The following is a 56,821-nucleotide window of genomic DNA, read 5'->3' on the forward strand; positions in this document are numbered from 1 at the left end:
CTTCGGTCTCTTGTTTGCAATTTTTGATCCTCCGTTTCCTAAACATAACGGTGGACCAGTTCAGTTGGGGAGGCTCAGCCAACATTTCTCACGAATAAGATTTAACAAGCGCCGCAGGTGAAAACAAAGAGTATGTCCCCGTTGTGAAATGCTGCTCAAGTTTGTTCAGGTTGGATGGGTTGAAATTTATGCGTCAGACCGAAAGCAGCACACTATTCACAAGTCAATCAAATAGCGCTGATAAACGACACAGCGCGCGCCAAACATTTCCTTCTGCATAGCCAGGCCGTTGTTCAGAACCTGGCCTTCTTGCGTGGTCGAAATGCCAAAATCGAGCCAATCCCGGGCCGCAAAGACATCTTGGATCAAGTGCAGGATAACGGCATCGAGGGCACCAGTCTCACGCCCGATGTTTTGAGCGGCGATATATTGAATGTGCACACAACGTCCACAGTCAAAACAAACTACTCCACCCACCATTCGCCCGTCGATCGCCGCTTTGAACAGTCTTATGCGGTTCGGAAAGGTCTGGGCGAGTCTGATTATTTCGGCTTGCGAATGCGTCGGGTTGGTGCCGTGCCGGTCAGCCAGAACATCTGTCAGAATGCCCCAAAAAGCGGCCCAGTCCCAATTTTCTGTTACCACTACCCCGGCTTGCGCTGCACGCTTGGCGCCTTGTCTACGCGATTGGGACTCCTTGGGCCTGCGGCGCAGGGCAATGGCCGCCGAGGCGTCGGTCTGAATCACTCGCCCTCCAAGGCGCGAGATCGCATAGAGATCTTCTTCCATTGGGACGTCGTGGTAGAAATGCGGCGTAGGTTTGTAGATAAGTTTAGTCGCGCCCTCTGCGCGTAAGTGATCAACAAGCGCATCAAACGTTTTCAGCATCAAATCCGTGCGCATGTCTTTGCCGGCAATCACTCCACCGTAGGTCAAGCCGCCATGGGAGATTACTCGGTCCCCATCACGATTTGCTGGCAGCAGTGCAATAACTTTGCCTGCCCGCTCGACGAGCAGAGAGGCATCGATGAAGCGATCTGAATGGTAATCCATGAATCGCCGATCATGTAGAAAAGTCCCATTGCGCGAACCAGCTACAAAAGAATTCCAACTCGCAGCCCATTCTGGGCCGTAGGGAGAAACGGTCAGTTTGTTCATGCTTGAGGTCGCCAGGTGGTTGTACAAGCGGCCGATGAGTCAATGCGAAAAACGGAGATGAGAGAGCATGTACCGATTGCCTCAAGTTGCTTTTTCAGGGCAAAATCCGTTTTTTTGGACCTTCGAAGCCCACTACCACGAAACGAGTTTCGCACAGCCAAAGCCTTCTCTCCCATAGTCGTTTCCATTATAAAACATATACGTCCCACTTTGTACTTCGACGATGGCGGGATAGGCCATCATTTGCGAGTCCCATCCTTTTTTCGATAATTCCAAACCGGAAATGCTCCCATGGCGCTCCCATTCAATGCCGTCTTTGGAAGTCGCGTAGGTCAATTTATAGGGAACTTCTTCTGTGCCTTTGCCAAAAAACATAATGTACTCTTTTCCGCGCCGGATCACATAAGGACGGCCTACTCGATGCTCTCCTGGAGAATTTTCGACCGCAACTGAACCACGTGATGGGAATGTAATTGCGGACTCGGATTCCAGGTAGCGAATATTGTATACCGGAAGCGTCTTTTTTTTGCCTTGGGTGAACACGTTTCCGCCGCCATACCAAGCGCGAAATGTACTGTTTTCTCTCAGTATTGAGTGGATAACGCGGAATAATGGTTCATCTTTCGTTGCACCAAACACAGGTTCCGTAGAATATCTTTCAAAAGTCTCTCCTCCATTCGTACTAATCGCCAAACCGCCAAACACGGTGAAACGAACGTCTTGGCCTCTTTGATATCCAGCATAATATAGAAATATGCCCTGTTCGGCCTGCAGAATAGCACATGGCACAACCCCATTTTGATCGAAGTGGCCTATTTCCCCAAGGTCAATAACAGGCTTTTCTGACACCCGGAGAACAACACATGGGTCGTCAAGCGACACATCAACAAAGCCGACACGGCTTTGCCCGTCATCATCACGGAAGCCGCAAAAGACTCTGATACGATCATTCATCACATAGGGTGTGGGCTGCAGCGCAGAGTGACGTGACCAAGCAAATGCGCCATCGGGGCCGAAAACATGGCCAAGTTTTTTCCATTTCATCTTAGGCTTCCTTAGCGCGCGCCTTTACGGCGCTGAAATCCAAATTGGGCGTTGATCAAGTCGGCAGCTTGAAATAACGATACGTGCTTACGCGGGATGGTGCCGCCGGATGACCGGTCAAAAGTTGACCGGGTTCCTTAAAAGATTTGTTCACCACCGCCCCAAGTCCGACAAAGCAATCTTCACCTATCTCAACGTTGTCGGCAAAAGTAGCGTTGACGCCCACAAAACATCTTCGCCCAATTTTACAATAGCCGGAAACAACCACGTGTGAGGATAGGAAACAGAAATCCTCGATCCGGGTTTGGTGACCTATGTGATTTCCGCTCCATAGAACGACGCCGTCTCCAATCTTAACGCCGTGTTGGATCACATTGTTTTCGAAAACAAAGACATTATCACCCAACTCAGCGGTACGCCAAACAAAGGCCTGCGAACTTATGTAGTTGGCAAACTTGTAACCTTTGCCGCGCATATGAAGCACCAAACGTTCGCGAACGCGATTCAACTGTGTGTTGGTTATGGCAACATGGACTTGGGTTGTAGCAGGATCAAATCGCGTTTCAGCCTCTTCAAGATCGATCAAGGGAAGACCGCGATGGGTATCGGTTTCACGGTAGCGGGACTCAACTGCAAATCCTACCACTTCGTAATCGGAATCGAAGGTAAAATATTCATGGGCTATGTCTGCGAATTCACCTGCACCCACAATCAACAAAGAGGTTTTCATATCTAAACTGCCTAGAATCTTTTTGTTTTAATGGTTATAAGCCAATCGCTCTCTGAGCGAAATGCAGGACCGCCCGAATTCTATTGCCCTCGTGTAGCGGCCTATTTATACCCAGCATGAATGTCAATCATGGGGTTAAGATGTCGCTTTCTAAATGCAAAGTCATTGATCTCCCGCGCATCACTGACGCACGAGGCAACCTGACTTTCATTGAGGGCCTCCACCATATCCCTTTCGAAATTAAGCGCGTTTATTACCTCTATGACGTACCCGGAGGGGCAGATCGAGGCGAACATGCCCACCGCAATCTGCATCAGTTCATTGTCTGCATGTCCGGAAGTTTCGATGTTCTCCTAGACGACGGTTTTGAAACTAAGCGGGTCCACCTGAACCGGTCCTACTTCGGGGTGTATGTTTGTCCTATGATCTGGCGCTATTTGGACAACTTTTCATCAGGGGCGGTGTGTATGGTTTTAGCTTCTGAGATCTATGATGAGGCGGATTATATCCGCGATAGGAGGGCTTTCCTGAAAGAGGCTGGCGTGCAATGAACATCGCATTCCTCGATCTGAATGCAGCCTATCGCGAGCTCTCAGCGCAGTTAGAGGAAGCCGCGCTTAGGGCACTGCGTTCAGGTTGGTATATCGGTGGGCCAGAGGTGGGCGACTTCGAAGCAGATTTTGCCGCCTATTGTCAGGCCAATCATGCTATTGGTGTAGCCAATGGATTAGAAGCGCTCGAGATTGCATTGCAGGCCTTTAATATAGGTCCGGGTGATGAGGTCATCTTGCCTGCCAACACCTTTATCGCAACTTGGTTGGCAGTGGAACGCCGAGGAGCCACAATCGTGCCCATCGAGCCGGACCCCGAGACCTACAACATCACTCTTGAGGCGGTATCTGAAGCGTTGAGTGCCCGTACAAGAGCCTTGATACCTGTACATCTTTATGGTCAGCCTGCCGACATCCAAGGGCTGATGGCACTTGCGGCAGAAAGAAACTTCGTAGTCATTGAAGATGCGGCTCAATGCCATGGATCGCGGTGCCGGGGTAGAAGAATTGGAGCAATTGCCCACGCCGCGACATGGAGCTTTTACCCTTCAAAAAACCTGGGTGCGTTGGGCGATGGCGGGGCGATTACAACCAATGACAGCAAGGCTGCTCAACACATGCAGCAGTTGCGCAATTATGGCTCACAGAAGAAGTACGTCCATGCGTTAACGGGTACAAACAGCAGGCTTGACCCCGTTCAAGCGTCCATGTTGGCGGTAAAACTTCGCCTTCTGGATGAATGGAATGCGCGTCGCCAAAAGATTGCCGATTTTTATCTAGAGGCCTTGGCGGACGCAGACCTAGTACTTCCCAAGGTCCCTGACTGGGCCACTCCGGTCTGGCATCTATTTGTTGTGCGCCACCCAAATCGGGATAAATTGATGGACGGGTTGCGAGCCCAGGGGATCGAAACCCTCATACATTATCCGATCCCGCCACATTTGCAGGGGGCCTTCTCTCATTTGGGTTACAGACAAGGGAGCTTCCCGATAACCGAGCAGTTGGCGCAGGAAGCTTTCAGCCTTCCGATGGGGCCACACTTGTCCGAGGCACATGCCGAATGTGTGGTCGCTGCACTTAAAGAGCTTTTAGCATGACGTCCTCGCTTCCGAAGTGTAGTTTTGTGTGTGTCACCTATAATCACGCGCGCTATTCGGCTGCCGCAATAAACTCCATTGCGCAGCAGAATTACCCAAACATCGAAATCATTGTCGTGGATGATGGTTCAACCGATGGGAACGACAAAGTCATTGAAGCCACACTAAAGAACTGTGGGCGCCCTTACAAATTTCTTCGCCAAGAGAATACCGGGAGGATCGCCATGAACCTTAATCGTGGTCTATCCCAAGCTAACGGTGAATACGTTTCAATGTTCTCTTTGGACGACATCTTGCTACCAGACTGCATTGCCCAAAAAATGGAAATGTTGGCCGCTGACCCCAACTTGGCGTTCGTCGTAAACAGTTGTCACATGGTTATTGATGACCAAGGCCACGTCACACAGCCTTTGAGTAAGTTCAACCTTTACGGATTGAACATAACTACGCCGGAAGAACTATTGGAGATCGAATATAGAAAAATTGGGTCTTTCTTTATGCAAGGTGGCGTTTTTTCCAGTGCAATGATCCAAGGAATAGGGGGCTACGATGAAGATCTGAAGGGTGATGATGTGATCATCCGAACAAAAATGCTCATGTACATGCAAAAGCATCCCTCATTGAGATTCAAAGTCATCCATGAGCCTCAATTCCAATATCGCATACATGACAGCAATATACACGCCGACGGCTGGCGGCAGATCAGTCTTATATTGGAATGGCGTGACCGGTATTTTCCGGACCGCCCCATGCCAGAAAGGTGGTACGCCAAAGTCCGGGGTTTTCTTGATAAAGCGCTCGTGGAAGAAAACTTCGTCCTAATCAGAAAAGCCAAGTCCTTGAGCCCTGAGATTCTGGGGGTTCTAGAACAGTCTGGTCGCCTCTGGGAGTATCGTCGCGGCTATATAAAACAAGCGTTGGGGGCGCTCTTTTCGTTGCGTTGAATGGCCTAACGGATCTAGGCTGCGCTTGTTGGGTTATTCCTTTAAGGAGGCGTCCCCGTAACCGAAGCGAGAGTCTACCTGCCAGCTGGACAAATGCATAACTACCCAATTTTTGGGAAACGCACGCGACACATCGACTACATACTGAGTTAATGGAAGAACATGCAGCAATGTCCAGCTAGGGGGACTTCTTTGCAATTGCACGACCCAATGAGGGATCCTCATTTTCAACTGTTAAGGTATCCAGGGCAGGCAAGTGAACTGCAGATGATGTTTCAACATCGACTCGATGCAACGCTGCTCTCGGTCCGCACTGCGGTGTGACGTCACTACAATGTCTCTGTACTCGGCAAGGGTGCAGCCAAGAGTTCTCTTAGCAGACGCGGCGTGACTATTTCGCGTCAACAAACCGCGTTCGACCTGCATCTCGGTTTCGCGCGCCCACTTCAATGCATCTGTTCTCATGATAAAGGACTTTCTGGCACTTCGCCCCATGCGTCGTACCATTGCCTGCCACTTGCCGCTTGGTTGCTTGTTTTTAGTCGCCATCTCGCATCACTCCGTCGTGCGATAAAGAGCGATCTGCGCACAACGATACGGCTTTCAGTACAGCGGAGGCGAAGCGCTTGTGGTTGCATGTAGAATTCGCGAACACATGCTTTGTATACAAAACACTGACAACGCTTGTAGTTGTGCTGGCGACCCCGGCAGGATTCGAACCTGCAACCTGCCCCTTAGGAGGGGGCTGCTCTATCCAGTTGAGCCACGGGGCCGTGCGACGCTCTCTTTAGCCCGGTTTTTCAACCTTGTCATGGCCTTTGCGCGACGGTTGTAAATCTTACTCTGTTCACGCTACCATCAGGCAAAACAACATCGCAGGTGCCTCAGTGACAACAGAAACCAAACGCCCGCTTACCCTTCGTGATGTTTCGGAAGCGTCCGGAGTGTCGGAAATGACGGTCAGTCGGGTTCTGCGCAACAGGGGCGATGTTTCGGACGCCACGCGCACCCGCGTCTTAGCCGCCGCGAAAGAGCTGGGGTATGTGCCCAACAAAATTGCGGGCGCATTGGCATCCAGCCGGGTGAATTTGGTGGCGGTGATCATTCCCTCGCTGTCGAACATGGTCTTCCCCGAGGTTCTAACCGGCATCAATCAGGTGCTGGAAGACACCGAGCTGCAACCGGTTGTGGGCGTCACCGACTATATGCCGGAAAAAGAAGAAAAAGTGCTTTACGAGATGCTCTCGTGGCGGCCATCCGGGGTCATCATTGCCGGCCTGGAACATACGGAAGCCGCGCGGGCGATGCTGGATTCAGCTGGTATTCCGGTGGTCGAAATCATGGACACAGACGGCAAGCCGGTGGACGCGATGGTCGGGATCTCTCATCGTCGTGCCGGGCGCGAAATGGCGCAGGCGATCCTGAAGGCGGGCTATGAGCATATCGGGTTCATGGGCACCAAAATGCCACTGGATCATAGGGCCCGCAAACGGTTCGAAGGCTTCACCGAAGTTCTGGGCAAACACGGGGTTGAGATCGAGGATCGCGAATTCTACTCTGGCGGATCAGCTCTGGCCAAAGGGCGTGAGATGACCCAGACCATGCTGGAACGGTCCCCCGATCTGGATTTCCTCTATTACTCCAACGACATGATCGGTGCAGGTGGGCTGTTGTATCTGCTGGATCAGGGTATTGATGTTCCGGGACAGATCGGCCTCGCCGGGTTCAACAATGTCGAGCTTCTGCAGGGTCTGCCGCGCAAGCTGGCCACAATGGACGCCTGCAGGTTGGAGATCGGACGCACAGCCGCAGAGATCATCGCGGCGCAATTGGCTGATCCCAATGCCGAGGTCGACACGCGTGTGACCCTGACCCCCAAGATCAGCTTTGGCGACACCCTAAAGCGGCGCTGAACACGTGGCGCTGCAACGGCTGGACAACCGAACAGCTCGCGCGCTGTTCATGGATCGTCATGCATTGGCCGAGCCGCCATCGGGCGGCGCAAAAGGCGCGGAATTGCTGGACCTGATCCATCGGCTTGGCTTTGTGCAATTGGACAGCATCAACACGGTTGCACGCGCCCATGACATGATCCTGTTTTCGCGGCGCCCATCCTATCGGGCCAACAGCCTTAAGCGCCTATACGAACGTGACAAGGCGCTGTTTGAACACTGGACCCATGACGCCGCTGTCATTCCGATGGCGTTTTATCCGCACTGGCATTTGCGGTTTCAGCGCGATGCAGATCTGCTGAAGTCCCGATGGAAAAACTGGCGCCGCGACGGGTTCGAGCAGCGATTTGCAACCGTTCTGCAACATATTCGGGATCACGGGCCGGTCTCTTCGTCCGACGTTGGCAAGGACGAGAAAAAGGGATCTGGCGGCTGGTGGGACTGGCATCCGTCAAAAACGGCGCTGGAGTTTCTTTGGCGCTCGGGCGCACTGACGGTCATAGGGCGGCAAGGATTTCAAAAGCGCTATGATCTGACAGAACGGGTGATTGAAACGCATCTTTGCCCGGGCAATATGTCCTGTGATGCCGAGGAGACAGTGGATTGGTTGTGCAACGCGGCGCTTGACCGGCTGGGGTTCGCGACGTCTGGCGAACTGGCCGCATTTTGGGACACTGTCACAACAAGCGAGGCAAAGTCCTGGTATGAACAGGGTCTAATGCAGGGGAACTTGGAAGAAATCGAGGTGACCTGCGCCGACGGCAAGCTGCGCAAAGTGATCACCCGACCAACCGTTTCCGAGGATGCAGAGGCTGCACCCCGTCCCCCAGGCCGCATTCGGGTCCTTAGCCCATTTGATCCCATGCTGCGCGACCGTAACCGTGCCGAACGGTTGTTCGGCTTTCACTATCGCATCGAGGTTTTTGTACCTGCCCCAAAGCGCACTTACGGTTACTATGTGTTCCCGTTGCTTGAGGGCGACCGATTGATCGGGCGGATTGACATGAAAGCCAACCGGGATTGCGGGGCGCTGCAAATCAGCGCCTTATGGCCAGAACGATCCGCGCGCTGGTCAGGTGCCAGAACCAAAAGGTTGCAGTCAGAGCTCGACCGAGTCCGACGATTTGCCGGGCTGGACAACGTAGAATTGGCGCGTGATTGGTTAAAAGACCCTAAATAGGGTCTTTTTTCAAATCAGACTCTGGCTGATAGACTGTAACCCGTCAATCCCGCCTTCCAGGGCATCGCCCGCCAACACCGGGCCAACCCCAGCCGGTGTACCAGTCAGGATCAGATCACCGGGCCGCAGGTGATAATACCCGTACAAATGGCAGATGACCTCATCTATCTTCCAGATCAGCTCTTCCAGCGTCGCGTCCTGCCGCGTTTCCCCGTTCACGTTAAGATAGATGCGTTTATTGTCTTCCGGGGACCAATCTGCCGCGCGGGTCAAAGCGGCCAACACAGTGCCGTTTTCCAGATCCTTGCCCAAATCCCACGGGCGCTGTTTATTCCGCTCGCGGATTTGCAGGTCACGGCGCGTCATGTCCAGCGCACAACCATAGCCATAAACCGCATCCAACGCATCGGCACGCGTCGACGGAAAACGGGTTTGCCGATCGCGACCGCCAATTCCATCTCGTGGTGAAAATTCTCAGTTCCAGGCGGATAAGGCACGGTTGCACCCGACAGTATCGCGTTCGGGGCTGATTTTGTAAAATAGAAAGGTGCCTCACGATCGAACTCATTCCCCATTTCGACCGCATGGGCCGCTTAATTGCGGCCAACACAGAATATGCGTCCCACGGGATACGTCGACAATTCACCCTCAACCGGGATCGATATCGGGTTGGCAAGGAAAACAGATTGTCCGCTATCAAAGCCCCGTATCTGCAACTGGCAGCTTGTTTCTAAGTTGGCGGGTCCAGTTGAAAAAGCCATGCAGGTTCGCGCCGGGCATCACCATCATGCGAACTAGCGCCGTGGCCGGCTGTTCACAATTCAAAGTTTTGCCTTGGAAAGCCTTGGGTGCGCGCTACCTTTGGTTGTATCATGGATCGCGCCACCATCATTTTGACACTCATTCCCTGGCGATATCCGAAATCCACTCGTCGCTGATCAGGTGATTTGCCTGTAGGCGAGTGCAACTGAATCAGAGAGCGACGGCCAAAGACCTGTACCCCCACACGGTCTTTGCGTCCGGATGTCCACTTATTTTCAGGTGGCTGTTTCTCTGAGGTGTGAGCCGGATAAATCCATCCGGCCGCGGGCCAGACACGCAGTCCAGTCAAAGTCTGGCCACCCCGCCGGAGGATACCCATACTTCTCTGGCGGGGACAAAAGCCTTTGCATGCGCGACGTGTGATCAGGTCTTCAGATCATGCAGATCATTCAGCAGGTCCAGCAGCGCTTCGTGCCGATCCGGGCCTAGCTGGGTCTTGATCTCTTCAGCCAGACGTAGTGTCACCTGCATGTTGTCTTGGATGATCTTTTCGCCTTTGGCTGTGATATCGATGATCTGACGACGCTTATCTTCGGAATGGACCCGGCGCCGGATCAAATCCTTGGTTTCCAGTTTTTGCAGAATGCGCGTCAGACTGGGCAGCAAAAGGCACGATCGATCCGCGATATGCGTTGGCTCTTGAGGGCCTTCTTCTTTCAGAACACGCAGAACGCGCCATTGCTGTTCCGTTACACCCGCATCAGCCAGCATATTTCGAATGGGCCCCATGACCCTTTCGCGCGCCCGCAGCAGTGCAATCGGCAATGAGCGGGACGTATTAGGCAGGTCTCTGGTCATAGTAGAATTTTTGCCCAAATTGGATCAAACTGCAACTAGCCAAGAATTTTACTTATTATATCAATAGTTTGACCATGTAATATACGGCTCTCTTAGGCGCAGCGCAGCTTCGAGCCGCATCTCAAAATTAGTAAACAAAGCAATTAATATTGACGTTTTCTTCAGAATGACGATCACTGGACGCGCAAAGAAACTAAGTCCCGGTCCGATCCCGGGGTTGGCAGAAATCTGAGGGTTAAGATGAAGTGGGATGAGTTTTCGGATTGGGGCAAACGAATTGCCGAGTGGACGCAGGATTACCACCTGACTGTAAGTGACAAACCCGTCCGCGCCCGGACTGAGCCGGGGGATATCCTCAATGCCCTGCCCGCGCGGCCACCCGAGCACGCACAGCCACTGGAGGACGTGTTTCAGGATTTCGAACAGATCGTGATGCCGGGGATCACCCATTGGCAACATCCAAGGTTCTTTGCCTATTTCAACTCGAACGCCTCAGCCCCATCGGTACTGGCCGAATTTCTGGCCAGCGCCATCGCACCGCAATGTATGTTGTGGCAAACGTCACCGGCTGCGACCGAGATGGAAACACGGATGATGGACTGGTTGCGCCACGCGCTGGACCTGCCCGAGGGATTCGCTGGCGTTATTCAAGACTCCGCCTCGTCAGCGACATTGGCTGCTGTACTAACGATGCGCGAGAAGGCGTTGAAGTGGCGGGGAAATCAACAGGGTCTTTTTGGGCAAAAACCCCTGCGCGTCTATTGCTCGGCCGAAGTGCACACGTCAGTCGATCGTGCCATTTGGGTTGCGGGGATCGGGCAAGACAATCTGGTGCGGATTCCGATCAAGGGAGATTGGCGCGGGATGGATCCCGCAGCACTGGAGGCAGCGATCCAGGCCGATTTAGACTCTGGTTTGCATCCGGCGGGCGTCATCCTTTGCGTTGGCGGTACAGGAACGGGGGCTACGGATCCCGTAGATGAATGTTTGAAGATTGCCGAGAAATATGGGCTTTACTCCCACGTAGATGCGGCCTGGGCCGGATCGGCGATGATCTGCCCGGAATACCGCCACTACTGGCCCGGAGTGGATCAGGCCGACAGCATCGTTTTCAACCCGCATAAATGGCTGGGTGTGCAGTTCGATTGCTGTGCGCATTTTCTGAAAGACCCCGATGATCTGGTGCAGACGCTGGCGATCAGCCCTGAATACCTCAAGACCCATGGCAAGGACGGTATCATCAACTATTCGGAATGGTCTGTGCCACTTGGCCGCCGGTTCCGGGCGCTCAAACTGTGGTTCGTGATCCGGGCTTATGGTCTGGAAGGGCTGCGCCAACGCCTGCGCAACCACGTGAACTGGTCTGTGGCGCTGCATGATCGGCTGGCGGCCGAGGGGGATTTCCAAATCGTCACTCAGCCCATGTGGTCATTGTGGACGTTCCGCTATGCGCCGGAAGGTCATACGGATCTGGACGACCTGAACCTGCGTTTGGTGAACGCCATCAATGACGACGGCCGCATCTATTTGACGCAAACCCGCGTGGATGGCGATCTAGTGATCCGTTTTCAGGCCGGTCAGTTCGAAACCACCGAAGACGATGTTCGAATGGCCTACGACGTCATAACCGAAATCGCCCGCTCACTGAAATAAACAGGAGGTCCGGCCATGCCAGTCCCAAAAAACAGCTTCAAACAGGCTCTAATAGAGGGTGGTCGGCAGATAGGCTGCTGGATGAGTTTTGCGGAATCCATCACTGCCGAAATTATGGGCACCGCCGGATTCGACTGGCTGGTCATTGATGGTGAACACGCTCCGAACGATATCCGATCAATCCGTGATCAGCTTATGGCGTTGGCTGCCAGCTCCTCGCATCCGGTGGTGCGGGTTCCGGTTGGCGACACCGCTTTGATCAAGATGGTGCTGGATGCCGGTGCGCAAACCGTTCTGGTACCGATGGTTGAAACCGCCGATCAGGCGCGACAATTGGTTCGGGACTGCCGCTATCCCCCGACGGGTGTGCGTGGCGTTGGGGCCGGTGCGGCCCGGGCGACAATGTACGGCTCAATCCCCGAGTACATTCAATCTGCCGACGACCAGATCTGCCTTTTGGTTCAGGTGGAAAACCGCGCCGGGATGGCCGCGCTGGATGATATCCTGAAGGTCGAAGGCATCGACGGAGTGTTTATCGGCCCTGCGGACCTGTCCACCGACATGGGGTTTCAGGGAAACAGCGCAGCACCCGAAGTGCGCGCTGTCATTGCGGACGCCATCACAAAGATCAGGGCCGCGGGCAAAGCCCCCGGCATACTGGGCACCAATGAAGAGGCCAGTCAAACCTATTATGAAATGGGCGCACAGTTTCTTGCGGTCGGCATTGATGTGATGTTGCTGGCGCAGGCATCCCGGGCGCTGGCGGCGAAATGGAAGGCGAAATAGCGCGTCAGGCGTACATGGTGGCCGCGGCCTGCGCATAACCACCCGAGGCCCCATCCACAAAGTGAACATGATCGTCGCGTGTCGCCGAGGGGACGATACAAGTCATCATTGCCTCGTCTTGCGCATGCAGCCCATAGCGGATCTTGCCCTGTCCGCGTGCCTGTTCAAGCATCATCCGGATTTGCGTCAACGTGGCAGCGTCACAATCCAGCGTCATTTTCAGCCCATCATCGAATTTTCGGTAATCGGCGTTGCGGCTGACCATGCGCTTGTAGTGCGCGGGTTCGAAGTTGCCCAACCGTTTACCCGATACGAACAACAGGGCGATCAAAAAGTTCTGGCCCAGCAATTTGATCCGCTGCAGCAACAAATTGTTCCCGGCTCGTGATACGCGGGCATCCAGGCCAACATCCGGCGGCGGCCAGCTGATCGGCGGGCCATCTTCTGGTACTGGATGACCCGAACGCTCCAACCCCTCCGAAGCTGACAGAACCGAGCGGGCCAAATCCGCAAAGTCACTCTCGGTCGCATTTGCTGTGGGCTGAACGACGACCGAGACGATTTGACCATTGCGTGCCTTGCTGTTGGACCACCGGCAGGACAAACCGGTTAGGTCGGGCTGTGCACCAGGTTTGGCAGGCGGCACCGTAAAGGTACCAGCCTTCATCTGCGCCTCGGCCCAGGCCAACCCGCCGCCTGAGAACATGGCGTAATCCACCCCATCAGACGGCGCATAACGCGCGACCCGCAGATCCTTTCCTGCCTTACGAATTTCGGCAACCGGAACCAACGCCGCGCGTAGCGAGATCGAGAATTCTTCTTCCGCCCAGCGCCTGAGGTCCGCCAATACCGCTTTGGCGGTGTCGATCTCACTTGCGGGCACGGCGAATCCGGCACCGTCGCCGCCAAAAACATAAGGGAACTCCTTGCCGTGGAGCGCGTTGATCATGCCCGAGATCACCGCCGCGCCGACCATATTCACCGTCTTGTAGCGCCCTTTTGCGATCTCACCGGTGGAGTCGACGATATCTGCCACGCCCAACGCCCAATCGCCCGGAACAGCAGAGAAACGCGCCGGGTCCACCAAACGGGTAAAGTCCCGCAACAGGGGAAGACTGTCATAGAACGCGGCCTGGGCGTCTTTCATTGGTACCTCGGATATTCGGTAAGGACAAGGATAGCCCGAATGTGATCACTGTCCGGCAAAATCAGTATAGCACACGCGCTTGTGTGTGGCACCGTGACGTGCCAAGCATTTCTTCGCCGGTTTGGGGGAGAAGGTTTTCATGAAGGCAGGTCTGGTGGTGTTGTGCCTGGGCTATGTGCTCAGCCAGTTCTTTCGCGCCTTTCTCGCGGTTCTCAGTGTTGATCTGGGGCGCGATATCGGGGCCACACCCGAGGACCTGGCCTTTGCGTCCGGTCTTTGGTTTCTGATCTTTGCCGCCATGCAGTTGCCCGTAGGCTGGGCACTGGACCGAGTTGGACCGCGCCTGACGGCGGCGGTCTTGCTGCTGGTCGGTGGTGCCGGCGGAGCGGCATTGTTCGCCCTATCCAGCTCCCCTTTTCACATCGCCATCGCCATGGGGTTGATCGGGGTCGGCTGCTCACCGGTGTTGATGGCATCTTACTATATCTTCGCCCGCGAATTCCCACCTGCCCGCTTCGCCACTTTGGCGGCTGTCATGCTGGGCGTTGGATCGGTCGGCAATCTGGTTGCCTCGTACCCTACTGCGCTGGCGGTTGAGCTGATGGGATGGCGGACCACGATGGGGACGCTGGCCGTTTTTTCCGCCGCGATCGCGTTGGGCATCTGGTTCAGCGTGCATGATCCCAAACGTGTCGAGACCGAACACAGGGGATCGGTGCTGGACCTGCTGAAAGAGCCCGCCCTGTGGGCGATCTTGCCGCTGATGCTGGTGGCCTATGCCCCGTCGGCGGCAACGCGCGGCCTTTGGGCCGGGCCATACCTCAGCGATATCTTCGGCCTTAGCACCACCCAGATCGGGACAGCGACCCTGATCATGGGGGCGGCGATGATTGCAGGTACCTTTGCGTATGGGCCGCTCGATCGAATGCTGGGCACGCGAAAATGGGTGATCTTTGGCGGCAACGCTCTGGGCACAGTGGGGTTGGTTCTGATGTGCCTTTGGGTCGACAACGCGGTTTGGCTGTCGGTTGTTTTGATGGCAGCGATCGGGTTTCTGGGGGCAAGCTTTCCGGTCATCATGGCTCATGGCCGGGCCTTTGTGCCGCCGCATCTGGTTGGGCGCGGCATGACCCTGTTGAACCTCTTCGGCATTGGCGGTGTAGGACTGGCGCAATTCGTCACCGGCCGCATCCATGCTGCCACGGTGGACATCAGCCCGACCGCGCCCTACACAGCGATATTCGGCTTTTTTGCGGTCACGCTGGCCATCGGCTGCGTGATCTATTTGTTCAGCCGCGACAGCGTCGACTAACGCTGGAACTGCCAGGAGTGTCCATGTCCGACCCGCGCGTCATTGCCCCCAACCTCAAACGCAGACTTTCGGGTGTGACCGCGACGATTGCCCGGTTGGTGCCGCTGCAAGTGCAATGGATCGACATCGCGGCTACCGGGCCGGGTCTGCCGGATGACATCCCACATATCCCGCTGGGCCGCCTGCCCTTTTTGTCGCGCGAAACACTGCGCGTCTGGCACGCGCGCCGCAATACCGAGATGCTGCTGGGCCTGATCCTGCGCAACGTGCTGCGGCTGCGGTTGAAGTTGCTGTTCACCAGCGCCTCGCAACGCGCGCATTCGGGTTACACCAAATGGCTGATCGACAAAATGGACGCGGTCGTCGCAACTTCTCGCAAAACCGCCGGGTATCTGGAGAGGGATGCGCAAGTCATCATGCATGGCATCAACTTGCACGACTTCACACCGCCCGAAGACAAAGCCGCAGTTCGGGCGCGGCTGAGTTTGCCAGATGGTCTATTGCTGGGCTGCTATGGCCGCATTCGTCACCAGAAGGGCACCGATGCCTTTGTCGACGCAATGATCGACCTGTGCGGCCGCGTCGACGACGTCCATGGCATCGTCATGGGCCGCGCCACGGAAAAGCACACCAGCTTCCTGGCCGAACTGAAAGACAAGGTCGCCAAGGCGGGCCTGTCCGACCGCATTCTGTTCATGCCCGAGGTGACCGTCGATCAGATCGCCGAATGGTATCAGGTGCTGGACCTTTTCATTGCCCCGCAACGGTGGGAAGGGTTCGGCCTGACGCCGCTGGAAGCAATGGCTTGCGGCGTGCCGGTTGTTGCCACGGATGTGGGTGCGTTTTCCGAGATTGTCACGGACCCGTCGCTGGGCCGCGTGGTCGAACCCGGTGATATCCCCGCGCTGGCCGAAGCCTCCGCCGAAATGCTGTCCGACCGCGAATCCATTGCCCGTTCCGGTATCGCAGCCCGCGCCCATGTCGAGCAGAATTTCGACATCAATGGCGAGGCGAAGACGCTTGTGGCGCTCTATGAACGCCTTTTGACCGACACCTGAGGCGATGCGCCACGTCAAATCGGTGTCATTGCGCGAAATAAACCCCGAAAACTCTTTTTTATTTGCTGCAACGCGGCTATGAACGCGCGTCCTTAACATTGGAGACATGAAATGGGCTATCGCGTCGTAGTCGTCGGCGCCACGGGTAACGTGGGCCGCGAAATGCTGAACATTTTGGCTGAACGCCAGTTCCCGGTCGATGAACTTGCTGTTCTGGCAAGCCGTCGTTCGCTGGGCACCGAAGTAAGCTTTGGCGACACGACACTCACTACCAAGGATCTGGACACGTTCGACTTCACCGGCTGGGACATGGCGCTGTTTGCCGTAGGGTCCGAAGCGACCAAGGTCTACGCCCCCAAGGCGGCCAAAGCTGGCTGCGTGGTGATCGATAACTCGTCGCTCTACCGCTATGACCCGGACATTCCGCTGATCGTGCCGGAATGTAACCCGCAGGCGATCCACGACTACAAAAACAAGAACATCATCGCCAACCCCAACTGCTCGACCGCGCAGATGGTTGTCGCGCTGAAGCCGCTGCATGACCGCGCGCGCATCAAGCGCGTCGTCGTGTCGACCTATCAGTCGGTGTCTGGCGCCGGTAAAGAAGGCATGGACGAGCTGTGGGATCAGACCAAGGCGATCTATAATCCCACTACGGACGTGCCGCCGAACAAGTTCCAGAAGCAGATCGCCTTCAACGTCATTCCCCAGATCGACGTCTTCATGGAAGACGGCTCGACCAAGGAAGAGTGGAAGATGGTTGTTGAGACCAAAAAGATCGTCGATCCGTCGATCAAGGTCACAGCCACATGCGTTCGCGTTCCGGTTTTCGTCGGCCACTCTGAGGCCGTGAACATCGAGTTCGAAGAATTTCTGGACGAAGACGAGGCCCGTGACATCCTGCGTGAGGCTCCGGGCATCATGGTGATCGACAAGCGCGAACCCGGCGGCTACGTCTCGCCGATCGAATGCGCGGGCGATTTTGCCACGTTCATCAGCCGGATCCGCCAGGACTCGACCGTTGAAAATGGTATCAACCTGTGGTGCGTCTCGGACAACCTGCGCAAAGGTGCAGCGCTGAACGCGGTGCAGATTGCGGAACTGCTGGGCCGTGAGGTTCTGAAGAAGGGCTAAGCCCCGACCCGAAGCTGCGGATTGTTTAAACCCTGCTGCGCTGTCAGTGGGGTTTATTTTTGGCGGGCAGAGGAATCTTCGCTGCCTCGAAGGGCGTCCAGGATCGCCCGGGAACCTTGCTCTTGTCCTTTAGCTGATACACACTTCGATACGCAGCAGTGGCTACTTTCGCCGCAATGCCTGTTGTCGAACCGACAAGTACGATTCCGCCCTTTTGGAGGAGTGTGTCATGACATCCAAAACCAATGGGTCCTCGCCCCCGGACAACCTGACGCCGCAGCAGCAAGCCATGCCCGAGGTGAACACATTGACGGCGGCAGATATCAGCGCATCGCTAAAAGCCGGATTAGCCGATTTTCTGGCACGCCCAGTCATGAGCGGCTTTTTTGGCCTGTTCTATGCAATTTTTGGGATTCTGTTTGTCTGGTGTCTGGTCTGGCTTGGCAAAATCTGGATGATTATTCCCGCGGCTGTTGGCTTTCCGTTGGTTGCGCCTTTTGCCGCCGCCGGACTCTATGAGATGTCTCGGCGGATGCAAAACAATGAGGATTTCGGATGGTCTGATATCCTCACCGTCATGGCCAACCAGCGAAAGCGTGAAATGGGCTGGATGGCCTTTGTAACCCTGTTCATTTTCTGGGTATGGACCTATCAAATACGGCTTTGGCTGGCGATCACGCTGCAAAATGCATCGTTTTCTGATTTTGACCGTTTTCTGAACATCGTCTTCTTTACGCCGCAGGGCTGGACGTTCCTTGTCATAGGTACCTGTGTGGGCGCATTTTTGTCGGCAGTCCTGTTCTCGGTAACGGTCGTCGCCATGCCAATGCTGCTGGACCGAGAGACGAACTTCATTTCCGCGATGATCACATCCATCCGGGTTGTCACCGGAAACCCAGTGGTCATGCTCAGCTGGGCAACGATTATCTCGGTCACGATGTTGCTGTCGATGTTACCTGCATTTCTAGGCCTGATCTTCACCCTTCCGATTCTGGGCCACACCACGTGGCATCTTTACCAAAGGGCTGTTTCCCCAGCCGAGGGGTGATCAGACCGATCAAACCCAGCCGTCGCGAAATGCATCGAAGCGCCTGATTTATCCCTGCCCCTCGACCAATGCTTTGAGGTTTGTCAGACCGCGCTCGTAATCTCCGCCGACCCACTTATCCATCATCAGGCCCATCCAGCGCGACATGGGGTTCATTCCAAGATCGGATTCGAACCCCCAGGTCACCTGAGTCTGATCGCCCTCTGGCGTCAGATCGAACGAGGCCGATGCGGACCCCATCGGGCCGAAATCAAGCGCCGTTTTGACGGTTTGATCCGGGACACTTTCGACGATTTCCTGTGATCCCGTGCCCACCTGTGGGTGTTCAGACGTCCAGTTCAAGGTGTTGCCAACGCCTGCCTCAGGCCCGCTGTAGGACAATCGGGTTTCGGGATCACGCGTCAACCAAGGTGACCATTTTTCAGTTTCCTGCATCGAATTCACGTAAGGAAAGATCGCGCTGGCGGGCGCGTTGATCGTGATGCTGCGGGACAGTTCGGCCTTGCCGGGCAAAAGGTAAGACACGCCAACCAGAACCAAGATAAGAACAAGCAGAGTGATGAGAATACGTTTAATGAATCGCATGACGCGCTCCTGATCGAAAGAGTTTGGTTTCGATCATAACAAAAAATGGCGCGAAATCAGAGACCTGATCCGCGCCATTCGAAAACTCTCAGATGTCAGCCCGTTTAGACAACCACGAATTTCTTCTCAGCCGGGTCATAGCATTGCAGGCCACCTTCACCGATGTCGGTCCACAGCCCATGCAAGCTCAGCGAGCCGTCATCTACCGCAGATGAAACGAAGGGAAAGGTCATCAGGTTCTCCAGCGATGCAACGACTGCCTGCCGTTCAAACTGCCGTGCCTGATCGACGCTGTCTTCAACATCGGCAACCAGGTCATATTTCGGTTTCAGGATATCCATCCATCGGCCAACAAAACTTTCTTTCGCCTCCAGTTGCGGGGCTTTTCCCTTGCACATGTCGATGCAGCCCTGAACACCTCCGCATTGCGAGTGGCCTAGAACGATCAGGTGCGCGACTTTCAGTGCCGTGACCGCATATTCGATTGCCGCACTGGTGCCGTGGTGATCGCCATCAGGGGCGTAAGGCGGCACAAGGTTTGCGATATTGCGGTGAATAAAGAACTCGCCCTGATCGGCACCGAAGATCGATGTCACATGAACCCGGCTGTCACAGCACGAAATCACCATAGCACGTGGGCGCTGCCCTTCAGTGGCTAGGCGGCGATACCAGACCTGGTTCTCCGAATAGGTGGTGGCTTTCCATCCGTGGTACCGCTTGACCAGATAGGTCGGCAGAGGTTTGGCTAAGTCCATTCTCATGTCCCCGTTCTTTTGTCTGTCGGCTGCTGTAACCTGAATTCGCAGAAAATTCGACCCATTTTCCAGCATCGACGCAAGGTTTTGCAAAGGATTCTACCGCCAATGTCCACCTATGCCGTGGGGGCGTAGAGAATTGGGGTAGATGTGGTGGATAAAATAGTCACGCTTGAACAAAAGGAAACCGTTCGGCTGGATACGGACCGCTTGAACGGGCTGTATCGCCAATTGGGCGACAAGAACGCATTGGATGTATTGTGCCGCACGGTCGAGGAATTGGCCGTGCGCCTGTCAAACTGCGAGCGGTTTTGGCGTCAACGCGACTGGGCCGGACTGCGGAAATGCGCGCGGTCACTGGTGGCCATTGCCGAACAGATTGGCATGACCGCGCTGGCCCGAGTCGCCGGTGATGTGGCGCAAACTGTGGATGCCGGGGATGCGGTCGCGACGGGGGCCACCCTGTCGCGCCTGATCCGTGTAGGTGAGAAATCGCTGACCGTGATCTGGGATCAGCAGGATCTTTCCCTCTGACGGGGCTTGCGGACGGATCGTGGGCGGCTAGGCTGGGCACAAATCGAACCAGCCGAGATGTCCATGACCCTGTCCTTCGCTTCGCCGTCCGAACCCTCTGTGCCGCTGTATGTCATTTCGCAACCCGATCTTGACGATTGGCTGAAAGACCAGCCAAGCCACATCGCATCGTGGGTCGAGGCCAGCGGATTCACCGGGGCCATGGGACAGGCTCTGCTGATCCCTCAATCGGATGGTGTGCCCCTACTGGCTTTGGCGGGTTACGGAAACGGCGCCAAGCGCGCGCGCAAACGGTTCCCGCTGGCAGCGGCGGCCCAAGCCTTGCGGAAGGGAACTTATCACATCGCATCAGGCGTGCCCGCAGATGCGCTAAGCAACGAGTGCCTTGGTTGGTTGCTCACAGGATATGCCTTTGACCGTTACGCCAATCAATCACCTGCCAAGGCGCGACTCGTTGCACCCGAAGGTGTTGATGCCGCGCGAATTGAGGCACTGGCCAGTGCCGAGGCGCTGACCCGCGATTTGGTCAACACACCAGCCTCGGACATGGGGCCGGATCAACTGCAGGCCGCAGCCGAGGATTTGGCGCAGGAATTTGGCGCGACATGCACTACGGTTCAAGGCGACGCCCTGCTGGACCAGAATTTCCCGCTGATTCACACGGTCGGACGCGCCGCCGCGCAAGCGCCGCGCCTGATCGAGATGACATGGGGCAACACCGGGCCCAAACTGACGCTTGTTGGCAAGGGTGTGTGCTTTGACACTGGCGGGCTAAATCTGAAACCAGGGAATTCGATGTCCCTGATGAAAAAGGACATGGGCGGCGCGGCCAACGTGCTGGGTTTGGCGCGGATGATCATGGCACTAAAGCTGCCTGTGCAACTGCGCGTGCTGATCCCGGCGGTCGAGAACTCGGTCGCCGGTAACGCATTTCGGCCGGGGGATATCCTGACCTCGCGCAAAGGTCTGACGGTGGAGATTAACAACACCGACGCCGAAGGGCGGCTGGTTCTGGCGGATGCATTGGCGCTGGCGGATGAGGGTGAACCTGACCTGATCATCTCGATGGCGACCCTTACCGGCGCGGCACGGGTAGCGGTTGGCCCCGATCTGGCGCCCTTTTATACCGATGACGATGGCGCGGCAGACGCGCTGGCCAACGCTGGTCGGCAATCGGCCGACCCGGTCTGGCGGATGCCTTTCCATGAACCCTATGAGGCGATGATCGAACCCGGAATCGCCGATCTGGACAACGCGCCTGCCAGCGGATTTGCTGGCTCGATAACCGCAGCCCTGTTCCTGCGCCGCTTTGTGGGTGACAGCCGCTATATGCATTTCGACATCTATTCCTGGCAGCCCAGCAAGGCCCCCGGGCGCAGCAGAGGGGGGCTGGGCCAAGGGCCGCGTGCCGTTCTGACCGCCCTGCCCGAGATTCTGAACCTATGACCCGCCTGCGCGTCATAAAGCCGGTTGTCGACCTTTTGCGCAGCCCAAAGGGTCCCAGGGACCGGCAGCTGTTGTTTGGCGACCCGGTAGATGTTGTTGAGGAAACTGATGGGTGGAGTCGGATCACCTCGGACAAGGACGGCTATCCCGGTTGGGTCAGGTCCGATCAACTGGGACCTGAGGCGCAACAAACCCACTGGGTCACCGCACCTGCGACACATGCCTATAAACAGCCCGACATGAAAAGCCAGGACCGCGTATCGCTGAGTTTCGGCAGCAAATTATGCGTGCTGTCGGAACAGAATAGGTTTCTGGAAACAGAACTGGGGTTCATTCCGGCGATTCACGCCAAACTCAGCGCAACTCACCTGACCGATCCCGTAGCGGTGGCCGAGCTGTTTCTGGGCACACCCTATCTTTGGGGGGGAAACAGTCGCTTCGGTATTGATTGTTCCGGGTTGGTTCAGGCCGGTTTGTTGGCCTGCGGCATACCTTCACCCGGTGATAGCGGCGATCAGGAACGCGAACTGGGTACGGCGCTGCCCGCCGGAGCGCCAGCCAAACGCGGGGATCTGTTGTTCTGGAAAGGCCACGTGGCATGGGTCTATGGCGAGAACATGCTGCTACATGCCAATGCCTACCACATGGACGTGACGTTCGAGCCAATGGATCAGGCGATCACACGGATTCTGGAGCAGGGCGACGGGTCCGTAACAGCCCACAAAAGGCTCTAATCAAGGTCGACAGACCGGATCAGCTTGCGTTCCAACACGCGCAGCACGGTGCGCAGGTCATGGCCTCGCTTCAGGATCCGCCCGTCCATGCCGATCACCGAATACATCCCCTGTTTGGACCGCAGACGAGGGTGTTTTTCGACCCGGTAGATCGGATGCTCTGCCGTACGTCTGAAAATGGAAAAAACCGCCATATCGCGCAGGTTGGAAATGCCATAGTCACGCCATTCTCCGGCGGCGACCATCTTGCCATAGACAGACAGTATATGTGACATCTCGCGCCGGTCGAACGCGACGGGCATCTGGGCCGAGTTTGCAGAAAACCGGCTGGGAGGCTGCATGTTCATACCCTCAGCCTTGCCGGAAAACGCATTTGAATCAAGTCCGGTGCCAACAGGTGTGGTAATTTTGAATCGTTTCGTCCTACCGCCGCCCAACTTGCCGACAGATCAGAATCACCGGCAAAAGCCCGACGGCCAGGATCACAAGCGATGGGACAGCCGCCCCTTCCAACCGCTCGTCTGAGGCCAGACGATAGGCTTGCACCGCAAGCGTATCAAAGTTGAAGGGGCGCATGATCAGGGTCGCCGGAAGCTCTTTCATCACGTCGACAAACACGATCAACAGCGCCGTCAGCAGCGAGGGCGTCAGGATTGGCAAATGCACACGGCGCAAGGTGCCCAGAGGCGATTGGCCTAAAGACCGGGATGCAGCATCCATATTGGCGTGCACTGTACTCTGCCCGCCTTCATACGCGCTGAGCGCTGCCGCCAGAAAGCGCACCATGTAAGCCGCCACCAGCAACCAGATCGACCCTGTCACCAGCAGACCCGTCGAGACGTCGAACGTCTGGCGCATCCACGAATCCAGCGCGTTGTCGAATCTGGCGAAGGGTACCATCAGGCCAACGGCGATCACGCCGCCGGGCACCGCATAGCCCAACCGCGCCAGATAGCCTGTGGTCGATGATCCCCGACCCGGGCGAAGGCGCTGAAAGAACCCAACGCAGATCGCGGCGCAGACCGTGACCACGGCGGCCACTCCTGCAAGTGTCAGCGAGTTTTGAATGAACCCAATGTAACGCCGCGACAGCAGGTTTTGTTCCGAGGTCAGGCCCATCTGGATCAAGATAAATACCGGCAGCAAGAACCCCAGCACCACTGGAATAGCGCACAAGGTTATGGCAGCTGCGGATTGCCAGCCCTTAAGTTGCGCCGAAGGCAGCGAGGCATGGCTTTTGCCTGCCTGATAGTACTTTGCCTTGCCGCGCTGCGTCCGCTCGGTTACGGCCATGACCAGCGCAAAGCCCAGCAGGCACAAGGCCAACTGCGCCGCACCCGCCCGGTCGCCGATCGAGAACCAGCTTGTGTAGATGCCCGTGGCAAAGGTCTGAACGCCAAAATAGGCGACGGTTCCAAAATCGGCGATGGTTTCCATGATGGCCAGCAGGACACCACCGGCAATGGCCGGGCGGGCCATCGGCAAAGACACGTGCCAGAACGCCAACCACGGGCTTTTGCCCAGCGCACGAGCGGCCAGAAAAGCGGTGGCACTTTGCTGCAGAAACGCGGCCCGCGCCAGCAGATAAACATAAGGGTAGAGCACTAGGATCAGCATCACCGCCGCGCCCTCGGTCGAGCGGATTTCCGGGAACCAATAATCGCGCGGCCCCCAACCCGTCACGTCGCGCAGCGTGGTCTGCACGATACCGGGATGATCCAGAATGAACGTATAGGCATAAGCCAGAACATAGGCCGGAAAAGCCAGCGGCAGGACCAGTGCAATTTCCAGAAAGCGCACACCGGGAAAGCGTGTCATCGTCACCAGCCACGCCGCGCCAACCCCGATAGAGAACGTGCCGATAGCCACCAGAACGACAAGGATCACGGTTGTCAGTGCATACCCGGGTAAAACCGTCTCGAACAGATGCGAGACCGTTTCCGTACCCCCCGTCACCGCCGCCAGAACAACCGCAACCATCGGCAGAAGACAAGCCGCTGCTACCATGTAGGCCACAGTGGCCACCAACCGGGTGCCCAGCGCGCCGCGATTGCGTTTCCCGTGTTCTGAATAGTCGATTTCGGCCATGGACCTGGATTGTAACTGGCGTTGGCTATTGATCAGCCTTTAATCGACCAAAATGCTAAGAAACACCAGTGCAGGAAAAACAAATCTGCGGCACATACTGCCGCAGACATGGCTCGGGGTTATTCGTAAACGCGCTGATCCTCGATCACCAACCCGTCCTTCGGCAGTGATCCGGGGGTTACGACCTCGATTGCGCCTTTCAGTTTCAGCACCTCGACTACGGATTTGGCATAGGCCATGTCGTCGCCTCCCGCGCTTTCGATCTGGACGGTCATCGTGTCCATCTCACCCTGGCGGGCGGCGATGACCCGGGCTTTGACGATTTCCTCGTGCTTATCGACCAATGCCGCCACCTGTTCAGGGCGCACAAACATGCCCTTGATCTTGGTGGTCTGGTCCGCACGACCCATCCATCCCTTGATCCGCAGATTGGTCCGCCCACAAGGCGACACGCCCGGCATGATCGCGGACAGATCACCAGTGGCAAAGCGGATCAGCGGGTAATCAGGGTTTAGAGAAGTTACCACAACCTCACCGACCTCACCCGGCTCTACCGGTGTTCCGGTGCCAGGCGTGACAATCTCGACAATGACATGTTCGTCGAGGATCATCCCTTCCATCGCGGCACTTTCATAGGCGATGCTGCCCAGATCAGCCGTGGCATAGCATTGCAGGCAGGAAATACCCCGATCAGCATAGTCCTGACGCAAAGATGGGAACAGCGCGCCGCCGCCCACAACAGCCTTCGAGAAGTTCAGGGCCACGCCCATCTCATCTGCCTTGTCCAGAATGACCTTCAGATAATCCGGCGTGCCCGCATAAGAGGTGCAGCCCACATCACGCGCCGCGGTCACCTGCAATTCGGTCTGGCCGGTACCCGCTGGCAGCACAGCGGCTCCTACCGCGCGTGCGCCGCTTTCAAAAATCATACCCGCTGGCGTCAGGTGATAGCCGAAACAGTTCTGAACGATATCCCCGGGCCCAACTCCGGCGGCGTTCAGGAAACGCCCCATGCGCCACCAATCATGATCCGTGCTGCCGGGTTCGTAGATCGGGCCGGGGGACTGGAACACATGATGGAAATGCCGCGCTGGCTTGACGGTAAACCCGCCGAATGGCGGACGCGACGCCTGTGCTTGCGCCAGATCGGATTTCCGCAATACCGGCAGTTTCACCAGATCGTCGGCTGAAATCACCGCGCTGGTATCCGCATCCGCCAGATGCGCCGCGAAGCCCGGAGCGGACAGGGCGCGGTCAATCTGAGTACGCAGCGCCTGCGCCTGATCGGCGGAGCGTTCATCGGCTGATCGGGTTTCGAGAGCGTCGTAGTAGGTCATCGCCAGATCCTCCATTCGCTTACAACCACCTCTTGCGGCGGCGGTAAGACCGCACGTCACGGAAGCTTTTGCGGCCTTCGTCGGACATGCCCAGATAGAACTCTTTCACGTCTGGGTTTTCGCGCAAATCTGCTGCCGGACCGTCCATCACGACGCGCCCGGATTCCAGAATATAGCCGTAATGGGCAAACCTTAGAGCCACATTGGTGTTCTGTTCGGCCAACAGGAAAGAAACACCTTCTTTCTCGTTCAGGTCCTTCACGATACCGAAAATCTCTTCAACCAGCTGCGGCGCAAGTCCCATCGAGGGTTCGTCCAGCAGGATCGTTTCGGGTCGGGACATCAAAGCCCGACCCATTGCAACCATCTGTTGCTCACCACCCGAAGTGTAGCCTGCCTGCGACCGGCGCCGTTCTTTCAGACGGGGAAAATATGTGTAGACCAGTTCAAGGTCCTGCTGGATGGCGGCCTTGCCATCCTTGCGGGTATAGGCGCCCGTCAGCAAGTTTTCCTCAACCGTCAGGTGTTCGAAACAATGGCGGCCTTCCATCACCTGGATGACGCCTTTTTCCACCAGATCGGCGGGATCGCTTTCATGCACGCTGGTGCCGCGATATTCGATCGTTCCCTTGGTGACTTCACCGCGCTCGGAATGCAGCAGGTTCGACACAGCCTTGAGCGTCGTCGTTTTTCCTGCGCCATTGCCGCCCAGCAGGGCCGTGATACCGCCCTTGGGCACAGTCAGGCTGACGCCTTTCAGAACGAGGATCACGTGATTGTAGATCACCTCGATATTGTTGACCTCAAGCAGGGTTTCCGGCTTGGTATCAGTGGTTTGTGCCGCATCCAGCATCTGCGCGTGTCCTTAAGCGAGTGTGGGGTTCGGGACGGCGGTCTGCCGCCGCCCCGGGTTGTTCAAAGCGCTATATCAGCAACGCCCTTCAATGTTGTTTTCTGCTGCATAAGCCGCAGAATCTTCATCGATCAGCGCGCCGATCACTTCACCATCGGTCTGCTTGAAGTCCGAGATCAGCGTCCAAGTCTTGTTTGCTGCATCCCACTGCGTCACACCCACAAGGGCGTCACCGCCATGGTTTTCGCATGAGACCGAGAAGGTCGGACCAAAGTTCGCCAGGCCCAGTTCGGCCATCTTCTCTTCTGTCATCTCCAGTGCTTCCATACCGGCACGCATCTCAGACGGGGTAATTTCCGCATTGCCCGAGATTTCCTGGGCTTTCTTGATGGCTTCGGCAGCCAGAACAGCCGCATAGAGACCACGGTTATACAGAACCGTGCCAACCTGATCACCCGCGCCTGCAGCCTTACCTGCATCGACAACGTGTTTCTGCAGATCGTCAAAGACCGGGAAGTCCGTGCCAACGTTGTGGAAAGTCAATGCTTTGTACCCATTGGCAGCTTCGCCCGCTGGCAGCACGTCGTTTTCAGAACCGGACCACCAGATGCCGATGAAGTTTTCCATCGGGAACCGGATGTTGGCGGCCTCTTGCACGGCAACCTGGTTCATAACCCCCCAGCCCCACATCAGGACATAGTCGGGACGATCACGGCGGATTTGCAGCCACTGCGACTTCTGTTCCTGACCCGGGTGATCGACCGGCAGGGCGACCAGTTCAAAGCCGTGCTTTTTTGACAGCTCTTCCAGCGTACGGATCGGTTCCTTACCATAGGCAGAGTTGTGGTAGACCAGCGCGATTTTCTTGCCGCTCAGGTCACCGCCGTTTTCCTCAAGCAGGTAATTGACCGCGCCCGAGGCCCCGTCCCAGTAGTTGGCTGGATAGTTGAAGGTATGGCTGAACACGTCGCCGTTCTTGGCCGAGGTCCGGCCATAACCCATCGTGTGCAGCGGAATGTCGTCTGCGGTGACCTTTGGGATCAGCTGATAGGTGATGCCAGTCGACAGCGGTTGATACACCAAAGCGCCTTCGCCCTTGGTGGCTTCATAGCATTCCACACCTTTTTCTGTGTTGTAGCCGGTTTCGCATTCGACCATCCGGATCGGAACACCGCCGATGCCGCCATCGCGCTCGTTCAGCAGGGTGAAATAGTCGTTATAGCCATCCGAGAACGGAATGCCGCCAGCGGCGTAAGGCCCGGTACGATAGCTCAGATCGGGGATCACAAGATCCGCCAGAGCGGGTCCTGCAGCCATCAGGGCGCTTAGCGCCGCGGTTGCCAGTTTCAATTTCATCGGGTGTCTCCTCCCTTGGTTAGTCCGATGTTGCATTCAGGCTTGTTCCGCCCGTTTTTTCATTGGGCCGATCCCTTAGTGTGGGAACGGCCATAGTCTGAGTTTCTCTTTCGCCACACGCCACAGCTGCGCCAGCCCGTGCGGTTCCAGGATCAGGAACATGATGATCAGCGCGCCGACGATCACCAGCTGCAAGTGTGCCACGATATCCGTGGGCCAGCCCAGAACGTCGACGCCCACCACTTTCAGGACCACCGGCAGCAGAACAAGGAAAGCGGCACCGGCGAACGATCCGAAAATAGACCCTAACCCGCCGATAATGATCATGAACAGGACCAGGAACGATTTCTGGATGCCAAAGACTTCGCCAACCTCGACCGCGCCAAGATAGACTGCAAAGAACAGCGCGCCCGCGATGCCGATGAAGAACGAGCTGACGGCAAAGGCGCTCATCTTGGCCTTTAGCGGGTTCACCCCGATGATCTCGGCTGCGATGTCCATATCGCGGATCGCCATCCATGTCCGGCCCGTGGTGCCGCGCGTCAGATTGCGTGCGATCAGGGCGCTGACGGCCAGGAAGATCAGGCAGAACAGATAGGTGGCCCAGGCAGGGGCATTCGGACCGGTGATGATGATGCCAAACACATCCCGTTCCGGCGCATTGATCTGACCCGAGGCCGAATAGTTGTAAAACCAGGGCACCCGGTTAAAGAGCCACACAAGGAAGAACTGCGCCGCTAGCGTGGCCACCGCCAGATAAAACCCCTTGATCCGCAGACTTGGCAGGCCGAACAGCACACCGACAATGGCCGTTATGCCGCCAGCCAGAATGACATGGATGAACATGCTGACATCAGGGAATGAAGTCATCAGCTTGTAGCAGGCATAGGCGCCCACAGCCATGAAACCACCGGTACCCAAGGATACCTGCCCGCAATAGCCCACAAGGATGTTCAACCCGATTGCCGCAATGGCATAAATCAAAAAGGGCAATAACAGCGCGTTGGCCCAGTAGTCATTGATGACGAAGGGAATTATCCCGAAAGCCACCGCCAGAACCACATAATACCGATACCGGTCGAACTTGATCGGAAAGGTCTGGCTGTCATCTGTGTAGGAGGTTTTGAAATCCCCGGCCTCACGATAAAACATGTCTTACTTTCCCCATTCTTCCTGCGCCCGGTTGCGGGCCTCGGCGTCCAGCTGCCTGGAGCCTTTTGCATATCCGCTCGCCTCTGAGGCGCGCACAAGTTTCATGTAGGCCAAGATGCCCATGGCGAGCCCGGCAAAAGCCAGAATTGCTGCAATCACCAACTGGCCTTCGGTCAAATCGTCCGAAGTGAGCGCGATGTAGCCAAAAGCCCAGAACCCGGCCCATGCGATCACGTTGATGATGGCGATCAGCTTGGTCATGCCGCTAGACCCTCTCGATGATCTTCTCACCGAACAGACCTTGCGGCCGGAACACGAGGAAGATCAGCGCCAGTACGTACGCAAACCAGTTTTCGGTCGCTCCGCCGACCAGCGGGCCGATGGCAAATTCGAACAGTTTTTCGCCCACACCGATGATCAGTCCGCCGACGATGGCACCAGGGATCGAGGTGAACCCGCCCAGCATCAGTACCGGCAGCGCCTTGAGCGCAATCAGTGACAGTGAGAACTGCACGCCCGACTTGGTACCCCACATGATGCCTGCAACCAGCGCGACAAAACCCGCAACCGACCACACCATGATCCAGATGAAGTTCAGCGAGATGCCGACCGACAGAGCCGCCTGGTGGTCATCCGCCACGGCGCGCATCGCTCGGCCCTGCTTGGTGTACTGGCTGAACGCGACCAGTGCGGTCACCAGCAGCGCGGCTATCACCGTCGCTACAAGGTCCAGATTGTCGATAAAGAAGCCGTAGCCAAAAATGTTGAACGTGGTCTCATCGATCCACAAGTTGATACCCTGCGGCAGGCCGACATCCAATGTCTTGATCTCGGATCCCCACATCAGGTCAGCCACGCCCTCAAGGAAATAGGCCAGGCCGATGGTCGCCATGAACAGGATGATTGGCTCTTGCCCGACCAGATGCCGCATCACAAAGCGCTGCACCGCCCAGGCCAGCAGAACCATGACACCCATCGTCAGGATAATCGCCACAAACGCAGGTACATTCCATCCGAACTTGTGGATATGCGTCCCGAAAGTCGCGTTGATGAGATGGGCAAACGGGACCTGCCCGTTCATGATCCCGACCAGCGTCATGGCGGCAAACAGGGCCATAACCCCTTGAGCATAATTGAAAATTCCGGACGCCTTGTAGATCAACACAAAGCCCAGCGCGACCAGAGCGTACAGCACACCGGCCATAAGACCGTTGAGGAAAACCTCCATCGCGAAAATCAGCTGATCAGGCATGTGCGCCCCCTCTCATGTCTGTCAGTTGCTCAGTCATGGCTCACCCCCAGATAGGCGTCGATGACTTCCTGATTGCTGCGCACCTCGTCCGGGGTACCGTCGCCGATCTTTTTGCCATAATCCATCACGACCACACGGTCGCTCAGGTCCATCACCACGCCCATGTCATGCTCGATCAGCGCGATGGTGGTGCCAAACTCGTCATTCACGTCGAGGATAAAGCGGCTCATGTCCTCTTTCTCTTCAACGTTCATGCCGGCCATTGGTTCGTCCAGCAGCAACAGCTTAGGCTCGGCCGCCAAAGCGCGGGCTAACTCGACCCGCTTTTTCAACCCGTAAGGCAGGCGGGAAACCGGCGTCTTGCGGATGTGCTGAATTTCGAGAAAGTCGATGATTTTCTCGACCGCTTCGCGGTTTTCAACCTCTTCCGCCTCAGCCTTGCCCTTCCACATGGCCTGCTGAAAGAGGTTGGTTTTCATATAGTTCAGCCGCCCGGTCATGACGTTGTCCAGCACGCTCATGCCTTCGAAAAGGGCAATGTTCTGGAACGTCCTAGCAATACCTTGCCGCGCAACTTCATAAGGGCGCATCTGCGGACGCTTGGCCCCATGGAACCAGACCTCGCCCTCCTGCGGGATATAGAACCCCGAAATCACGTTCAGCATCGAGGATTTACCGGCGCCGTTCGGACCGATGATGGCGCGGATCTCGCCTTCACGAATGTCGAATGAGATATCCTTGATCGCCACCACACCGCCAAAACGCAGGGTGATGTTCTTCATCTCCATCACCACGCCGCCGATCTTGCGGCCATCTTCGGTGACATATCCTTCGGAGTTATCCAGCATCAGTCACTCCCTGACTTGCGGAAAAACGGGACGGTGGGCGGGGCGATGACCACAGGTCGAGCGACGCATGACCGGCCCTCATTCCGCCGCCACCTTGTGCTGAGCAACCGGAACGACCGGTGCATCGATAATCTCAAGCGTTGCGCTGATCGACCCCTTTCGACCGTCCTCATAAGTCACTTCGGTCGTGGTCGAGACCTGCTTGGACCCGTCATAAAGCGCGTCGATGATGTCACTGAACTTGTCCTCGACAAATCCGCGTCGCACCTTCCGCGTACGGGTCATCTCACCGTCATCCGCGTCCAGTTCTTTGTGCAGAACCACAAAGCGATGCACCTGACATCCCGACAACATCTCATCAGCGGCTACAGACTTATTCACCTCTTCGACATGGCTACGAATCGTCTCTAATACACGGGGATTCGCTGTTAGTTCCTGATAGGATGCATAGGCCACGTTGTTGCGTTCTGCCCAGTTCCCAACAGCCGTCAGGTCGATATTGATAAACGCGACGCAGCGGTCTTTGCCGTTTCCGAACAGGACAACCTCGAGGATATCGGGATAGAATTTCAGCTTGTTCTCGACGTATTTCGGCGCAAACATCGACCCGTCGGCCATTTTGCCGACGTCCTTGGCGCGGTCGATGATCCGCAGATGGCCCGAACTTTCCTCGATGAACCCCGCATCCCCAGTGGCCACCCAGCCTTCCGCATCTTTGGTCGATGCCGTGGAATCTGGGTTGTTGTAATACTCGACAAAAACACCGGGTGAGCGGTAGTGGATCTCACCCTTGTCGTCGATCTTCAGTTCGACATCCGGGGCAGGCACACCAACGGTGTCGGCGCGCACCTCACCATCCGGCTGAACGGTGATGAAAACCGTCGCTTCGGTCTGACCGTAAAGTTGTTTCAGGTTGATGCCGAGCGAGCGGTAGAAATCAAAAATCTCCGGCCCGATCGCCTCACCCGCCGTATAGCCAACGCGAAAGCGGCCATAACCCAGTGTATCCTTGAGCGGGCCATAGACCAGCAGGTTGCCCAGCGCGTATTTCACGCGGTCGCCAAAACTCACCGGCTTGCCGTCCAGCAGCAGGCCACCCACTTTCTTGGCATGCGCCATGAAGTAGTGGAACATCCGCTGCTTCAGTTTACCTGCGTCCTCCATCCGGATCATTACGTTGGTCAGCTGGGTTTCAAAAACGCGTGGCGGAGCGAAGAAATAAGTCGGCCCAATCTCGCGCAGATCGGTCATCATCGTGTCGGCGCTTTCAGGGCAGTTCACGCAGAAGCCGCACCAATAGGCCTGACCGATGGAAAAGATGAAATCGCCAACCCAAGCCATCGGCAGGTAAGACAAGATGTCTTCGTTCCGGTTTAAATGATCGAACTCGGCGGAGTTCTTGGCGCTTTCGATCACATTCCGGTTCGACAGCACCACGCCTTTGGGTTTGCCCGTGGTGCCCGACGTATACAACATGACGCAGGTGCCGTCGTATTCGATCTCGGCAATCCGACGATCCAATTCCGCGTCAAAGCGCGCGTGCCCGGCACTGCCCTCGGCCATCAGATCGTCCAGCGCGTTCATCTGGGAGTGATCGTATTTCCGCATCCCCCGTTTGTCGGTGTAGAGGATGTGTTTGACCTGATGCAGGTTCTCCTGAATCTCGATGACCTTGTCGACCTGCTCCTGATCACCGCAGACGACGTATTTTGCGCCGCAATGATCCAGCACATAGGCCATCTCTTCGGCGACTGCGTCCTGATAAAGCGGCACCGGCACGGCACCCACCATCTGAGCCGCAACCATCGACCAGTAGTGCGCCGGACGATTGCGCCCGATCACTGCGATGTGGTCGCCTTTTTCAACGCCAAGTTCCAGAAAGCCCAGGGCAATCGCACGGATTTCCCTGGCCGTTTCAGCCCAGGTCCAGCATTGCCAGATTCCGAATTCCTTTTCCCGGTAGGCCGGGGCGTCCCCGAACTGGGTCGCATTGCGGTGTAGCAGCGCCGGAAGAGAGTGCATCCCTTCAGCGCCCGACTGCGTCTGAGCCAATCTCTTTCTCCTCCCCATCCGACCCCTCCTCCGGGCCGGAAATGGCAAACCCGAGGATCAACCCCGGACGCCAACGCCCCGATAAGGGACGCAGGAAAGATCAGCGTCAACTTTTTCCTGATGTTTTCTCAATTCTTACGAATTGTAACAGGGTCAGCAGAGATTTGGATGCGCGGAATTCGGTTAGTTTGCAATCTCTTTCAGCCCCATGAAGTTCTATTCCGATGGGTCACAAATTGTCGTGACTTCGCCGCTCGAAGATTTTGTTGTCATAGGAATAGCACAATGCTTGGAGTTCAGCTGGATCAAAAGCAGCGCTGCTCCCAATGTCAGCGCGAACGACCCAAAGAAAAACACAGTGTTTTTTAATAGAGTGCTTCGCGCATGGTTGTTACCTCGGTGGCGCAAAACCCGAAACATCGACAGAAATCCACCCGTAAATACTTGGTCCAAAGGTTGCTCAGTGACGGTTTGGTTCGTTGCAGAAATCAAGCTTGCGAATGAAGCGAGAAACTTGATGAAACAATAAAATGTCACGAACATCCCGACCAACACCGCAGCCAGAAGAGCGTAAATTACTGTAGTCACTTCAACTAACCTTCCAATTCCAAAAACCGATTCAAAAGGTCTTTGCCTACAACCAATCCCGCAAAATCGGGATCAACGGCACATCCGCCGCAGGCATCGGGTAATTGCGCAGGTCTTTCGCGCGCACCCATTTCAGCGCTTGCCCCTCGTTCGACTGCGGAATGCCCTCCCATTTGCGACAAGCAAACAGCGGCATAAGCAGGTGGAAATCATCATAGCTATGGCTGGCAAAGGTCAGCGGGGCGAGGCATGAGGCCCAGGTGTCGATGCCCAATTCCTCATGCAATTCGCGGATCAGGGCAGCCTCGGGGGTTTCGCCGGGTTCGATTTTGCCACCGGGGAATTCCCAGAGACCGGCCATAGATTTACCCTCGGGTCGTTGGGCCAGTAGCACCCGGCCCTCGATATCGATCAGGGCGACAGCGGACACCAGTAAGGTCTTCACGAGCGATAATCCGCGTTGATTTCGATATAGCCGTGGGTCAGGTCGCAGGTCCAAACGGTGGACTTGCCTTCGCCCAGTCCCAGATCGACCGCGATCACAAGGTCTTGACCTTTCATATAGGCGGCGGCGTCATCCTCACGGTAGTCCGGGCTGACCCAGCCCTTTTCGGCAACCAGAATATCGCCGAAGGAAATACTCAGCAGGTCGCGGTCAGCGGCGGCACCGGATTTACCGATCGCCATGACGATCCGGCCCCAGTTCGGGTCTTCACCAGCAATGGCCGTTTTCACCAGCGGTGAGTTGGCGATGGCCAGCCCATGCACCCTGGCGTCCGCATCCGACGCGGCGCCGGTCACGCGGATTTCCACGAATTTCGTAGCACCTTCGCCGTCACGCACGACCTGTTGCGCCAAGTCAAGCATCACGCCCTCCAACGCCTCGGCAAACGCCGAATTGCCGGTTGCGTCCACGCCTGAGGCCCCGGTTGCGCAAAGCAACAAGCTGTCCGAGGTAGATGTGTCGCTGTCGACGGTAATACAGTTGAATGTCCGGTCGGTTTGGGCGCTCAGCATCGCCTGCAGGGCGGACTGTTCGACCTGTGCATCGGTAAAGATGTAGACCAGCATCGTCGCCATATCCGGCGCGATCATGCCTGACCCCTTGGCAATCCCTGCAATAGAGACTGTTTTTCCGTCAATCTCGACCTGCACACTGGACCCTTTTGGAAAGGTATCCGTGGTCATGATCGCCCGCGCTGCATCCTCGATCGCGTGTCGGCTAAGGCCCGCCTTCAACGCCTCAAGCTGTGCCACGATGCGGTCATGGGGCAGCGGCTCACCAATCACGCCGGTGGAAGAGGTGAAGACGCGTTCGACTGCAACGCCGGTCGCTGTGGACACAGCTTGCGTGACCTCGGCCACCGAGGTCTGGCCATAGTGACCGGTAAAGGCATTGGCATTGCCCGAATTCACCAAAATCGCCGCTGGCCCATCGCTGGACCCGCCGATCTTGTCCTGACAGTCCAGCACGGGGGCAGCGCGGGTGGCCGATCGAGTGAACACACCGGCTACAGATGTGCCCGGATCCAGAACCGCCAACATTACGTCGGTGCGGCCCTGATAACGCACGCCAGCCTCGACGGTGGCAAAACGCACACCGTCAATGGCAGGCAAATCGGGAAAACCCGCTGGCGCGAGCGGCGAAACCTTGGTGATCGCGGCCACTGGGGTTACTCCTGAATCAGATCGATCTGACGGATGACTTCGGGGCCAACACCGTCCAAAGCAGGACGTTCGATCTGCGACTGCTGCGTCAACTCGTCGATCTTGGCTTGAATCGCGTCCTGCTGAAGGGACTGGGCCAGCTGTTCACGTACGGCATCAAGCCCTGGCGCTTCGGATTTGCGTGTGTCGTTGAGAATGATCAGGTGCCAGCCGAACTGTGTTTGCACCGGGTCCGAGACCTGACCCTTTTCCAACGCAACAACGGCGTTTTCGAATTCCGGCACCATCTGGCCCTTGCCAAACCATCCCAATGACCCGCCGTTCGGGCCCGATGGGCCGGTCGACTTTTCCTTGGCCATCTCGGCAAAGTCGCCGCCGTCATCCAGCAGGGTTTTGATTTCCTTGGCTTCTTCTTCGGTGGCTACAAGAATATGGCTGGCGTCGAACTCATCTTCGCCTTCGAAGTTGCCGAATTCCGCATCATAGGCTACCTGAATTGACTCTTCGGTCACGACATCGCCCAGCAACGCATTTACTGTCTGCACCGCCCGCATGGACCGGCCTTCGTTTTCCAGTCCCAACTGGTTCAGCCGGTTCAGATCGTCCTGCTGCTGCGCCAGCAATTGCTGCTGGATCAATTGCTCGATGACGAATTCGTACAGAACATCATCTTCGACCTCAGAGTAATTCGGCGGCAGCGCCGCGACAGATGCAATAACGTGACCCAGTGTGATTTCATCCCCGTTCACATTGGCGACAACCGTATCCGCGTCCGGCTTGGTTTCAGCGGCAAGCGGCATCGCCATCACGGCAGCCAGAGCCAGCGATGGCAGAAAAGTGAGGCCTTTGGGCATGGAATCATCCTATTTCTTTGCCGCGACGGGGCGTGGCGTTGACACTCTGGGACCTGCCGCTTACATCGCTTTGAAGCCTTGGACAGGGCCGCCTTTCATCCCCCGTATCTATGGGTTGCAAGCAAGGTGGGCAAGCCTGTCGCAACCAAGACAAGAACAGATCCGCTGGAGTGAACATGCTGGGACTCGGAACGCTCGCCAAAAAGGTGTTCGGAACACCGAACGACCGCAAGATCAAGGCGACCCGCCCGCTGGTCGAAAAGATCAATGCGCTGGAACCTGAGTTCGAAAAGCTGTCCGATGAGGGCCTGATCGAAAAGACCGCCGAACTGCGCAAACGCGCACTTGATGGTGAGGCGCTGGACGACTTGCTGCCAGAAGCCTTTGCCAACGTTCGCGAAGGTGCCAGACGCGCGCTGGGTCTGCGCGCCTTTGACGTACAGCTGATGGGCGGCGCGTTCCTGCATCAGGGCAATATCTCGGAAATGAAAACGGGTGAGGGCAAGACGTTGGTTGCCACTTTCCCCGCCTATCTGAACGCACTGACCGGCAAGGGCGTGCACGTCGTTACGGTAAACGAGTACCTGGCCAAGCGTGACGCCGAATGGATGGGCAAGGTGTTTGGTGCCCTTGGCATGACCACCGGTGTGATTTGGTCTGGTCAGCCGGACGCCGAGAAAAAAGCCGCCTACGCCTGTGACGTCACCTATGCCACCAACAACGAGTTGGGCTTTGATTATCTGCGCGATAATATGAAGGCGGAACTGGATCAGATTTACCAAAAGTACCACAATTTCGCGATTGTGGACGAGGTCGACTCGATCCTGATCGACGAGGCGCGGACGCCGCTGATCATCTCGGGCCCATCCGAGGACCGCTCGGACCTGTACACCGCAATCGACGCCCTGATCCCGTCGCTGCAGGACGACCATTTCTCGTTGGACGAAAAGTCCCGGAACGTGACCTTTACGGATGAGGGAAACGAATTCCTGGAACAACAGCTGAACGCCAACGGTCTGATCCCGGAAGGCCATACTTTGTATGATCCGGAAAGCACCACAGTCGTGCACCACGTCAACCAGGGTCTGCGCGCACACAAGCTGTTTACACGTGACAAAGACTATATCGTCCGTGACGGCAACGTCATTCTGATCGACGAATTCACTGGCCGGATGATGCCAGGTCGCCGCCTGTCCGAAGGCCTGCATCAAGCCATCGAAGCCAAGGAAGGCGTGCAGATTCAGCCTGAAAACGTGACACTGGCCAGTGTGACCTTCCAGAACTACTTCCGCCTGTATGACAAGCTGGGCGGCATGACCGGCACCGCGCTGACCGAGGCCGAAGAATTCGCCGAAATCTACGGTCTGGGCGTGGTCGAGGTTCCGACCAACAGGCCGATTGCCCGTCTTGACGAAGACGATCAGGTCTATCGCACTGCCGATGAGAAATACGGCGCGATGATCAATGAGACCAAAGAAGCGCAGGAAAAGGGCCAGCCGGTTCTTTTGGGCACAACCTCGATCGAGAAATCCGAACTGCTAAGCCAGCTGCTGCAAAGGGAAGGCATCGAACATAACGTTCTGAACGCCCGCCAGCACGAGCAAGAGGCACAGATCGTGGCCGATGCCGGCCGGTATGGTGCGGTGACCATTGCCACCAACATGGCTGGCCGCGGCACCGACATTCAGCTGGGCGGCAATGTCGAGATGAATGTGCTGCAGGCGCTGGCCGAAAACCCCGAGGCCGATCCTGCCGAGCTACGCGCGAAGGAAGAGGCCCGCCACGCCGAAGAAAAGGAAAAGGTTCTGGCGGCCGGTGGTCTTTATGTCATGGCATCTGAACGTCACGAAAGCCGTCGGATCGACAACCAGCTGCGCGGTCGTTCGGGCCGTCAGGGTGACCCGGGCCGCACCGTGTTCTACCTGAGCCTCGAAGACGACCTGATGCGCATCTTCGGATCAGAGCGGCTGGACAAGGTTCTGACCACGCTGGGCATGAAAGAAGGCGAGGCTATTGTTCATCCTTGGGTGAACAAGTCGCTGGAACGCGCACAGTCCAAGGTCGAAGGTCGCAACTTTGACATGCGCAAAAACGTTCTGAAATTCGACGACGTGATGAACGACCAGCGTAAAGTGGTGTTCAGCCAGCGGCGCGAGATCATGTCGACCGATGACTTGTCCGAGATCGTCTCGGACATGCGCGAACAGGTGATCGACGATCTGATCGACGAACACATGCCGCCAAAAACCTATGCCGATCAGTGGGACACCGACGGCCTGCACGAGGCGATCAAGGAAAAGCTGACCATCGATGCGCCCGTACAGGACTGGGCCGCCGAGGAAGGCGTCGATGATGAGCAGGTGCGCGAGCGTCTGGTAAATGCTGCCGATGAGATGATGGCGCAAAAGGCGGCGGCCTTCGGTCCCGAAAATATGCGCAACATCGAAAAGCAGGTTCTGCTGCAGACGATCGACAGTAAATGGCGCGAGCACTTGCTGACGCTGGAACATTTGCGCTCGGTCGTTGGATTCCGCGGTTACGCCCAGCGCGACCCGCTGAACGAATACAAGAACGAGAGCTTCCAGTTGTTTGAATCCATGCTCGACAGTCTGCGCGAAACCGTGACTCAGCAATTGTCGCGCGTCCGTCCGCTGACCGAAGAGGAACAGCGCGAGATGCTGGCACAGATGCAGGCACAGCAAGCACAGGCACAACAGGCGGTGGATCAAGCTACCGACAAGGCCGAAGCACTGGCCGAAGCCCAGGCTTCAGGCGATGCACGCCCTGGCTTTGTCGAAGACGATCCCTCGACTTGGGGGAACCCGTCGCGCAACGATCTCTGCCCATGTGGATCGGGCAAGAAATTCAAACATTGCCACGGTCGGCTGACCTGACGTCACCTTGATCAAAACACATTGAGTCCGTTTCACGGCCACATATTGGCCGTGATTCAACTTCAGGATGCGACTCGCTCCTTCAACTGGGGAGGGTGTTTTGTTTGTAATAAAGAATTACGTAACCACTGGCGGCACCGTCGCTTGTGCCTTAGCCATTGGTTACCTGATGCAAAATGGATCGCCAGCGCAATCGGATGGCGCGCAGGTTCCTGAACCTGTGATTGCCGCCAATCAGTCCTCGGTGATTGCCGGGCTGGAAGGAATTGTTCTGACCTCCTCGCTTCCGGCCGCTGATGCAACCACCGACATCAAGACATCGCGGCGCGCCCTGCAGCCCACCCGATCGACCCCCTCTGATCAGGAAAGCTGCACTCTCAGTGCCCGCGCCAAAGCTGTTCCCGGCGCTGCGGCGCGCCTGACCGTCAAAGCCCCCTGCCACGGCAATGAACGGATCGAAATCCATCACAGCGGACTAACAGTTACCCAACGAACGGACAAAAACGGCGCTTTGGATCTGACGATCCCGGCCCTGTCGGAATATGCGATCTTTCTGATCTCGGTAGATGATCAGACCGGGACCGTAGCCACCACTCACATCCCCGACCTGGCCAACTACAACCGCATCGCCCTGCAATGGCAGGGTGAGACAGACCTGCAGATCCATGCGCTGGAATTTGGGGCCAGCTATGGCACAACGGGACATGTATCTTCGGACCCTGACGCGAAAGGTGCGGGCAAAGTCGTGCATTTAGGCCAACAGGCATTCGGAGACGCGCAGAATATCGAAATCTATTCTTTCCCTGCAGGCGAAGCCAGTCAGACCGGTTCGATCGAATTGACGGTCGAAGCTGAAGTGACCAAAGCAAATTGCGGCCGGGATTTGGCCGTTCAATCGCTCGAGCTGCGTGGCGATCGCCGCCTGCGGTCGCGCGATTTGACGCTGCCCATGCCGGATTGCGCACAAACCGGTGATTTTCTGGTGTTGAATAATCTGCTCCAAGACCTGACAATCGCGGCAAATTAAACCGCAGGCAGGCTCGACTTTCTTATGACATTTTTTCGTGTGGCAATGGCTACACTAATTTCGGTGACTCTGGCGTCCTATGTGCACGCACAGGATATCACGCTGACCTCGCAAGACGGCAAGGTCGAGGTCACCGGCAACCTGCTGAGCTTTGATGGCGAGTTCTATCGCGTGGATACGCAGTTCGGTGAGCTGACCGTGGATGGGTCGGGTGTGACCTGCGAAGGACCCGCCTGCCCCAACCTTACGGATTTCGTGGCCGAGGTTCGGTTCTCTGGTTCCTCCGTCATGGCGGAAAAGGTACTGCCGGCCCTGATCGTTGGTTTCGCCCAGCAAGAGGGGATGTCGGCGACGCCGCAGCGTTTGGATTCGGGCGCATTCACCTATGAGCTTCACCAGACCGGGCGCGATGCTCCTTTGGGACGGTTCTATTTCGCCCCCAACAACACAGGTAGCGGCTTTGCGGATCTGATCGCCGATGAGACCGATATCGTCATGGCACTGCGTGAAATTCGCCCATCGGAACAGGAGGCTGCGCAGACCGCTGGTCTGGGTGATCTGGCAGATGCAAGGCGTTCCCGGGTCATCGCGCTGGACGCGCTGGTCCCAATCGTGGCCCGGGAAAACCCGGCGCGGCAAATTTCACCCGCAGAACTGATGAGCGTGTTTTCCGGCGAGATCCAAAACTGGTCTGAATTAGGAGGACCCGATGCGCCCGTTTCCCTGCACTTACCAGACGCCGGTTCAGGTTTGGCGCAAGGGGTTGAGGATCGGTTGCTGGCCCCCGCTCAATCCACGCTGGCCGAAGGAATCGTTCGTCACACCCGTAGTAGCGATCTGGTTCGCGCTGTCACTGACGACCCCTTTGCCATCGGTATCGCCAGCCATGCCGAGGTCGGGCCTGCCCGGGGCCTGCCTTTGACCGGCGGTTGCGGTCACGCGCTGACCGCCACGCGGCAATCCATCAAGACCGAAGACTATCCGCTGACATCGCCGATGTTCCTGTATCTGCCGGAAATCCGCCTGCCCCGCATCGCACGGCAATTCCTGGCCTATTCGCAAAGCGCCGAGGCACAGATGGCGATCCGCGATGCCGGATTTGTGGATCAAGAACCCGAAACCATGCGGATCGGGTTGCAAGGGGATCGTCTGGCCAACGCAGTGGTTTCAGGTGGTGCCGAGGTCGGGTTGGAAGAGTTGCAGCGCATGATCGACACGCTGCGCCCGCAATCGCGCCTGTCGCTGTCGTTCCGGTTCGAGGCAGGTTCCTCAAGACCCGATGCGCAGTCACGCTCAAACATCCGGCAATTGGCCCATGCCCTTGAAACCGGAGCCATCGACGCGCGCAAACTGACCTTTGTCGGTTTCAGTGATGGTGACGGCGCGGCCTCATCCAATGCCAGAATCGCATTGCTGCGGGCAAAAACCGTGCGCAACGCGGTGCTATCGGCGGTAGAAACAGCCATTCCGGATAGCGTCGAGATCGCCGTGGACGCATTTGGCGAGGCGATGCCTATGGCCTGTGATGACACGGACTGGGGTCGCAAAGTCAATCGTAGGGTCGAGGTCTGGGTTCAGTAACCCTTACAAATAGCCCTCGGACCGAAAGCTCAACTCATTCGATTTGCCAATAATCAGATGGTCATGCAGCGTCAGGCCCAGCGCGACGCAGGCATCCTGAATTCGGTTGGTCATATCGATATCCGATTGCGAAGGTGTCGGATCGCCCGATGGGTGATTGTGTACCAAGATTAGCGCCGAGGCATTCAGCTCCAGCGCGCGTTTGGCTACCTCACGCGGATAGACGGGAACGTGGTCGACAGTGCCTTTGGCCTGTTCTTCATCCGCGATAAGTACGTTCTTGCGGTCAAGGTAGAACACGCGAAACTGCTCAGTCTCGCGATGGGCCATCGTCGTATGGCAATAATCCAGCAATGCGTCCCAGCCTGATACGACGTGCCGTTGCATGACCCGCGCGCGGGTCATCCGATGTGCACACGCCTCAAGGATTTTCAGGTCAGTGATCACCGTATCGCCTACGCCTTTGATTTGCCGCAGCCGTTCTTCGGGTGCGGTCAGCACGCGGTTAAAGTCGCCAAACGTATCCATCAGCGCACGGGCCAGGGGTTTGACATCCTGCCGGGGGATCGAGCGGAACAGGGCAAGTTCCAACAATTCGTAATCCGGCATTGCCGCCGACCCACCAGACATGAACCGTTCGCGCAAACGTTTGCGGTGATCTTTGATATACGACGGCAAGCGACCAGACGGCAGCGGTTGCACCGGGGCTTCGTCGGTTTCAAACAGCATCGGGGCTTCGGCAAAGGCGTCCTGAGTCATGGGACCACCGTGCCGCAGAATCGGTTTCTGAATAGTTAACGCGTCTCACCCGCAATGCCTGCAGTTGCCCGTCGGACAACCATGTGCAACAGGATCGAAAACACCCCCAACGTCAGCATCGCCGCAAACATCAAATCGGTTTTGGCCCGCCCATTGGCCAGCAGCATCAGGTACCCCAATCCTTGCGACGACCCGACCCATTCGCCGATCACCGCTCCGATCGGGGCATAGACGGCCGCCAGCCGCATGCCCGAAGCCAATGAGGGCAAAGCTGCGGGGATACGAATGTGCCACAACACGGCGCGCCGGCTGGCCTGCATCGTCCGCGCAAGATCAAGATATCCGGGCGGCGTGCGCATCAACCCGTCGAAAAAGGAAGAGGTGATCGGGAAATAGATGATTAGCACTGCCATTGCGACCTTGGACCAAAGACCATAGCCCAGCCAAAGGGTCAGCAACGGAGCCAGAGCAAAGACCGGCAGCGCCTGCGTAAACACCAGCATTGGCTGCACCAGCACCCGCGCGGCGCGGGAATTGGCCAATTGCAGCGCGGTAACGACCCCCAATACCGTCCCGCAGGCCAGGCCGATTATGACCTCAACGGCCGTGACCCATGTGTGTTCAGCGATGATCCAGCGGTTTTGCCACCAGGTCTCGGCCACCAAAGCCGGGCCGGGAAGAATGAATTTCGGCAGGCCGATCAGGGAAACGATCCCCTGCCAGATCGCCAGCGCAAATAGCGTCGCAGCTAGAGCTGACAACAATTTCATGCCGTTTCCTCACGAAGCATACGCAGTAAGGCGCCCTGCGTCTCGAGCGTTTCCAGATCATCGACGCTGCGTGGGGCTGGTGCATGCGGGGGTTGGCAGGGCGTTATGCCATTCTGCGTCATGACCACGATGGATTGACCTAACCGGGCAGCCTCGCCCGGATCATGGGTGACCAGCAGAACAGTTCGGCCCTGTAAGGCTTCGGCCGCAAGGTCCTGCATATCCGCGCGGGTGCGGGCGTCGAGGGCCGAAAACGGCTCATCCAACAAAACGATGGGCCGATCTTCCATCAACGTGCGAGCCAAGGCCACGCGTTGACGTTGCCCACCGGAGAGTTCGCCGGGCTTCCTGGTCATATGATCCTGCAGGCGCATCCGTTCGATCAGCTGATCACAGCGGCGCAAATCTGGCTTTTCTCCGCGCAACCGCGCACCCAGCAGGACGTTCTGCGCCACAGTCGCCCAAGGCAACAACAGATCGTCCTGCGCCATGTAGGCTACCCGCTCCCGCACAGATTGCCCGTCACTGGCGGTAATCTGACCGGTGAACTCTGCGCCAGTGTCCAAGCCAGCAATCAGGCGCAGAATGGTGGTTTTGCCGACCCCCGATCCACCCAGCAGACACGTCCACCGCCCTGCTGCAAGCGTCAGGGTCAACGGCGCGAACAATAACGCGTCGCCAATTGCAGCCGAACCACGAACGGTCAGATAGGGGGCTGGGGTCATGGGGTCAGGCCCATTTGCCAGAAATTGACCTCTAACTCGGTCGCGGTACGGAAGGTGTGGCACAGCCGGGTCCAACGCGGAGAGGCTTCGAAATCTGCTCCGATTCTCCGTGTTAGAGCCGAATCCAGCAATTCCCCAACCGCCACGCAGGCATCTTGGTAGTCATCGCTAGCATAGGTGGCGATCCAATCGCGATAGGTATCTGACGTCGCCTCAGCCGCTAGCCTTGTGCCGATCTCACCGTACCCCATCACACAAGGTGTAAGCGCCGCCAGCAGATCCAGCAAATCGCCGCTGTACCCGGCTTCAAGCACGAACCGCGTATAGGCGAGGTTCTCGGCACGTTCAGGCGTCGCAAACAGCTGGTCCTGTGGGATGCCTTCGGCCTCGCAGATCCCGATATGCAGCTTCATCTCTTCGCTGATCAGCCCGTTCACGGTGCGCGAGGCTGCCAACATTTCCGCATGTGTTTCCGATTTCACGACTGCCAGCGCCCAGGCGCGCGAGAAATGAATCAGGAACACGTAATCTTGCCGCAGATAGTGAAGAAACGCCGCGCGCGGTAAGGTGCCGTCCTTCATCCCTTCGACAAAGGCATGGCGGGTGTAATCCCGCCATGGCCCCTGCGCGTAATCGCGCATAAGCGCGAATGCTTTGCCATAGTCGCTCATTGCACGGTCACATCTACTGAGATGTCGCTGACCGGGTTGATGCTGTCGATCATGCCGCTGTCTTTGAGGAAAGCCTCGAAACGGGCATAGCGACCCGCATCAAAACCCGCCGGGCGCAGCGCGAAACGGGGCAGTGTATCAACCCATGCACGCGCGTTCAGCTCATCCTGCAATTCGGGCGAGGTGGCGGCGAAGATTTCCCAGCTTTTTTCTGGGTTGTTGACAATGAACTGGGTCGCCTTTTCGGTCGCAGCCAGGAAACGGGCGACCTTATCCGCATCCATCGTGTCGGGATTGGCGACATAGATCAGCTCATCATAAGACGGCACCCCTTCTTCCTCGATGTAGAAACAACGGCCCGCGACGCCTTCGATGTCCATCTGGTTCAACTCAAAGTTCCGGAAGGCACCGATCACCGCATCTACCTGTCCCGTCATCAGCGATGGCGACAGCGAGAAGTTGACGTTGACCATCTCAATATCGTCCAGCGCGACATCATGGGCGTTCAGCATGGCGCCCAGAACGGCCTCTTCAACGCCCGCGACCGAGAAGCCGATTTTTTTGCCCTTGAGGTCGGCGAGCGTTTTGATCGGACCGTCCTGTAGCACCAGCAGGCAGTTCAACGGCGTCGCGACCAAGGTGCCGACGCGCTTCAGCGGCAGGCCTTCATGGATTTGCAGGTGGAGTTGCGGCTGGTAGGACACCGCCAGATCAGCTTGCCCGGCGGCAACCAGACGCGGAGGGGCCGATGGGTCGGCGGGTGGTACAATCTCAATCTCCAGCCCCTCGTCGGCAAAGTATCCGTTCTCTTGCGCCACGATGATGGGCCCGTGGTCGGGGTTAACGAACCAGTCCAGCAGAACGGTCATCTTATCTTCGGCCCAGGCCGGCGCGGCGGCCAGCAGGGCAATTGCTGTCATCAGCTTTTTCATATCTCGCGTATCCTTTTCGTTCACGAGGTTGAGGCCGCAACGAGAACGATCTCGCCCGGCCAATCCAGTTGCAATTTTTCGGCAGCACGCCACGCACGCAAGCCCGTGGAACAGCAAAGTGCCAGCCTTTTTCGTTTGTTAGGCTCTTGTTTTACCAATTCAGAAGACCCGCGAAGCGCTTTGGGATGAATGGGTTCAGGGGCCTCATCCGGGCTGCGCAACTCGATGATCAGATCATCCGCGGTCAATTGGCAGACCGACACAAACGGGAAGTGATGGCTGGGCTCGGGCGCATCGTCAAAGCGGAACGTGCTGCTTCGCATCGTCCGGGCATCGAACTGAACAATCTGCCCGAGTGGCGAAGGGTCCAGCCTGAGAATAACGCTCAGCGTCATTTGCGCCTGCATTGCGCCAATCATTCCAACGACCGGACCCAACACTCCGGCGGTGGCACAGCTTGCACCGCTGACCGGCGCGTCGGGAAAAACCGCGCGCAAAGATGGAGCGCCGCCGCAGAAACCGCCAACATAGCCGGACAACCCCAGGACCGAGGCGCTTATCAGCGGTTTGCCCAGCGCGCGACACGTATCCGACAACGAATAGCTTGCAGCATAACTGTCTGCGCAATCGAGGATGACATCGGCTTGTGAGACAAAAAGTTGCGAATTTATGTTAGTTAGAGCCTGATTTTTCGTGGAGATCGTAATTTCAGAGTTTAAGGCCTGACACCGCTCAGCCGCGACTTCGGCTTTGGGGCGGCCACAGTCCCCCTCGGCAAACAAGGTCTGGCGATGGAGGTTCGAAAGGCCGACTTCATCGGGGTCTACGATGGTCAAATGTCCGACCCCGGCACCAGCCAGCAGAGGCAAAACCGGTGCTGCCAGCCCCCCGGCCCCCACCACAAGAACCCGAGCGTCGGACAGGCGGGCCTGTCCACGGGCGCCGACCTCCGGCAAGATCATCTGACGGGCGTATCGGCTCATCTGGTGACCTCGATCCACGCACGTACGCGGGCTTCTGGGTCTGAATTCAACGTGATGTCTGTCACGACTGAGACAATGTCCGCCCCGGCCTGCAACACCCCCGGCGCGCGCTCGACACTCATCCCGCCAATACCGACCAAAGGGACTTCCCCCACGCGCGCTTTCCATTCAGTGACACGCGGCAGGCCTTGTTGTTCCCATTTCATCTTTTTCAGGATCGTCGGGTAGACGGGACCAAGCGCGACATAGTCGGGGTTCATGGCCAGAACACGCTCAAGCTCGTCATCGTCATGGGTCGAGACACCCAGTTTCAGCCCTGCGCGACGGATCGCCTTCAGATCTGCGTCATCCAGATCCTCTTGTCCCAAATGAATCCAGTCGCAGCCTGCGTCGATGGCAACCCGCCAATAGTCATTCACCACCAGAACAGCGCCATGCGCACAGCACAGATCTCGCGAAACCGCGATCTGTTCGCGTACCATCGCATCCGGTTGGTCCTTGATCCGCAACTGCACCAGCTTCACGCCCAGAGGCAGCATCCGGCGCAGCCAGTCGGGATGATCAAAAATTGGGTAAAACCGGTCGAGGTTCATGACAAAAACGCCTTTCCAATAACGGGGGTCGAGGGTTCGGCCATATCGCGCGCTTCGATCGGATCGGCCTGATAGGCCAATCGCCCGGCCTCGATGGCCAGCTTCATCGCCTTGGCCATTGCGGCCGGATCACCTGCCCGCGCTACGGCGGTGTTCAGCAGAACGGCATCATACCCAAGCTCCATCGCATGTGCGGCGTGGCTGGGCAGGCCGATACCAGCGTCAATCACCAGTGGTATTTCGGGAAACTCAGCCCGCATTGCGCGCAAGGCGTATTCGTTGTTCAAACCACGGCCCGAGCCTATCGGAGCCCCCCAAGGCATCAGAACTTCACACCCTGCCGCCAAAAGGCGCTCACCCACGATCAGGTCGTCCGTGGTATAGGGAAACACCTCGAACCCGTCTTCGGTCAGAATGCGCGCGGCCTCGACCAGTTGGAACACGTCGGGCTGGAGGCTGTCGGTGTGCCCGATCAGTTCCAGCTTGATCCATTTGGTGTCAAACACCTCTCGCGCCATATGGGCCGTCGTCACAGCCTCTTTCACCGTATGGCAACCTGCTGTGTTGGGCAGGACAAGAACGCTCAGATCGCGGACCATCTGCCAGAAGGTTTGTCCTGCGCCTGCTTCGCGTCGCAAAGATACGGTGGCCACCCCGGCCCCGCTGTCCCGAAATGCCTGTTCCAAGAATGCAGGGCTTGGATATTGCGCGGTGCCCAGCATCAACGGGTTCGACAGAGGTGTGCCATAGAAGGTCTTCATCGTTCAGCCCCCCTGCATCGGGGCGACGACTTCGATCCGATCGCCATCCTTGATTTTGCGAGCATTGCGCAGGCTTGAGGGCACAAAACCCTCGTTCACAGCCGTCGCCACCCGGCCCGAAAACCCACATTCCTGTAATAGGTCGGCAAGAGTTCCGGCCTGCACCTCGCGCATCTCGCCATTAAGTACGATCTTCATCAATCATCTCCGAATGTTTGTTGTCCAACGCCAGGTCAGCCACGCCCTTTGCCAGTGCAGGGGCCAGCAGGTAGCCGTGGCGGTAGAGGCCGTTGGCGTAGATTGTCGGTCCCAGTCGCCGAATACGCGGCAGGTTGTCGGGGAAAGCAGGGCGCAGATCGACACCGATTTCCAACACTTCAGCCTCACCAAAGGCGGGGTTCAGGGCATAGGCTGCGCTCAGCAACTCAAGCATCGAGCGTGCGGTAATTCGGCTGCTGTCCTCGGATTCGATCATCGTGGCGCCCAGCATGTAGACGCCGTCGCCGCGTGGAACGATATACAGCGGCACGCGTGGATGAAGCAGTCGTATAGGCCGGGTCAGTGTCACATCTGGGCACCGGATCACCAGCATCTCACCCTTCACGCCGCGCAAGTCCTGCAGGTATTCGCGCGCGTGCAGACCTCGGCAATCAATGGCGTTGTCCAATCCCGTCGGAGCGCGCGCATAATGGAATTCAACACCGTGATCCTGAAGCTGGTGTGACAGATCCAGTAAGGCCTGACGTGGATTCAATTGGGCTTCCGCATCAAAGTAGAGACCCTTTTTGAAACCATGGAGATCAGGCTCTAATAAGGTCATTTTTCTGTCATCAACTTCAGAAAATCCCTCCGTTCGTCGGGCGAAACGACGTAGATCCGGCAGGTCCCGTGCTTTAGCAACAACCAGTGTGCCACGCCTGTGGACCTGAGTTCGCTTGGCCCACCAGTCGATTGCCATTTGCCCCAGACGCAGGACAGGTTCCTCCGCGTTTTCATACTCGCACCAAGGTGCCAACATTCCGCCCGCCCACCAGGAGCAGCCATGCGGCCCCGGTGCACCGCCTGGATCAAACACCTGAACCTTGGCCCCGCGCGCGACAAGTTCGGATGCAACGGCCAACCCGGCCACACCTGCGCCTATGATCGACCAGACGGTCACGCTGGCCAAACCTGATGGAAGTGATGAACAGGTCCGTGACCTTGCCCGATGTTCAAAGCATCGGCCTGAGCGATAGCGCCCTGCAGATAGTCATGTGCTTGCGCTACGGCCCGGGGCAGCGAAAGGCCCTTAGCCAACCCGGCCGCTATGGATGAGGACAGGGTGCAGCCGGTTCCGTGGGTGTTGCGGGTCTGTCGGCGCGGCGCTTGAAACTGAGCAATCACGCCCGAATGTGAGATCAATATGTCATGGCAGATATCACCTTTGCCGTGACCGCCCTTCATCAGAACCGCACCAACGCCCAGTGCACACAGATCTTGCCCTTGTGCGATCATCTGTTCGAGGCTGTCCGCAGACTCAGAGCCCAGCAGACAAGCTGCTTCGGGCAGGTTTGGCGTTAACACGGTCGCGCGTGGCAACAATACGTCGCGCAGGGTTTGCACCGCCTCTTCTGCCAGCAAGGCATCGCCGGATTTCGCAATCATGACCGGATCTAAAACCACAGGCCCGTCAAAATCTGCGATACTGTCTGCGACACATTGGATGATCTGAGGGGTCGCCAGCATTCCAATCTTGATCGCGCCAACATCCAAGTCGGTCAGAACAGCCTCGATCTGGGCTGCAATGACGTCCAGAGGGATGCCATGCACCGCCGTAACTGCGCGAGTATTCTGCGCCGTCACTGCGGTAATCACGCTGGCCCCGTAAACGCCAAGCGCGGACATCGCCTTGAGGTCAGCCTGAATTCCAGCCCCTCCGCCGCTGTCAGATCCTGCGATTGTTAAGGCAATGGGTGCCATGTCGTTGCTCCAGTTCAAAATGGGCAACGGGCATGGAAAACGTCTAAGCACTATAAGACCGTTCCCTACGCCGGTATTGCCCGGATCAGGTTCGATGGGTTAGCGCGTTCACGCCTCTCAGCCCCCAAACAGGGCACCCCAACGGTTGGGGCGACACTCTCAGGGGATGGTGGGGGAATCAAGGGCCAATTTTGGTGCAGATTACGGTCAAACTGGACTTATGAAATGCAAAAGCCGGCCTCAACGGACCGGCTTCTGTTTGATGTTCAGGTGTGCAGGTTCAGCCCTTCATACCGTCCCAAAATGACTTGACTGACGAGAAAAAGCTTTTTGATTCCGGATGGTTATCTTCGCCCAGATCGTCGAACTCACGCAGAAGCTCTTTTTGACGGCTGGTCAGATTGACCGGGGTTTCGACGGCCAGTTCGATGAACATATCGCCAACGCCACCGCCGCGAAGGGCGGGCATGCCTTTGCTGCGCAAGCGCATCTGACGTCCTGACTGACTGCCAGCCGGAATTTGCACGCGACCACGGCCACCGTCGATGGTGGGCACTTCGATCGAACCGCCCAGCGCTGCCTTAGCCATGCTGACCGGAACGCGGCAATACAGGTTTACGCTGTCGCGCTCGAACAGCTTGTGGTCCGAAACTTCGACAAAAATATACAGGTCGCCCGGAGGACCACCGCGCATCCCGGCCTCACCTTCGCCCGCAAGACGGATGCGTGTGCCGGTTTCGACACCAGCTGGAATGTTGACCGACAGCGCGCGTTCTTTTTCGACGCGCCCGGCGCCGCCGCATGATTTACAGGGGTTCTTGATAATTTGACCCAGACCCGAACAAGTCGGACACGACCGTTCAACTGTGAAAAAGCCCTGTTGCGCCCGCACTTTTCCCATGCCCGAACAGGTCGGGCAGGTTGTGGGCTCAACCCCGCCTTCCGCACCCGAGCCGTCACAGGCCGAGCAGGCCACGGCAGCAGGCACGTTGATCGTCTTTTGCAGGCCAGAGAATGCTTCTTCCAAGCTTACACGCAGGTTGTAACGCAGGTCTGACCCGCGCGCGGCCCGTCGACCACCCCCGGTAGCACCGCGCTGACCACCCATAAAATCGCCGAACAGGTCATCGAACACGTCCGAGAAGGCACTGGAGAAATCGCCCTGTCCGCCAAATCCGCCGCCGGGACGGCCACCGCCGCCCATACCGTTTTCAAACGCGGCATGACCAAAACGGTCATACGCGGCCTTTTTTTCGGCATCGCGCAAGACGTCGTAAGCTTCGTTCGCTTCTTTGAACTGAGCCTCGGAATCCGGGTTGTCCTTGTTGCGGTCGGGATGCAATTCCTTGGCTTTCGTGCGAAAGCCCTTCTTGATCTCGTCCGCTGATGCGCCCTTGGACACGCCGAGCACATCATAGTAGTCGCGTTTTGACATCAGTATTTCCTTCTGCCGCAACGTAATCGGGCCGGCCCGGTGACCGGACCGGCCCGAATTGGCCCGGTTTCCCGTTACTTACGCTTTTCGTCGTCAAGATCTTCGAATTCGGCATCGACGATATCGTCTTCACCAGCCGGAGCGGCATCCGCCGCCGCTGGCTCATCCTCGGTCTCTTCAGACTGCGCCTTGTAGATGGCTTCGCCCAGCTTCATGGCGGCTTCGGTCACGTTCTGAATGCCTGACTTGATCTTGTCGGCATTCTCGGTTTCCAGCTCGTCCTTCAGCGCGACAATCGCCAGCTCGATGGCTTCGATGGTGGTCGGGTCGACTTTGTCGGCATGCTCTTCCATCGACTTCTCGGTCGAGTGGATGAGGCTTTCCGCCTGGTTCTTCGCCTCGATCAGCTCGCGGCGTTCCTTGTCCGCCTCGGCGTTCTCTTCGGCGTCCTTGACCATCTTGTCGATATCTTCGTCCGACAGACCACCCGATGCCTGGATGGTGATCTTCTGCTCTTTGCCGGTACCTTTGTCCTTGGCCGAAACCGAGACAATGCCGTTGGCGTCGATGTCAAAAGTCACCTCGATCTGAGGCATGCCGCGCGGTGCGGGCGGGATATCTTCAAGGTTGAACTGACCCAGGATCTTGTTATCCGCAGCCATTTCGCGCTCACCCTGGAAACAGCGGATGGTCACAGCGTTCTGGTTGTCCTCGGCGGTCGAGAAGACCTGAGACTTTTTCGTCGGGATCGTGGTGTTACGGTCGATAAGACGAGTGAACACGCCACCCAACGTCTCGATACCCAGCGAAAGCGGGGTTACGTCCAGCAGAACCACGTCTTTGACGTCGCCTTGCAGAACGCCGGCCTGAATGGCGGCACCCATGGCAACAACTTCGTCCGGGTTCACGCCTTTGTGGGGCTCTTTGCCAAAGAATTTGGTGACCTCTTCGATCACCTTCGGCATGCGGGTCATACCACCGACCAGAACAACCTCATCAATGTCGCCTGCCGACAGACCGGCATCTTTCAATGCGGCCTGACAGGGTTTCATCGACTTCTTGATCAGATCGCCGACCAGCGATTCCAGCTTGGCACGGGTCAGTTTCATGACCATGTGCAGCGGCTGACCGTTGGCGCCCATCGAGATGAACGGCTGGTTGATCTCGGTCTGCGAGGTCGAGGACAGTTCGATCTTGGCTTTTTCCGCGGCTTCTTTCAGACGCTGCAGGGCCATCTTGTCGCTGGACAGATCGACACCGTGTTCCTTTTTGAACTCATCCGCCAGGTAGTTGACGATGCGCATGTCAAAGTCTTCACCACCCAAGAAGGTGTCGCCGTTGGTCGATTTGACCTCGAACAGTCCGTCGTCGATTTCCAGAATGGTCACGTCGAACGTACCACCACCAAGGTCATAGACCGCGATGGTTTGGGTTTCTTCTTTGTCCAGACCATAGGCCAGCGCAGCCGCTGTCGGTTCGTTGATGATCCGCAGCACTTCCAGACCGGCGATTTTGCCTGCGTCTTTGGTGGCCTGACGCTGTGCGTCGTTGAAATATGCCGGAACGGTAATGACCGCCTGTGTGACTTCTTCACCCAGATAGCTCTCGGCGGTTTCCTTCATCTTGCCTAGAGTGAAGGCCGAAATCTGGCTTGGAGAGTATTTTTCACCGCGGGCTTCCACCCACGCGTCACCGTTGCCGCCATCCACGATGGCGTACGGCACCATTTTCTTGTCCTTCTGGACTTCTGCATCATCCACACGACGACCGATCAGACGCTTGACGCCAAAGATCGTGTTGTCGGGGTTGGTGACCGCCTGACGTTTTGCAGGCTGACCGACCAGACGCTCATCTTCTGTGAAGGCGACGATCGAAGGCGTGGTCCGCGCCCCTTCTGCGTTTTCAATGACCTTTGGCTGAGAGCCGTCCATGATGGCCACACACGAGTTGGTGGTGCCGAGGTCAATACCGATTACTTTTCCCATATGTTCAATCCCTTTCTCTTCAAGGCGATGTCTCGAGGTCCGGACCCGTTATGGCATCCGGTCCCGATCTGGTTTGCGCAACAGCACTACACCATCGCGCGTCCCGGCGTATATAAGGGCGAGATCAGAGGCCTGCAAGCGGTGTAAAAGGCAGGTTTTCGGGAATCTGCGGCCTTTTTGACAAGGTTTTGGCAAGGATTGGGGAATCTTCAATGGCGCGGCTGCTCTTGCGCGGATTTGACATCAGAAAAGCCTATCTGGACGTTGCGGCACAAACGCAACTGATTGAGGCGTTGCGCCCGATTCTGAAATCGGCGCCTCTGTTCCGACCGGTTACGCCCTCGGGCAAGGAAATGTCGGTGCGCATGACCTCAGCCGGAGCGTTTGGTTGGGTCACTGACAAAGGGGGATACCGATATCAGGCGCAGCACCCTAAAGGAACGGTGTGGCCCGACATTCCTGATACGATACTGGGCATCTGGCGCAAGCTTGCCAGCACCCAACGCGATCCGGATTGCTGTCTGATCAACTATTACGGCGAAGGTGCGCGCATGGGGCTGCATCAGGACAAGGACGAGGCAGATTTTTCCTGGCCTGTCCTGTCGATATCCCTGGGCGACGATGCCCTTTTCCGCATCGGAAACGAAACCCGGGGCGGCAAGACCGAGTCGATCTGGCTGAACTCCGGCGACGTCGTGGTCATGGGCGGCCCCGCCCGTCTGACCTATCACGGGGTAGACCGCATCCGTTTCGGTTCATCCAAGCTGTTGCCCAAAGGCGGGCGGATCAACCTGACCCTACGGGTGGCGAGTTAGCGGCGCGCCCCCCAACTGGCCGACACATGCTGACGGGTGAAAAAAATTCCCAGCAACCCAATCATCAACAAGGCCAGTCCAACCCAAATCGCATATTCCCAACTGGTGTTTCGCGGAAAGTAATTGCGAAAGACAAAGCCGCGGCACTGGTCGATTATGTGAAACAACGGGTTCCAGGCAAAGAAACTCAGCATGAAGCCGCCCAGCGCATTCCCTACAACCATTTTACCAGAAAAAATCATGTTCAGACGTCTATAGATTGTACTGAGAATTCCTGTGGTGGTGGGAAACCATGGCGCGATTGCCATAAACACGACGCCCACCGCGCATCCGGTAAACCAAGCCAATATCAACATGTAGAACGCGCCACCCGGTTCTTGGATCTCCAATGGCTCAACTGCGACAGTGTAGATGAAAAGGATCACAAGGATCGAGACCAACTGCGTGTAAAGCGACCCAAATGCGGTTGCCAACAGCGCGACCATCATGTTCATCGGAGAGTGCAGCATCATCGGGTTGTTTCCTGTTGCCACGCCAGCGACGGACGAGACGGCTTTGATATGCGTCAGGAACAGAAAGACACCCGACAACAGAAACAGGATAAAGTTACCTCTGATCTTGGCGACCCGTGTGCCCAGCATCGACATGATCAGGTAAAACACGGTCACAAGTGCGAGAATTTGTAAGATATTCACAATGATCGCGATCACAGCATTCGAGTGTTTGGATCGTATTCCATGCGCCACCGCATGGTAGACAAGCTCGGAAGTCGTGAAAGCGCCGCCCAGAAGCGTCTGATTCCGCTTAAAATAAAACACTCAGTGCACTCTTTCCCGCTGAACTGCCTGCAAACTGCCACGAAATTCTTGCCGTTCCGTAACCGCCACATCATAAGGCCCACAAGGATTTCGATCAACAAACTACAGCAACGGAGCATTTTTGTGACCTATGATGCCCTTATTCCCGTAATCAGACGTCTGGCGCTGGAAGCCGGGGACACGATCATGCAGTTCTACGAGGCGGATGATTTCGACGTCAGAGTCAAATCCGACGCCAGCCCCGTGACCGAGGCGGATGAGGCAGCCGATGCCCTGATATCGGCAGGTTTGCGCGCGGCATTCCCGGATATTCTACTGGTAACCGAAGAACAGGCCGCATCACATTCCGAAAAAGGCGACAAATTTCTGATCGTCGATCCGCTGGACGGCACCAAGGAATTCATCAACCGGCGCGGTGATTTCACCGTGAATATCGCACTGGTCGAAAACGGTGTTCCAACTCGCGGCGTTGTTTATGCACCGGCCAAAGGGCGCATGTTCTACACGCAAGCTGACGGTCAATCGGTTGAAGAAACCGGCGCGTTGAACAAGGCACAGGCCGGCGACGTAACCCCGATTTCGGTGTCTGAACCGGACAATTCGGCACTTTTGATCGTCGCGTCAAAATCACACCGCGATCAGGCGACCGAAGATTACATCAACAAATATCAGGTCAAGGACAGCAAAAGCGCGGGCTCATCCCTGAAATTCTGTCTGGTCGCGACCGGAGAAGCGGATTTGTATCCCCGCGTTGGCCGCACAATGGAATGGGACACCGCCGCAGGTCATGCCGTGCTGACTGGCGCGGGCGGCAAGGTTGTTCGGTTCGATGACCACTCGTCATTGACCTACGGCAAGGACGGCTATGCAAACCCGTTCTTTATCGCCTACGCTCCGGGCGTTGACCTGAAGGAGGCCTGATGTCCGTATTAATCGCCATCCCCGCCCGCTATGCCTCGACCCGCTACCCTGGCAAGCCGCTGGTTCCGCTGACCGGGGCAAGCGGCAACGCGATGACCCTGATCGAACGATCGTGGCGCGCCGCCTGTTCTGTGTCAGGTGTGGACAAGGTGGTTGTCGCCACCGATGACGACCGAATCCGCGACGTGGCCGAAGGGTTCGGGGCTGAGGTGGTGATGACATCCGAGTCTTGCGGCAATGGCACCGAGCGCTGCGCCGAGGCCCATACTGCTCTGGGCGCGGGCTATGAGATCGTGGTGAACCTGCAAGGGGATGCACCACTGACACCACATTGGTTTGTCGAAGACCTGATCGCCGGTCTGCGCGCCGCGCCCGATGCCGGGGTCGCAACGCCAGTTCTGCGTTGTGACGGAGATGCCTTGAACAGCCTGCTGAATGATCGTAAAAACGGACGGGTCGGCGGCACAACAGCCGTATTTGCGACTGATCACAGCGCAATGTATTTCTCGAAAGAGGTCGTGCCTTTTACCGCCGAAACTTTTGCCGGCACCGAACCGACGCCGGTGTTTCACCATGTCGGCGTCTACGCTTACCGCCCCGACGCGTTGTCAGCCTATCCAACCTGGCCAGTGGGACCTTTGGAGCAATTGGAAGGGCTGGAACAGCTGCGCTTCAT

General features: G+C 57.1%; 55 protein-coding genes, 1 tRNA gene, 1 pseudogene and 1 riboswitch (1 of these 58 cut by a window edge). Of the genes and pseudogenes, 21 read left to right on the forward strand and 36 right to left on the reverse strand.

What is annotated here, in order from left to right:
• Positions 1–216: 216 nt before the first annotated feature.
• From QMP16_RS18430 to QMP16_RS18440, 3 genes are all read right to left on the reverse strand, one after another.
• The gene (locus tag QMP16_RS18430; RefSeq protein WP_282153574.1) at positions 217–1,158 is read right to left on the reverse strand and encodes a GNAT family N-acetyltransferase; all 942 of its coding nucleotides are present in this window, start codon (positions 1,156–1,158) and stop codon (positions 217–219) included.
• Between the two features lie 132 nt (positions 1,159–1,290).
• A complete protein-coding gene (locus QMP16_RS18435; protein WP_282153575.1) occupies positions 1,291–2,202 on the reverse strand; it encodes a hypothetical protein in 912 nt (303 codons plus the stop codon).
• 55 nt (positions 2,203–2,257) lie between these two features.
• A complete protein-coding gene (locus tag QMP16_RS18440) occupies positions 2,258–2,932 on the reverse strand; it encodes an acetyltransferase (RefSeq protein ID WP_282153576.1) in 675 nt (224 codons plus the stop codon).
• Positions 2,933–3,072: 140 nt separating this feature from the next.
• On the opposite strand from QMP16_RS18440, the gene QMP16_RS18445 reads away from it, so the two are divergent.
• The 3 genes from QMP16_RS18445 to QMP16_RS18455 are packed head-to-tail and all read left to right on the forward strand — an operon-like array spanning position 3,073 to position 5,524.
• Positions 3,073–3,483, forward strand: a complete 411-nt coding sequence (locus tag QMP16_RS18445) for a sugar 3,4-ketoisomerase (RefSeq protein ID WP_282153675.1) — start codon at positions 3,073–3,075, stop codon at positions 3,481–3,483.
• Entirely contained in the window at positions 3,480–4,580 is a 1,101-nt protein-coding gene (locus tag QMP16_RS18450; protein ID WP_282153577.1) for a DegT/DnrJ/EryC1/StrS family aminotransferase, read from the forward strand. The genes QMP16_RS18445 and QMP16_RS18450 overlap by 4 nt, the downstream gene beginning before the upstream one ends.
• The gene (locus QMP16_RS18455) at positions 4,577–5,524 is read left to right on the forward strand and encodes a glycosyltransferase family A protein (RefSeq protein ID WP_282153578.1); all 948 of its coding nucleotides are present in this window, start codon (positions 4,577–4,579) and stop codon (positions 5,522–5,524) included. The genes QMP16_RS18450 and QMP16_RS18455 overlap by 4 nt, the downstream gene beginning before the upstream one ends.
• A 696-nt stretch (positions 5,525–6,220) precedes the next feature.
• On the opposite strand, the gene QMP16_RS18460 is transcribed toward QMP16_RS18455, so the two are convergent.
• Positions 6,221–6,297: transfer RNA gene (locus QMP16_RS18460), tRNA-Arg, on the reverse strand.
• 114 nt (positions 6,298–6,411) lie between these two features.
• On the opposite strand from QMP16_RS18460, the gene QMP16_RS18465 reads away from it, so the two are divergent.
• Positions 6,412–7,437 (forward strand): LacI family DNA-binding transcriptional regulator, encoded by a 1,026-nt coding sequence (locus tag QMP16_RS18465; RefSeq protein WP_108860587.1) that lies wholly within the window; start codon positions 6,412–6,414, stop codon positions 7,435–7,437.
• A 4-nt stretch (positions 7,438–7,441) separates the two neighbouring features.
• The gene (locus tag QMP16_RS18470) at positions 7,442–8,656 is read left to right on the forward strand and encodes a winged helix-turn-helix domain-containing protein (RefSeq protein WP_282153579.1); all 1,215 of its coding nucleotides are present in this window, start codon (positions 7,442–7,444) and stop codon (positions 8,654–8,656) included.
• A 9-nt stretch (positions 8,657–8,665) separates the two neighbouring features.
• Here the strand turns inward: QMP16_RS18470 and QMP16_RS18475 are convergent.
• Positions 8,666–9,321 (reverse strand): annotated as a pseudogene (locus tag QMP16_RS18475) (fumarylacetoacetate hydrolase family protein).
• A 520-nt stretch (positions 9,322–9,841) separates the two neighbouring features.
• Positions 9,842–10,276, reverse strand: a complete 435-nt coding sequence (hpaR, locus tag QMP16_RS18480) for a homoprotocatechuate degradation operon regulator HpaR (RefSeq protein WP_282153580.1) — start codon at positions 10,274–10,276, stop codon at positions 9,842–9,844.
• Positions 10,277–10,516: 240 nt separating this feature from the next.
• Between hpaR and QMP16_RS18485 the strand changes: the two genes are divergently transcribed.
• Both QMP16_RS18485 and QMP16_RS18490 read left to right on the forward strand, forming a co-directional pair.
• A complete protein-coding gene (locus QMP16_RS18485) occupies positions 10,517–11,929 on the forward strand; it encodes a pyridoxal phosphate-dependent decarboxylase family protein (RefSeq protein WP_282153581.1) in 1,413 nt (470 codons plus the stop codon).
• Positions 11,930–11,944: 15 nt separating this feature from the next.
• Positions 11,945–12,715, forward strand: coding sequence for an HpcH/HpaI aldolase family protein (locus tag QMP16_RS18490; protein ID WP_282153582.1), 771 nt, complete (start codon positions 11,945–11,947; stop codon positions 12,713–12,715).
• A gap of 4 nt (positions 12,716–12,719) precedes the next feature.
• Here the strand turns inward: QMP16_RS18490 and QMP16_RS18495 are convergent, their stop codons facing one another.
• Positions 12,720–13,862 carry a DUF3095 domain-containing protein gene (locus tag QMP16_RS18495; protein WP_282153583.1) on the reverse strand — a complete coding sequence of 381 codons (1,143 nt, stop codon included), beginning with the start codon at positions 13,860–13,862 and terminating at the stop codon, positions 12,720–12,722.
• 139 nt (positions 13,863–14,001) lie between these two features.
• Here QMP16_RS18495 and QMP16_RS18500 point away from each other — a divergent pair, with 139 nt between their 5' ends.
• The 4 genes from QMP16_RS18500 to QMP16_RS18515 all read left to right on the forward strand — a co-directional run bounded on the left by QMP16_RS18500 (position 14,002) and on the right by QMP16_RS18515 (position 18,414).
• The gene (locus QMP16_RS18500) at positions 14,002–15,174 is read left to right on the forward strand and encodes an MFS transporter (protein WP_282153584.1); all 1,173 of its coding nucleotides are present in this window, start codon (positions 14,002–14,004) and stop codon (positions 15,172–15,174) included.
• Positions 15,175–15,197: 23 nt separating this feature from the next.
• On the forward strand, positions 15,198–16,232 hold the full coding sequence (locus QMP16_RS18505) for a glycosyltransferase family 4 protein (RefSeq protein WP_282153585.1): 1,035 nt from the start codon (positions 15,198–15,200) through the stop codon (positions 16,230–16,232).
• Positions 16,233–16,343: 111 nt separating this feature from the next.
• Entirely contained in the window at positions 16,344–17,366 is a 1,023-nt protein-coding gene (locus tag QMP16_RS18510) for an aspartate-semialdehyde dehydrogenase (protein ID WP_058275078.1), read from the forward strand.
• A gap of 229 nt (positions 17,367–17,595) precedes the next feature.
• Entirely contained in the window at positions 17,596–18,414 is an 819-nt protein-coding gene (locus QMP16_RS18515) for a DUF2189 domain-containing protein (protein ID WP_282153586.1), read from the forward strand.
• A gap of 48 nt (positions 18,415–18,462) precedes the next feature.
• On the opposite strand, the gene QMP16_RS18520 is transcribed toward QMP16_RS18515, so the two are convergent.
• Together QMP16_RS18520 and QMP16_RS18525 are read right to left on the reverse strand one after the other, a co-directional pair.
• Entirely contained in the window at positions 18,463–18,999 is a 537-nt protein-coding gene (locus QMP16_RS18520; RefSeq protein WP_282153587.1) for an SRPBCC family protein, read from the reverse strand.
• Positions 19,000–19,103: 104 nt separating this feature from the next.
• Positions 19,104–19,754 (reverse strand): carbonic anhydrase, encoded by a 651-nt coding sequence (locus QMP16_RS18525; protein WP_282119743.1) that lies wholly within the window; start codon positions 19,752–19,754, stop codon positions 19,104–19,106.
• Positions 19,755–19,907: 153 nt separating this feature from the next.
• On the opposite strand from QMP16_RS18525, the gene QMP16_RS18530 reads away from it, so the two are divergent.
• From QMP16_RS18530 to QMP16_RS18540, 3 genes are all read left to right on the forward strand, one after another.
• On the forward strand, positions 19,908–20,288 hold the full coding sequence (locus QMP16_RS18530) for a hypothetical protein (protein WP_432653417.1): 381 nt from the start codon (positions 19,908–19,910) through the stop codon (positions 20,286–20,288).
• Between the two features lie 63 nt (positions 20,289–20,351).
• Entirely contained in the window at positions 20,352–21,734 is a 1,383-nt protein-coding gene (locus QMP16_RS18535; protein ID WP_282153589.1) for a leucyl aminopeptidase family protein, read from the forward strand.
• The gene (locus tag QMP16_RS18540) at positions 21,731–22,468 is read left to right on the forward strand and encodes a C40 family peptidase (protein ID WP_282153590.1); all 738 of its coding nucleotides are present in this window, start codon (positions 21,731–21,733) and stop codon (positions 22,466–22,468) included. The genes QMP16_RS18535 and QMP16_RS18540 overlap by 4 nt, the downstream gene beginning before the upstream one ends.
• Here QMP16_RS18540 and QMP16_RS18545 read toward each other — a convergent pair.
• The 10 genes from QMP16_RS18545 to QMP16_RS18590 form a co-directional block, all read right to left on the reverse strand.
• Positions 22,465–22,815 carry a DUF2794 domain-containing protein gene (locus tag QMP16_RS18545; protein ID WP_058275250.1) on the reverse strand — a complete coding sequence of 117 codons (351 nt, stop codon included), beginning with the start codon at positions 22,813–22,815 and terminating at the stop codon, positions 22,465–22,467. The genes QMP16_RS18540 and QMP16_RS18545 overlap by 4 nt on opposite strands.
• A 76-nt stretch (positions 22,816–22,891) precedes the next feature.
• Positions 22,892–24,556, reverse strand: a complete 1,665-nt coding sequence (locus QMP16_RS18550; RefSeq protein ID WP_282153591.1) for an ABC transporter permease — start codon at positions 24,554–24,556, stop codon at positions 22,892–22,894.
• A gap of 119 nt (positions 24,557–24,675) precedes the next feature.
• A complete protein-coding gene (locus tag QMP16_RS18555) occupies positions 24,676–25,893 on the reverse strand; it encodes a phenylacetate--CoA ligase family protein (RefSeq protein WP_282153592.1) in 1,218 nt (405 codons plus the stop codon).
• A gap of 19 nt (positions 25,894–25,912) precedes the next feature.
• Positions 25,913–26,746: an ABC transporter ATP-binding protein gene (locus tag QMP16_RS18560; RefSeq protein ID WP_282119749.1), complete on the reverse strand. Its 834-nt coding sequence runs from the start codon at positions 26,744–26,746 to the stop codon at positions 25,913–25,915.
• 75 nt (positions 26,747–26,821) lie between these two features.
• Positions 26,822–28,102, reverse strand: coding sequence for an ABC transporter substrate-binding protein (locus tag QMP16_RS18565; protein ID WP_058275084.1), 1,281 nt, complete (start codon positions 28,100–28,102; stop codon positions 26,822–26,824).
• A gap of 75 nt (positions 28,103–28,177) precedes the next feature.
• Complete coding sequence (locus QMP16_RS18570; protein WP_058275085.1) at positions 28,178–29,254, reverse strand: branched-chain amino acid ABC transporter permease; 1,077 nt, start codon at positions 29,252–29,254, stop codon at positions 28,178–28,180.
• A gap of 3 nt (positions 29,255–29,257) precedes the next feature.
• The gene (locus QMP16_RS18575; RefSeq protein ID WP_058275086.1) at positions 29,258–29,515 is read right to left on the reverse strand and encodes a hypothetical protein; all 258 of its coding nucleotides are present in this window, start codon (positions 29,513–29,515) and stop codon (positions 29,258–29,260) included.
• Positions 29,516–29,519: 4 nt separating this feature from the next.
• A complete protein-coding gene (locus tag QMP16_RS18580; protein WP_058279216.1) occupies positions 29,520–30,506 on the reverse strand; it encodes a branched-chain amino acid ABC transporter permease in 987 nt (328 codons plus the stop codon).
• A 29-nt stretch (positions 30,507–30,535) separates the two neighbouring features.
• Positions 30,536–31,354 (reverse strand): ABC transporter ATP-binding protein, encoded by an 819-nt coding sequence (locus QMP16_RS18585; protein ID WP_058275088.1) that lies wholly within the window; start codon positions 31,352–31,354, stop codon positions 30,536–30,538.
• A 78-nt stretch (positions 31,355–31,432) separates the two neighbouring features.
• A complete protein-coding gene (locus QMP16_RS18590; protein WP_282153676.1) occupies positions 31,433–33,376 on the reverse strand; it encodes an AMP-binding protein in 1,944 nt (647 codons plus the stop codon).
• Positions 33,377–33,614: 238 nt separating this feature from the next.
• Here QMP16_RS18590 and QMP16_RS18595 point away from each other — a divergent pair, with 238 nt between their 5' ends.
• Positions 33,615–33,935: a hypothetical protein gene (locus QMP16_RS18595; RefSeq protein WP_282153593.1), complete on the forward strand. Its 321-nt coding sequence runs from the start codon at positions 33,615–33,617 to the stop codon at positions 33,933–33,935.
• A 105-nt stretch (positions 33,936–34,040) separates the two neighbouring features.
• On the opposite strand, the gene mutT is transcribed toward QMP16_RS18595, so the two are convergent.
• From mutT to QMP16_RS18610, 3 genes are read right to left on the reverse strand one after another with little or no spacing between them, the layout of a single operon-like run.
• Positions 34,041–34,439, reverse strand: coding sequence for an 8-oxo-dGTP diphosphatase MutT (gene mutT, locus QMP16_RS18600; protein WP_282153594.1), 399 nt, complete (start codon positions 34,437–34,439; stop codon positions 34,041–34,043).
• The gene (argJ, locus tag QMP16_RS18605) at positions 34,436–35,662 is read right to left on the reverse strand and encodes a bifunctional glutamate N-acetyltransferase/amino-acid acetyltransferase ArgJ (protein ID WP_282153595.1); all 1,227 of its coding nucleotides are present in this window, start codon (positions 35,660–35,662) and stop codon (positions 34,436–34,438) included. The genes mutT and argJ overlap by 4 nt, the downstream gene beginning before the upstream one ends.
• A gap of 5 nt (positions 35,663–35,667) precedes the next feature.
• A complete protein-coding gene (locus QMP16_RS18610) occupies positions 35,668–36,516 on the reverse strand; it encodes a peptidylprolyl isomerase (protein WP_282153596.1) in 849 nt (282 codons plus the stop codon).
• A 176-nt stretch (positions 36,517–36,692) separates the two neighbouring features.
• On the opposite strand from QMP16_RS18610, the gene secA reads away from it, so the two are divergent.
• The 3 genes from secA (at position 36,693) to QMP16_RS18625 (ending at position 42,018) form a co-directional block, all read left to right on the forward strand.
• Positions 36,693–39,410 carry a preprotein translocase subunit SecA gene (gene secA, locus QMP16_RS18615; RefSeq protein ID WP_282153597.1) on the forward strand — a complete coding sequence of 906 codons (2,718 nt, stop codon included), beginning with the start codon at positions 36,693–36,695 and terminating at the stop codon, positions 39,408–39,410.
• A 100-nt stretch (positions 39,411–39,510) separates the two neighbouring features.
• Positions 39,511–40,437, forward strand: coding sequence for a hypothetical protein (locus QMP16_RS18620; protein ID WP_282153598.1), 927 nt, complete (start codon positions 39,511–39,513; stop codon positions 40,435–40,437).
• A 24-nt stretch (positions 40,438–40,461) separates the two neighbouring features.
• Entirely contained in the window at positions 40,462–42,018 is a 1,557-nt protein-coding gene (locus QMP16_RS18625; RefSeq protein WP_432653418.1) for a phosphate ABC transporter substrate-binding/OmpA family protein, read from the forward strand.
• Positions 42,019–42,021: 3 nt separating this feature from the next.
• Here the strand turns inward: QMP16_RS18625 and radC are convergent, their stop codons facing one another.
• The 13 genes from radC to dnaK form a co-directional block, all read right to left on the reverse strand.
• Positions 42,022–42,777, reverse strand: a complete 756-nt coding sequence (gene radC / locus QMP16_RS18630) for a RadC family protein (RefSeq protein WP_282119755.1) — start codon at positions 42,775–42,777, stop codon at positions 42,022–42,024.
• 35 nt (positions 42,778–42,812) lie between these two features.
• Entirely contained in the window at positions 42,813–43,547 is a 735-nt protein-coding gene (locus tag QMP16_RS18635; protein ID WP_282153600.1) for an ABC transporter permease, read from the reverse strand.
• Positions 43,544–44,272, reverse strand: a complete 729-nt coding sequence (locus QMP16_RS18640) for an ABC transporter ATP-binding protein (protein WP_282153601.1) — start codon at positions 44,270–44,272, stop codon at positions 43,544–43,546. Before QMP16_RS18640 ends, QMP16_RS18635 begins: the two co-directional genes overlap by 4 nt.
• Positions 44,269–44,943, reverse strand: coding sequence for a thiaminase II (gene tenA / locus QMP16_RS18645; protein ID WP_282153602.1), 675 nt, complete (start codon positions 44,941–44,943; stop codon positions 44,269–44,271). Before tenA ends, QMP16_RS18640 begins: the two co-directional genes overlap by 4 nt.
• Positions 44,940–45,875 (reverse strand): ABC transporter substrate-binding protein, encoded by a 936-nt coding sequence (locus QMP16_RS18650; protein ID WP_282153603.1) that lies wholly within the window; start codon positions 45,873–45,875, stop codon positions 44,940–44,942. The genes tenA and QMP16_RS18650 overlap by 4 nt, the downstream gene beginning before the upstream one ends.
• A 20-nt stretch (positions 45,876–45,895) precedes the next feature.
• Positions 45,896–46,858: a HesA/MoeB/ThiF family protein gene (locus QMP16_RS18655; RefSeq protein ID WP_282153604.1), complete on the reverse strand. Its 963-nt coding sequence runs from the start codon at positions 46,856–46,858 to the stop codon at positions 45,896–45,898.
• A complete protein-coding gene (locus tag QMP16_RS18660) occupies positions 46,855–47,451 on the reverse strand; it encodes a thiamine phosphate synthase (protein ID WP_282153605.1) in 597 nt (198 codons plus the stop codon). The genes QMP16_RS18655 and QMP16_RS18660 overlap by 4 nt, the downstream gene beginning before the upstream one ends.
• Complete coding sequence (locus QMP16_RS18665) at positions 47,448–48,212, reverse strand: thiazole synthase (protein ID WP_282153606.1); 765 nt, start codon at positions 48,210–48,212, stop codon at positions 47,448–47,450. Before QMP16_RS18665 ends, QMP16_RS18660 begins: the two co-directional genes overlap by 4 nt.
• Positions 48,213–48,215: 3 nt before the next feature.
• Positions 48,216–48,410, reverse strand: coding sequence for a sulfur carrier protein ThiS (thiS, locus tag QMP16_RS18670; protein ID WP_282153607.1), 195 nt, complete (start codon positions 48,408–48,410; stop codon positions 48,216–48,218).
• Positions 48,394–49,371 (reverse strand): FAD-dependent oxidoreductase, encoded by a 978-nt coding sequence (locus QMP16_RS18675; RefSeq protein WP_282153608.1) that lies wholly within the window; start codon positions 49,369–49,371, stop codon positions 48,394–48,396. The genes thiS and QMP16_RS18675 overlap by 17 nt, the downstream gene beginning before the upstream one ends.
• Positions 49,368–50,171 carry a bifunctional hydroxymethylpyrimidine kinase/phosphomethylpyrimidine kinase gene (gene thiD, locus QMP16_RS18680; protein ID WP_282153609.1) on the reverse strand — a complete coding sequence of 268 codons (804 nt, stop codon included), beginning with the start codon at positions 50,169–50,171 and terminating at the stop codon, positions 49,368–49,370. Before thiD ends, QMP16_RS18675 begins: the two co-directional genes overlap by 4 nt.
• A 45-nt stretch (positions 50,172–50,216) precedes the next feature.
• Positions 50,217–50,322: riboswitch (TPP riboswitch) on the reverse strand.
• A 129-nt stretch (positions 50,323–50,451) separates the two neighbouring features.
• A complete protein-coding gene (gene dnaJ, locus QMP16_RS18685; protein WP_282119766.1) occupies positions 50,452–51,606 on the reverse strand; it encodes a molecular chaperone DnaJ in 1,155 nt (384 codons plus the stop codon).
• 74 nt (positions 51,607–51,680) lie between these two features.
• Positions 51,681–53,591 (reverse strand): molecular chaperone DnaK, encoded by a 1,911-nt coding sequence (gene dnaK, locus QMP16_RS18690; protein ID WP_058275103.1) that lies wholly within the window; start codon positions 53,589–53,591, stop codon positions 51,681–51,683.
• 212 nt (positions 53,592–53,803) lie between these two features.
• Here dnaK and QMP16_RS18695 point away from each other — a divergent pair, with 212 nt between their 5' ends.
• On the forward strand, positions 53,804–54,406 hold the full coding sequence (locus QMP16_RS18695; protein WP_282153610.1) for an alpha-ketoglutarate-dependent dioxygenase AlkB family protein: 603 nt from the start codon (positions 53,804–53,806) through the stop codon (positions 54,404–54,406).
• Here the strand turns inward: QMP16_RS18695 and QMP16_RS18700 are convergent.
• Positions 54,403–55,224, reverse strand: a complete 822-nt coding sequence (locus tag QMP16_RS18700) for an ABC transporter permease (protein ID WP_282153611.1) — start codon at positions 55,222–55,224, stop codon at positions 54,403–54,405. The two genes, QMP16_RS18695 and QMP16_RS18700, sit on opposite strands and share 4 nt — an antisense overlap.
• A gap of 123 nt (positions 55,225–55,347) precedes the next feature.
• On the opposite strand from QMP16_RS18700, the gene cysQ reads away from it, so the two are divergent.
• Both cysQ and QMP16_RS18710 read left to right on the forward strand, forming a co-directional pair.
• Positions 55,348–56,145, forward strand: coding sequence for a 3'(2'),5'-bisphosphate nucleotidase CysQ (gene cysQ / locus QMP16_RS18705; RefSeq protein ID WP_282153612.1), 798 nt, complete (start codon positions 55,348–55,350; stop codon positions 56,143–56,145).
• Positions 56,145–56,821: the 5' portion of a 3-deoxy-manno-octulosonate cytidylyltransferase gene (locus tag QMP16_RS18710; protein ID WP_282153613.1), read on the forward strand. The gene runs 124 nt beyond the window's last position; 677 of the gene's 801 nt are visible here — the first part of the coding sequence; its start codon is at positions 56,145–56,147; its stop codon lies off the right edge, out of view. The genes cysQ and QMP16_RS18710 overlap by 1 nt, the downstream gene beginning before the upstream one ends.

Source organism: Ruegeria atlantica, from assembly GCF_947495585.1.
GTDB lineage: Bacteria > Pseudomonadota > Alphaproteobacteria > Rhodobacterales > Rhodobacteraceae > Ruegeria > Ruegeria atlantica_G.

Bases quoted from the DNA above. Each gene is read 5' to 3' on its own strand.
- QMP16_RS18585 (WP_058275088.1), bottom strand. From the start codon at position 31,354: ATGCTGGATAACTCCGAAGGATATGTCACCGAAGATGGCCGCAAGATC.
- QMP16_RS18520 (WP_282153587.1), bottom strand. From the start codon at position 18,999: ATGCGATTCATTAAACGTATTCTCATCACTCTGCTTGTTCTTATCTTG.
- QMP16_RS18665 (WP_282153606.1), bottom strand. From the start codon at position 48,212: ATGAAGACCTTCTATGGCACACCTCTGTCGAACCCGTTGATGCTGGGC.
- QMP16_RS18660 (WP_282153605.1), bottom strand. From the start codon at position 47,451: ATGAACCTCGACCGGTTTTACCCAATTTTTGATCATCCCGACTGGCTG.
- QMP16_RS18485 (WP_282153581.1), top strand. From the start codon at position 10,517: ATGAAGTGGGATGAGTTTTCGGATTGGGGCAAACGAATTGCCGAGTGG.
- QMP16_RS18500 (WP_282153584.1), top strand. From the start codon at position 14,002: ATGAAGGCAGGTCTGGTGGTGTTGTGCCTGGGCTATGTGCTCAGCCAG.
- QMP16_RS18495 (WP_282153583.1), bottom strand. From the start codon at position 13,862: ATGAAAGACGCCCAGGCCGCGTTCTATGACAGTCTTCCCCTGTTGCGG.
- QMP16_RS18560 (WP_282119749.1), bottom strand. From the start codon at position 26,746: ATGCTGGATGCGGCACAAACCACTGATACCAAGCCGGAAACCCTGCTT.
- QMP16_RS18430 (WP_282153574.1), bottom strand. From the start codon at position 1,158: ATGAACAAACTGACCGTTTCTCCCTACGGCCCAGAATGGGCTGCGAGT.
- QMP16_RS18440 (WP_282153576.1), bottom strand. From the start codon at position 2,932: ATGAAAACCTCTTTGTTGATTGTGGGTGCAGGTGAATTCGCAGACATA.
- QMP16_RS18445 (WP_282153675.1), top strand. From the start codon at position 3,073: ATGTCGCTTTCTAAATGCAAAGTCATTGATCTCCCGCGCATCACTGAC.
- QMP16_RS18590 (WP_282153676.1), bottom strand. From the start codon at position 33,376: ATGCACTCTCTTCCGGCGCTGCTACACCGCAATGCGACCCAGTTCGGG.
- QMP16_RS18510 (WP_058275078.1), top strand. From the start codon at position 16,344: ATGGGCTATCGCGTCGTAGTCGTCGGCGCCACGGGTAACGTGGGCCGC.
- QMP16_RS18595 (WP_282153593.1), top strand. From the start codon at position 33,615: ATGAAGTTCTATTCCGATGGGTCACAAATTGTCGTGACTTCGCCGCTC.
- QMP16_RS18640 (WP_282153601.1), bottom strand. From the start codon at position 44,272: ATGACCCCAGCCCCCTATCTGACCGTTCGTGGTTCGGCTGCAATTGGC.
- QMP16_RS18555 (WP_282153592.1), bottom strand. From the start codon at position 25,893: ATGACCTACTACGACGCTCTCGAAACCCGATCAGCCGATGAACGCTCC.
- QMP16_RS18580 (WP_058279216.1), bottom strand. From the start codon at position 30,506: ATGCCTGATCAGCTGATTTTCGCGATGGAGGTTTTCCTCAACGGTCTT.
- QMP16_RS18550 (WP_282153591.1), bottom strand. From the start codon at position 24,556: ATGGCCGAAATCGACTATTCAGAACACGGGAAACGCAATCGCGGCGCG.
- QMP16_RS18570 (WP_058275085.1), bottom strand. From the start codon at position 29,254: ATGTTTTATCGTGAGGCCGGGGATTTCAAAACCTCCTACACAGATGAC.
- QMP16_RS18650 (WP_282153603.1), bottom strand. From the start codon at position 45,875: ATGAAAAAGCTGATGACAGCAATTGCCCTGCTGGCCGCCGCGCCGGCC.
- QMP16_RS18490 (WP_282153582.1), top strand. From the start codon at position 11,945: ATGCCAGTCCCAAAAAACAGCTTCAAACAGGCTCTAATAGAGGGTGGT.
- QMP16_RS18515 (WP_282153586.1), top strand. From the start codon at position 17,596: ATGACATCCAAAACCAATGGGTCCTCGCCCCCGGACAACCTGACGCCG.
- radC (WP_282119755.1), bottom strand. From the start codon at position 42,777: ATGACTCAGGACGCCTTTGCCGAAGCCCCGATGCTGTTTGAAACCGAC.
- QMP16_RS18455 (WP_282153578.1), top strand. From the start codon at position 4,577: ATGACGTCCTCGCTTCCGAAGTGTAGTTTTGTGTGTGTCACCTATAAT.
- QMP16_RS18535 (WP_282153589.1), top strand. From the start codon at position 20,352: ATGACCCTGTCCTTCGCTTCGCCGTCCGAACCCTCTGTGCCGCTGTAT.
- QMP16_RS18695 (WP_282153610.1), top strand. From the start codon at position 53,804: ATGGCGCGGCTGCTCTTGCGCGGATTTGACATCAGAAAAGCCTATCTG.
- tenA (WP_282153602.1), bottom strand. From the start codon at position 44,943: ATGAGCGACTATGGCAAAGCATTCGCGCTTATGCGCGATTACGCGCAG.
- thiD (WP_282153609.1), bottom strand. From the start codon at position 50,171: ATGGCACCCATTGCCTTAACAATCGCAGGATCTGACAGCGGCGGAGGG.
- QMP16_RS18435 (WP_282153575.1), bottom strand. From the start codon at position 2,202: ATGAAATGGAAAAAACTTGGCCATGTTTTCGGCCCCGATGGCGCATTT.
- QMP16_RS18505 (WP_282153585.1), top strand. From the start codon at position 15,198: ATGTCCGACCCGCGCGTCATTGCCCCCAACCTCAAACGCAGACTTTCG.
- hpaR (WP_282153580.1), bottom strand. From the start codon at position 10,276: ATGACCAGAGACCTGCCTAATACGTCCCGCTCATTGCCGATTGCACTG.
- QMP16_RS18635 (WP_282153600.1), bottom strand. From the start codon at position 43,547: ATGAAATTGTTGTCAGCTCTAGCTGCGACGCTATTTGCGCTGGCGATC.
- QMP16_RS18525 (WP_282119743.1), bottom strand. From the start codon at position 19,754: ATGGACTTAGCCAAACCTCTGCCGACCTATCTGGTCAAGCGGTACCAC.
- QMP16_RS18565 (WP_058275084.1), bottom strand. From the start codon at position 28,102: ATGAAATTGAAACTGGCAACCGCGGCGCTAAGCGCCCTGATGGCTGCA.
- secA (WP_282153597.1), top strand. From the start codon at position 36,693: ATGCTGGGACTCGGAACGCTCGCCAAAAAGGTGTTCGGAACACCGAAC.
- thiS (WP_282153607.1), bottom strand. From the start codon at position 48,410: ATGAAGATCGTACTTAATGGCGAGATGCGCGAGGTGCAGGCCGGAACT.
- dnaJ (WP_282119766.1), bottom strand. From the start codon at position 51,606: ATGTCAAAACGCGACTACTATGATGTGCTCGGCGTGTCCAAGGGCGCA.
- QMP16_RS18450 (WP_282153577.1), top strand. From the start codon at position 3,480: ATGAACATCGCATTCCTCGATCTGAATGCAGCCTATCGCGAGCTCTCA.
- QMP16_RS18655 (WP_282153604.1), bottom strand. From the start codon at position 46,858: ATGAGCCGATACGCCCGTCAGATGATCTTGCCGGAGGTCGGCGCCCGT.
- dnaK (WP_058275103.1), bottom strand. From the start codon at position 53,591: ATGGGAAAAGTAATCGGTATTGACCTCGGCACCACCAACTCGTGTGTG.
- QMP16_RS18545 (WP_058275250.1), bottom strand. From the start codon at position 22,815: ATGAACATGCAGCCTCCCAGCCGGTTTTCTGCAAACTCGGCCCAGATG.
- QMP16_RS18625 (WP_432653418.1), top strand. From the start codon at position 40,462: ATGACATTTTTTCGTGTGGCAATGGCTACACTAATTTCGGTGACTCTG.
- QMP16_RS18575 (WP_058275086.1), bottom strand. From the start codon at position 29,515: ATGACCAAGCTGATCGCCATCATCAACGTGATCGCATGGGCCGGGTTC.
- QMP16_RS18610 (WP_282153596.1), bottom strand. From the start codon at position 36,516: ATGCCCAAAGGCCTCACTTTTCTGCCATCGCTGGCTCTGGCTGCCGTG.
- QMP16_RS18540 (WP_282153590.1), top strand. From the start codon at position 21,731: ATGACCCGCCTGCGCGTCATAAAGCCGGTTGTCGACCTTTTGCGCAGC.